This window comes from Kitasatospora sp. NPDC032757, assembly GCF_055579305.1.
Map to the genome: position 1 here is coordinate 111,116 of NZ_JBVINN010000019.1, position 43,324 is coordinate 154,439.

39 protein-coding genes and 3 tRNA genes (1 of these 42 only partly in view) are annotated in these 43,324 nt (G+C 71.6%); 19 read left to right on the forward strand and 23 right to left on the reverse strand.

Features of this window, described 5'->3' with window-relative positions; genetic code table 11:
- Positions 1-820, reverse strand: the beginning of a protein-coding gene (locus tag ACZ5WK_RS21940; RefSeq protein WP_465549149.1) for a phosphatidylglycerol lysyltransferase domain-containing protein. The gene continues 1,001 nt to the left of window position 1, outside the view; 820 of the gene's 1,821 nt are visible here — the first part of the coding sequence; it begins with the start codon at positions 818-820; the stop codon falls past the left edge of the window.
- Between the two features lie 338 nt (positions 821-1,158).
- Between ACZ5WK_RS21940 and ACZ5WK_RS21945 the strand changes: the two genes are divergently transcribed.
- Both ACZ5WK_RS21945 and ACZ5WK_RS21950 read left to right on the forward strand, forming a co-directional pair.
- Positions 1,159-1,809, forward strand: a complete 651-nt coding sequence (locus tag ACZ5WK_RS21945) for a response regulator (protein WP_465549209.1) — start codon at positions 1,159-1,161, stop codon at positions 1,807-1,809.
- Positions 1,806-2,948 carry a sensor histidine kinase gene (locus ACZ5WK_RS21950; RefSeq protein ID WP_465549151.1) on the forward strand — a complete coding sequence of 381 codons (1,143 nt, stop codon included), beginning with the start codon at positions 1,806-1,808 and terminating at the stop codon, positions 2,946-2,948. Before ACZ5WK_RS21945 ends, ACZ5WK_RS21950 begins: the two co-directional genes overlap by 4 nt.
- Positions 2,949-3,060: 112 nt before the next feature.
- Here ACZ5WK_RS21950 and ACZ5WK_RS21955 read toward each other — a convergent pair.
- Positions 3,061-3,144 (reverse strand) — tRNA-Leu (locus ACZ5WK_RS21955).
- A 419-nt stretch (positions 3,145-3,563) separates the two neighbouring features.
- Between ACZ5WK_RS21955 and ACZ5WK_RS21960 the strand changes: the two genes are divergently transcribed.
- The 6 genes from ACZ5WK_RS21960 to pknB all read left to right on the forward strand — a co-directional run bounded on the left by ACZ5WK_RS21960 (position 3,564) and on the right by pknB (position 12,172).
- Positions 3,564-4,430, forward strand: a complete 867-nt coding sequence (locus tag ACZ5WK_RS21960; protein WP_465549153.1) for an FhaA domain-containing protein — start codon at positions 3,564-3,566, stop codon at positions 4,428-4,430.
- A gap of 46 nt (positions 4,431-4,476) precedes the next feature.
- Positions 4,477-5,016 (forward strand): FHA domain-containing protein FhaB/FipA, encoded by a 540-nt coding sequence (locus ACZ5WK_RS21965; protein WP_396322966.1) that lies wholly within the window; start codon positions 4,477-4,479, stop codon positions 5,014-5,016.
- Between the two features lie 53 nt (positions 5,017-5,069).
- Positions 5,070-6,716, forward strand: a complete 1,647-nt coding sequence (locus ACZ5WK_RS21970; RefSeq protein WP_465549156.1) for a PP2C family protein-serine/threonine phosphatase — start codon at positions 5,070-5,072, stop codon at positions 6,714-6,716.
- Between the two features lie 141 nt (positions 6,717-6,857).
- A complete protein-coding gene (locus ACZ5WK_RS21975; protein WP_396322968.1) occupies positions 6,858-8,327 on the forward strand; it encodes an FtsW/RodA/SpoVE family cell cycle protein in 1,470 nt (489 codons plus the stop codon).
- On the forward strand, positions 8,324-9,778 hold the full coding sequence (locus ACZ5WK_RS21980; RefSeq protein WP_465549158.1) for a peptidoglycan D,D-transpeptidase FtsI family protein: 1,455 nt from the start codon (positions 8,324-8,326) through the stop codon (positions 9,776-9,778). The genes ACZ5WK_RS21975 and ACZ5WK_RS21980 overlap by 4 nt, the downstream gene beginning before the upstream one ends.
- 261 nt (positions 9,779-10,039) lie before the next feature.
- A complete protein-coding gene (gene pknB, locus ACZ5WK_RS21985; protein WP_465549160.1) occupies positions 10,040-12,172 on the forward strand; it encodes a Stk1 family PASTA domain-containing Ser/Thr kinase in 2,133 nt (710 codons plus the stop codon).
- Between the two features lie 94 nt (positions 12,173-12,266).
- Here pknB and ACZ5WK_RS21990 read toward each other — a convergent pair whose 3' ends face one another.
- The 5 genes from ACZ5WK_RS21990 to ACZ5WK_RS22010 all read right to left on the reverse strand — a co-directional run bounded on the left by ACZ5WK_RS21990 (position 12,267) and on the right by ACZ5WK_RS22010 (position 16,267).
- Positions 12,267-13,094, reverse strand: a complete 828-nt coding sequence (locus tag ACZ5WK_RS21990; protein ID WP_465549162.1) for a class E sortase — start codon at positions 13,092-13,094, stop codon at positions 12,267-12,269.
- A 66-nt stretch (positions 13,095-13,160) separates the two neighbouring features.
- Positions 13,161-14,420 carry a class E sortase gene (locus tag ACZ5WK_RS21995; protein WP_465549164.1) on the reverse strand — a complete coding sequence of 420 codons (1,260 nt, stop codon included), beginning with the start codon at positions 14,418-14,420 and terminating at the stop codon, positions 13,161-13,163.
- A 5-nt stretch (positions 14,421-14,425) separates the two neighbouring features.
- Positions 14,426-15,088 carry an aminodeoxychorismate/anthranilate synthase component II gene (locus tag ACZ5WK_RS22000; RefSeq protein WP_465549166.1) on the reverse strand — a complete coding sequence of 221 codons (663 nt, stop codon included), beginning with the start codon at positions 15,086-15,088 and terminating at the stop codon, positions 14,426-14,428.
- Positions 15,089-15,142: 54 nt separating this feature from the next.
- On the reverse strand, positions 15,143-15,319 hold the full coding sequence (locus tag ACZ5WK_RS22005; RefSeq protein WP_396322974.1) for a hypothetical protein: 177 nt from the start codon (positions 15,317-15,319) through the stop codon (positions 15,143-15,145).
- 186 nt (positions 15,320-15,505) lie between these two features.
- Positions 15,506-16,267: a DUF881 domain-containing protein gene (locus ACZ5WK_RS22010; protein ID WP_465549169.1), complete on the reverse strand. Its 762-nt coding sequence runs from the start codon at positions 16,265-16,267 to the stop codon at positions 15,506-15,508.
- 174 nt (positions 16,268-16,441) lie between these two features.
- Between ACZ5WK_RS22010 and crgA the strand changes: the two genes are divergently transcribed.
- Positions 16,442-16,693 carry a cell division protein CrgA gene (crgA, locus tag ACZ5WK_RS22015; RefSeq protein WP_209415492.1) on the forward strand — a complete coding sequence of 84 codons (252 nt, stop codon included), beginning with the start codon at positions 16,442-16,444 and terminating at the stop codon, positions 16,691-16,693.
- A 338-nt stretch (positions 16,694-17,031) separates the two neighbouring features.
- On the opposite strand, the gene ACZ5WK_RS22020 is transcribed toward crgA, so the two are convergent.
- Positions 17,032-17,937, reverse strand: a complete 906-nt coding sequence (locus ACZ5WK_RS22020; protein WP_465549171.1) for a rhomboid family intramembrane serine protease — start codon at positions 17,935-17,937, stop codon at positions 17,032-17,034.
- Positions 17,938-18,303: 366 nt separating this feature from the next.
- Here ACZ5WK_RS22020 and ACZ5WK_RS22025 point away from each other — a divergent pair, with 366 nt between their 5' ends.
- Entirely contained in the window at positions 18,304-19,176 is an 873-nt protein-coding gene (locus ACZ5WK_RS22025; RefSeq protein WP_465549173.1) for a DUF5324 family protein, read from the forward strand.
- Positions 19,177-19,260: 84 nt separating this feature from the next.
- On the opposite strand, the gene ACZ5WK_RS22030 is transcribed toward ACZ5WK_RS22025, so the two are convergent.
- The 13 genes from ACZ5WK_RS22030 to dnaA form a co-directional block, all read right to left on the reverse strand.
- Positions 19,261-19,333, reverse strand: a tRNA-Ala gene (locus tag ACZ5WK_RS22030).
- A gap of 191 nt (positions 19,334-19,524) precedes the next feature.
- The gene (locus ACZ5WK_RS22035; protein ID WP_014137031.1) at positions 19,525-19,653 is read right to left on the reverse strand and encodes a DLW-39 family protein; all 129 of its coding nucleotides are present in this window, start codon (positions 19,651-19,653) and stop codon (positions 19,525-19,527) included.
- A complete protein-coding gene (locus ACZ5WK_RS22040) occupies positions 19,650-20,306 on the reverse strand; it encodes a DUF6191 domain-containing protein (protein ID WP_465549175.1) in 657 nt (218 codons plus the stop codon). Before ACZ5WK_RS22040 ends, ACZ5WK_RS22035 begins: the two co-directional genes overlap by 4 nt.
- Before the next feature lie 120 nt (positions 20,307-20,426).
- Positions 20,427-20,503 (reverse strand) — tRNA-Ile (locus ACZ5WK_RS22045).
- A gap of 16 nt (positions 20,504-20,519) precedes the next feature.
- Positions 20,520-21,905, reverse strand: a complete 1,386-nt coding sequence (locus ACZ5WK_RS22050) for a class I SAM-dependent methyltransferase (RefSeq protein WP_465549177.1) — start codon at positions 21,903-21,905, stop codon at positions 20,520-20,522.
- Between the two features lie 241 nt (positions 21,906-22,146).
- A complete protein-coding gene (locus tag ACZ5WK_RS22055) occupies positions 22,147-22,899 on the reverse strand; it encodes a DUF3566 domain-containing protein (protein WP_396322980.1) in 753 nt (250 codons plus the stop codon).
- 150 nt (positions 22,900-23,049) lie between these two features.
- A complete protein-coding gene (gene gyrA, locus ACZ5WK_RS22060; RefSeq protein WP_465549211.1) occupies positions 23,050-25,605 on the reverse strand; it encodes a DNA gyrase subunit A in 2,556 nt (851 codons plus the stop codon).
- Positions 25,606-25,712: 107 nt separating this feature from the next.
- Positions 25,713-27,737: a DNA topoisomerase (ATP-hydrolyzing) subunit B gene (gene gyrB, locus ACZ5WK_RS22065; RefSeq protein WP_465549180.1), complete on the reverse strand. Its 2,025-nt coding sequence runs from the start codon at positions 27,735-27,737 to the stop codon at positions 25,713-25,715.
- Between the two features lie 259 nt (positions 27,738-27,996).
- The gene (locus tag ACZ5WK_RS22070) at positions 27,997-28,491 is read right to left on the reverse strand and encodes a DciA family protein (protein ID WP_396323003.1); all 495 of its coding nucleotides are present in this window, start codon (positions 28,489-28,491) and stop codon (positions 27,997-27,999) included.
- Between the two features lie 295 nt (positions 28,492-28,786).
- Positions 28,787-29,920, reverse strand: a complete 1,134-nt coding sequence (recF, locus tag ACZ5WK_RS22075) for a DNA replication/repair protein RecF (RefSeq protein ID WP_465549182.1) — start codon at positions 29,918-29,920, stop codon at positions 28,787-28,789.
- 48 nt (positions 29,921-29,968) lie between these two features.
- Complete coding sequence (gene gnd, locus ACZ5WK_RS22080; RefSeq protein WP_396322983.1) at positions 29,969-30,844, reverse strand: phosphogluconate dehydrogenase (NAD(+)-dependent, decarboxylating); 876 nt, start codon at positions 30,842-30,844, stop codon at positions 29,969-29,971.
- 157 nt (positions 30,845-31,001) lie between these two features.
- The gene (gene dnaN / locus ACZ5WK_RS22085; protein WP_396322984.1) at positions 31,002-32,132 is read right to left on the reverse strand and encodes a DNA polymerase III subunit beta; all 1,131 of its coding nucleotides are present in this window, start codon (positions 32,130-32,132) and stop codon (positions 31,002-31,004) included.
- A 930-nt stretch (positions 32,133-33,062) separates the two neighbouring features.
- Entirely contained in the window at positions 33,063-34,949 is a 1,887-nt protein-coding gene (gene dnaA, locus ACZ5WK_RS22090) for a chromosomal replication initiator protein DnaA (RefSeq protein WP_465549185.1), read from the reverse strand.
- Positions 34,950-35,413: 464 nt separating this feature from the next.
- Between dnaA and rpmH the strand changes: the two genes are divergently transcribed.
- From rpmH to ACZ5WK_RS22135, 9 genes are all read left to right on the forward strand, one after another.
- Positions 35,414-35,551: a 50S ribosomal protein L34 gene (gene rpmH / locus ACZ5WK_RS22095; protein ID WP_148643823.1), complete on the forward strand. Its 138-nt coding sequence runs from the start codon at positions 35,414-35,416 to the stop codon at positions 35,549-35,551.
- Positions 35,552-35,570: 19 nt separating this feature from the next.
- Positions 35,571-35,999, forward strand: a complete 429-nt coding sequence (gene rnpA / locus ACZ5WK_RS22100) for a ribonuclease P protein component (RefSeq protein ID WP_396322986.1) — start codon at positions 35,571-35,573, stop codon at positions 35,997-35,999.
- Complete coding sequence (yidD, locus tag ACZ5WK_RS22105) at positions 35,996-36,367, forward strand: membrane protein insertion efficiency factor YidD (RefSeq protein ID WP_396322987.1); 372 nt, start codon at positions 35,996-35,998, stop codon at positions 36,365-36,367. The genes rnpA and yidD overlap by 4 nt, the downstream gene beginning before the upstream one ends.
- A complete protein-coding gene (gene yidC / locus ACZ5WK_RS22110) occupies positions 36,364-37,536 on the forward strand; it encodes a membrane protein insertase YidC (protein ID WP_465549188.1) in 1,173 nt (390 codons plus the stop codon). Before yidD ends, yidC begins: the two co-directional genes overlap by 4 nt.
- 82 nt (positions 37,537-37,618) lie before the next feature.
- Positions 37,619-38,149 carry a Jag family protein gene (locus tag ACZ5WK_RS22115; protein WP_396322989.1) on the forward strand — a complete coding sequence of 177 codons (531 nt, stop codon included), beginning with the start codon at positions 37,619-37,621 and terminating at the stop codon, positions 38,147-38,149.
- 180 nt (positions 38,150-38,329) lie between these two features.
- Positions 38,330-39,181: a 16S rRNA (guanine(527)-N(7))-methyltransferase RsmG gene (gene rsmG, locus ACZ5WK_RS22120; protein WP_465549190.1), complete on the forward strand. Its 852-nt coding sequence runs from the start codon at positions 38,330-38,332 to the stop codon at positions 39,179-39,181.
- A gap of 332 nt (positions 39,182-39,513) precedes the next feature.
- Positions 39,514-40,467, forward strand: a complete 954-nt coding sequence (locus tag ACZ5WK_RS22125; RefSeq protein ID WP_465549213.1) for a ParA family protein — start codon at positions 39,514-39,516, stop codon at positions 40,465-40,467.
- On the forward strand, positions 40,464-41,576 hold the full coding sequence (locus ACZ5WK_RS22130; protein ID WP_465549192.1) for a ParB/RepB/Spo0J family partition protein: 1,113 nt from the start codon (positions 40,464-40,466) through the stop codon (positions 41,574-41,576). The genes ACZ5WK_RS22125 and ACZ5WK_RS22130 overlap by 4 nt, the downstream gene beginning before the upstream one ends.
- 122 nt (positions 41,577-41,698) lie before the next feature.
- Positions 41,699-42,316, forward strand: coding sequence for a GNAT family N-acetyltransferase (locus tag ACZ5WK_RS22135; RefSeq protein WP_465549194.1), 618 nt, complete (start codon positions 41,699-41,701; stop codon positions 42,314-42,316).
- Positions 42,317-42,458: 142 nt separating this feature from the next.
- Here the strand turns inward: ACZ5WK_RS22135 and trxA are convergent, their stop codons facing one another.
- Together trxA and ACZ5WK_RS22145 are read right to left on the reverse strand one after the other, a co-directional pair.
- Positions 42,459-42,785 carry a thioredoxin gene (gene trxA / locus ACZ5WK_RS22140; protein ID WP_396322993.1) on the reverse strand — a complete coding sequence of 109 codons (327 nt, stop codon included), beginning with the start codon at positions 42,783-42,785 and terminating at the stop codon, positions 42,459-42,461.
- A 138-nt stretch (positions 42,786-42,923) separates the two neighbouring features.
- Positions 42,924-43,324: NAD(P)/FAD-dependent oxidoreductase (locus tag ACZ5WK_RS22145; protein ID WP_465549197.1), on the reverse strand; the 401-nt coding region annotated here is incomplete at its 5' end.

Genomic DNA, 43,324 nt, shown 5'->3' on the forward strand with positions numbered 1-43,324 from the left:
GGCGCAGCGCGAAGTAGCCCAGCGAGTCCCGCTCGCCCTGCTTGTCCAGCAGCGCGCGCAGCTTCGCCTCGTCCTCCTCGGTCAGCAGCTCCTTGTCCCTGGGGCTGCGGAACGCCACGTAGAGCACCAGGAGGAACAGCGCACCGCCCATGAAGTTGATGACGGCGTCCACCCAGGTCGGCGAGTCGATCACCGAACGCAGGTGCTGGGTCGGCGTGATGGTGATCATCCGGCCGACCGAGTAACGGAAGAGGTCCCAGAAGCCGGCGCCCGTGAGGCCGTTGTTCAGCCAGACCAGCAGCGCCCCGACCAGGCCGCCGAAGACCAGGCCGCCGACGAAGGTCGCGGCCGCCGTCTTCGGGTTGGAACGGTCGCCCTTGGAGGTGAACTCCTTCCGCCCGACCAGCAGCGCCAGCACGAACAGGCAGGTCAGCATGGTGGAGATGTAGTTCAGCGCGTGGTGGTTGAACCGCTCGCCCGGGAGCACCATGGCGACCAGGTAGAGCACCGCGAAGAGCCCGGCCAGCGCCATGTTGAAGATCCACGCGGCCCGCTTGCGCCGCCGCATCGCGACCGCCAGGAACGCCGACAGCACCGCGCTGCTCAGGCCGGCCGTCATCAGGTACGGGGTGAAGTACTCGCCCTCGTTGTGCTCGGTCACCTGGTCCTTGAACGGCACCAGCAGCACCGTCACCAGGTTCAGCAGAGCCAGCAGCCGCAGGTACCAGACGGTGGCCGCGGCGGCCCGCGGCCGCCAGCGCTCACTCAGGGCGGCGGACCTGGGCTCTGCGGACGGCTCCGGCTTCACAGTGGACGACACAGCTCAATTCCAAACGATCAGATGGTGGGGCGCATCCGCACACGGCCCGGCGCCGGGCGCCCGCACGGGCCCGACGGACTGACCGGCGGCCCGGGAACCGCGGCCGTGGAACCGCAAAGGGGCAGCCAACTCCATGGTTCCCCACCCAAGGTGAGAATTGCGTGAACCCGGTTGCCGATTCCGACCCCCGCCGAACGGCGGGGGTCCGCCCGCCGCGCGTTTCGGCACCCCGGGCCGTCACGCCCTAGTCTCGAACTGCTCAGGGAGACTGCACCGAACGGACCGGCCCGCCCGGCCGCCCGAACCGAGGAGGGACCATCACCACCACCCGCGTGCTGATCGTGGACGACGAGATCCTGGTCCGCTCCGGCCTCGGCCTCATCGTCGGTTCCGCGCCCGATCTGGAGGTGGTCGGCGACTGCTCCGGCAGCCAGGCCGAGCAGTGCGTCCAGCGCCTGCGACCGCACGTGGTGCTGCTCGACATCCGGATGCCCGACCTGGACGGCATCTCGGTGCTGCGCCGGCTGCGCGCCCTGCCCGAGCCGCCGGCCGTGGCGATGCTCACCACCTTCGACAGCGACGAGTACATCGGTACCGCGCTGCGCGCCGGCGCGGCCGGGTTCCTCCTCAAGGACACCGCCCCGGACCAGCTCGTCCACGCCGTCCGGGTGCTCGCGGCCGGCGGCAACATCCTCTCCCCGACCGTGACCCGCACCGTGATCGGCGGCTACGTGGACGGCGGCGGCCCGGACGCCGAGGCCGCCACGCTGGCCCGTACCCTCACCGGCCGCGAGCTCGACGTGCTGGCACTGCTCGGCGAGGGCCTGTCCAACGCCGAGATCGCCGACCGCCTCTTCCTCGGCACCGGCACCGTGAAGGACCACATAAGCGCGATCCTCGGCAAGCTCGGCGCCGCCAACCGGGTCCAGGCCGCCGTCATCGCCCACCGGGCCGGTCTGGTCCGGCCCAAGCCCGGCGACGGGGCATGACCGCCGAGCCGGCCCCCGCCAGACGCACCCCGGCCTGGTTCACCGCACCCTGGCTGATGCTGCTGCTGCCCACGCTCTACTCCCTGGTGGACGCCGCGCTGGTGGCCCGGGACACGCCCTGGTGGCAGGTGACGCTCTCCACGCTCGCCGCCGTCGTCCTGCTCTGGCGCCGGCGCTTCCCCGTCACCGTGCTGCTGCTGACCATGCCCGGCAGCTACGTCGACGACATCTGGCTCGCCCCGATCACCGCCGTCTACACGGTGGCCGCCGAGCGCTCCAGCCCGCGCGTGGTGGTGCCGTGCGCGACCCTCTTCGCCCTGGTCGAGTTCTTCCACTGGCCGATCTCCGAGCAGAGCTTCGCCCTCAGCCGGGACACCGCGCTGTACGCCATCCAGTCGGTGATGCTGGCCGCCGGCCCGGCCGCCACCGGCATGCTCGCGCGGACCAGGCGGGAGCTGGCGGCCCGGCTGGACGAGCTGACCCGGGGCCAGGAGCGGGAGAGCCGGCTGCTCGCCGAGCGGGTGCTGATCAGCGAGCGCGGCCGCCTCGCCCGGGAGATGCACGACGTGGTCTCCCACCAGGTCAGCCTGATCAGCATCCAGGCCGGCGCACTCCAGGTCAGCACCGCCGACCCGGCCGCCGCGGCCACCGCCCGGACCATCCGGGAGCTCTCCGTGCGCACCCTCGACGAGCTGCGCCAGATGGTCGGGGTGCTGCGCGCCGCCGGCACGCGCGGGGACGCCCCGCTGGCCCCGCAGCCCCGGCTGGCCGACCTGACCCGCCTGATCGAGGAGAGCGGCCTGGCCGCCGAGGCCGAGCTGTTCCCCGGTGACCGACCGTGGCCGGAGGCGGTCGAACGGGCCGCCTACCGCACCGTGCAGGAGGCGCTCACCAACATCACCAAGTACGCCCCGGACGCCGCCGTGCACGTGAAGGTCCGGGCCCGCGGCCACCGGCTGCGGGTGGAGGTCCGCAACGACGCCCCGCCGGTCCGGCCCGCCGAGACCCTGCCCGGCGGCGGCCACGGCCTGGTCGGCCTGCGCGAGCGCGCCCAGCTGCTCGGCGGCACCCTGTCGGCCGGCCCGACCGCCAACGGCGGCTTCGAGGTCCGCGCCGACCTCCCCGCCTCCCGCGGCTGAAGCCACCCGCCACCGGGGGCCGCCCGGTGGCGGCCCGATCGGAGCCGCCCGGGTGGGACTCTCCGGGGAACGAGAAAGCCCCGCAGATCCGAAGATCTGCGGGGCTTCGCTGTGCGCGAGGGGGGAGTTGAACCCCCACGCCCTTTCGGGCACTGGAACCTGAATCCAGCGCGTCTGCCTATTCCGCCACCCGCGCATGGGTGTTTGTCGTGGTTGCCAGCCGATCAGCCGACCCGCTCGGTACCATGTGGCCTTCGCGGTTCTTCGATCCGGCTCCCTTGCGGGCGCCCCTTCCGACGTGGAAAACAGTAGCACGACCTGCGGGTCACCTCCGAATCCGTTTCCCGGGGCGGCCGAGCGCATCCGAACGGATGCCCGGCGAACAGGCGGGCGAGGGATGGCAGCCCCCTCCGGCGGGTAGCCCTGGCATGCTGCCGCCGGGATGCGTCACCCTGTGTGTCCGAGCCCACCTGCGGTCACCACTCGGTCGGGGAACCGTACGGATGGCCCCGGCGTGGATACGATCAGTACGGAAGTACCGCAAGTAGGCGTCACCGGCTCTCCCCCGGGATCCGGTCGGCAGGCAGGCGAACGAACCCTGGAAGGGGGTGCCCCATGGGAGTGCTGAAGAAGTTCGAGCAGCGACTTGAGGGTCTCGTCAACGGCACCTTCGCCAAGGTGTTCAAGTCCGAGGTCCAGCCCGTGGAGATCGCCGGCGCTCTGCAGCGTGAGTGCGACAACAACGCGAGCATCTGGAACCGCGACCGCACGGTCGTGCCCAACGACTTCATCGTCGAGCTGAGCCCGCACGACTTCGAGCGCCTGAGCCCCTACTCCGGCCAGCTGGGCACCGAGCTCGCCGGAATGGTCCGCGAGTACGCGGAGGCCCAGCGGTACTCCTTCATGGGCCCGCTCCAGGTGAACCTGGAGAAGGCCGACGACCTGGACACCGGCCTGTACCGGGTGCGCAGCCGCACGCTGGCCTCCGAGGAGCCGCAGCAGCAGGCCCCGGCGCAGCCCGCCCCGGGGGGCTACGGCCGCCCGCCGGCCGCCCCGGCCCCCGGCGCACCGTGGCAGCAGCAGGGCGCCGCCCAGTACGGTGCGCCCCCGCCGCCGGCCGCGCCCCCCGCCATGCCCCCGGGCCAGCCTGCTCCCGCCGGCGGCAACGTCCGCCCGTTCCCCGGCGCCGGCCACGGCACCTCGGTCCGCCGCTGGATCGAGGTGAACGGCGCCCGCCACCAGATCACCGGGAACGCCTGCGTGCTCGGCCGCTCCACCGAGGCCGACGTGCGGATCGACGACCCCGGGGTCTCCCGCAAGCACGCCGAGATCCGTCCCGGAACGCCCTCGATGGTGCTCGACCTGGGGTCCACCAACGGCATCGTGGTGGACGGACAGCACACCCAGCGCGCTACGCTCCGCGACGGCTCTCGAATCGTCGTGGGCTCCACCACCATCGTCTACCGACAGGTCGAAGGGTAGTGTCCGATTTGTTCGCTCGCTTCGCTCACTCACGGGCGGGCCGGCCATGTCAGAACTGACCCTCACGGTCATGCGGCTGGGCTTCCTCGCCGTACTGTGGCTGTTCGTCATCGTCGCGGTCCAGGTGATCCGCAGTGACCTGTTCGGGACGCGGGTGAACCCCCGTTCCTCCCGCCGTGGCGGCGCCGCCGCGGCGGCCGCTGCGCCGGCCCCCGCGCCCGGGCGCGCCCCACAGGGCCCGTCCGGCGCCCCCGCTGTCCAGCAGACCCAGGGCGGCGGGCGCCGCCGCGGTGCCCCGACCCAGCTGGTCGTGGTGGCGGGCTCGCTGGCCGGCACGACCGTTGCGCTGCAGGGCCAGACCATCACGCTGGGCCGCGCGCACGACTCCACCATCGTGCTGGACGACGACTACGCGTCCTCCCGGCATGCCAGGATCTATCCGGATCAGACTGGGCAGTGGACGGTCGAGGATCTAGGCTCCACCAACGGCACCTATCTGGACCGGCAGCGCCTGACGGCGCCGACGCCGCTCCAGCCGGGCATGCCGATCCGTATCGGCAGGACCGTCATCGAACTGCGGAAGTAGTAGCGCATGAGGGACAGCATCCCGTCCATGACCCAGAGGGGGGCTCAGGTCGCATGACCCTGGTGCTGCGCTTCGCCGCCGGCTCCCACAAGGGGCTGATCCGGGAGGGTAACGAGGACTCCGGCTATGCCGGGCCACGGCTGCTGGCCGTGGCCGACGGCATGGGCGGCGCCGCGGCCGGCGAGGTCGCGTCCTCCGAGGTGCTCGGCTCGATCGTCCGGTTGGACGAGGACGTGCCCGGCGCCGACCTGCTGACCCTGCTCGGCGAAGCCGTCCAGGGTGCCAACGACCGCCTCCGGCAGATGGTCGAGGAGGACCCGCAGCTGGAGGGCATGGGCTGCACCCTCACCGCGATGCTCTGGACCGGGCAGCGGATGGGCCTGGTGCACGTCGGCGACTCGCGCGCCTACCTGCTGCGGGACGGCTCGCTGGTGCAGATCACCCAGGACCACACCTGGGTGCAGCGGCTGGTCGACGAGGGCCGGATCACACCCGAGGAGGCCGAGACCCACCCGCAGCGCTCGCTGCTGATGCGGGCGCTGGACGGCCGCGGCCAGGTCGAGCCCGACCTGTCGATCCGCGAGGTCCGGGCCGGCGACCGCTACCTGATCTGCTCCGACGGCCTCTCGGGCCCGGTCAGCCACCAGACCCTCCAGGACACCCTCGGGAGCTTCTACTCCCCCGAGCAGACCGTGCAGGAGCTGATCCAGCTCGCGCTGCGCGGCGGCGGTCCGGACAACATCACCTGCATCGTGGCGGACGTCATCGACGTCGGCGCCACGGACACCCTGAGCGGCCAGTTCAACGACGTCCCGGTGGTCGTCGGCGCGGTCGCCGAGACCCCGCCGTCCTCGGCCGCCGCCGACCAGTCGATCCGGGACACCCCGGCCGGCCGGGCGGCCGGCCTCGGGCGCTCCCCGCAGGGCGCCTTCGGTCCCGCCGAGGGCTACGACGCCGGCTACGGCGCCGCCCCGGCCGGCTTCGGCCCGGCCGAGGGCTACGACGCGGGCGAGCCGCCGGTCTACGGCACCGAGGAGTTCGACGAGGAGCAGCCGAAGCGCAAGGGCAAGGCGCTCAAGCTCTCGCTGGTCGCGCTGGTCACCCTGGGCCTGCTCGGCGGCGCCGGCTTCTTCGGCTACCAGTGGACCCAGGACCAGTACTACGTCGGCGCGGACGGTGACCACGTCGCCGTCTACCAGGGCCTCAACCAGAGCCTGGCCGGCCTGAGCCTGTCCTCGGTGCACACCTCTTACAAGGACGTCGAACTCAAGTACCTGCCGCAGGACCAGCGCACCCTCGTCGCCAACACCATCTCCGCCAGCAGCCTCGGCGACGCCGGCGACAAGGTGAAGAAGCTGAGCGAGCAGGCCGCGTTCTGCCACCGGGTCGTGGAGACCCGGGCCAACGCCGCCAACCAGCCGGCGGGCACCCCCGCCGCCGGGCAGCCGGGCACCGCGCCCGCCGCGGCGGTGTCGCACGTCGGATTCGTGACGGCCACCTCGCCCAGCCCGGCGGCGACCAACCGGGGCCCGGCGGCGGTCGCGCCCAGCGCAGCCCCCACCACCCCGACCCCGACCCAGACCCCGAGTACGGCGGCTCCCAGCCAGAGCGCCGCCGCCCCGGCCACCGGGCCGCAGAACGACCTGCCCGGCTTCAGCGACGAGGAGCGGCAGAAGGCCGACTCCTGCCCGAAGCCGTGACGGCCGCGACCCGACATAGGCCCGCCCGGAGCGGGCCTGCCGGCCGTCAGGGAGCGGCCACGAAGTGAGACAGCGAAGCGAGCGAACCGTCGAAGGGCCTGTGCGGGCGACTGCCCCTGCCGAGCGGAGCGAGGTGGGAGCATGAGTACGTCTGATGTGAGCAACGGCGCGAACAGCCGGGCCGGGAACGTGCCGGCCGACCGCGCCTCCTCCCGGCGCCGGGGCAACACCACCATCTCCCCCCAGGGCACGCCCAACCGGCGCAACACCGAGCTGGCGATGCTGGCCTTCGCGGTGGTGCTGCCGGTCCTGGCGTACGCCAACGTGGGCCTGGCGATGGACGACTCGCTGCCCGCCGGCATGCTCGGCTACGGCCTCGGCATGGGCGCGCTCGCGCTGATCGCGCACCTGCTGATGCGCCGCTTCGCGCCGTACGCGGACCCGCTGATGCTGCCGATCGCCACCCTGCTCAACGGGCTCGGCGTGGTGATGATCTGGCGGCTCGACAAGGCCGGGAAGCTGCTGCACAACAACTACCCCGCGGCCGCCAACCAGCTGATGTGGTCCGGCCTCGGGGTCGCGTTCTTCATCTTCGTGATGATCTTCCTGAAGGACCACCGGGTCCTCCAGCGCTACACCTACATCTCGATGGCGGCGGCCCTGGTGCTGCTCGCGGCGCCGGCCTTCTTCCCGGCCCGCAAGGAGGACTTCGGCGCCAAGATCTGGATCCGGATGGGCGCCTTCTCGATCCAGCCCGGTGAGTTCGCCAAGATCATCCTGACCGTCTTCTTCGCCGGCTACCTGATGGTGAAGCGGGACGCCCTGGCGCTGGCCAGCCGCCGGTTCATGGGCCTCTACCTGCCGCGCGGCCGCGACCTCGGACCGATCATCGTGATCTGGCTGCTCAGCCTGCTGATCCTGATCTTCGAGAACGACCTCGGCTCGTCCTTCCTGTACTTCGGCCTCTTCGTGGTGATGCTCTACGTCGCCACGGAGCGCACCAGCTGGATCGTCTTCGGCCTGCTGATGTCCGTCGGCGGCGCCGTCGCGGTCGCCTCCACCGCCAGCCACGTCAAGGTCCGCATCGACGCCTGGCTCGACCCGATGGCCGCCTTCGGGCCCAAACCGCCACCGGGCTCGACCGAACAGATCGGCCAGTCGCTGATGGCGCTGGGCTCCGGCGGGGTCACCGGCTCCGGCCTCGGCCAGGGTCGCTCCTGGCTGATCGACTTCGCCGCCAAGAGCGACTTCATCCTCGGCTCGTTCGGCGAGGAGCTCGGGCTCACCGGCCTGATGGCGATCTTCATGCTCTACGCCCTGCTGGTCCAGCGCGGCCTGCGCACCGCGGTCGCCGCCCGCGACCCGTTCGGCAAGCTGTTCGCCGTCGGCCTCTCCTCGGCCATGGCGCTCCAGGTCTTCGTGGTGGCCGGCGGCGTCACCGGCCTGATCCCGCTGACTGGTATGACCATGCCGTTCCTCGCCCAGGGCGGGTCCTCGGTGGTCGCCAACTGGGCCCTGGTCGCGATCCTGCTGAAGATCAGCGACAGCGCCCGCCGCCCCGGGGCGGAACCGGCCCCGGCCACCGAGACCCAGGGGGGAACCGCCTCGTGAACAAGCCGATCCGCCGGGTCTCGATCTTCTGCCTCGTCCTGATCCTGGCCCTGATGGTGCGCACCAACTGGGTGCAGGGGGTCCAGGCCGACGCCTGGGCCACCAACAAGAACAACAAGCGCCAGGTCTACGACCGGTACGCCCACCCGCGCGGCAACATCGTCGTCGGCGGGCAGCCGGTCACCCAGTCCGACTTCGTGAACGGCCTGCGCTTCAAGTACAAGCGCTCCTACACGGACGGGCAGCTCTACGCCCCGGTCACCGGTTACACCTCGGCGTTCCAGAACACCGGTCTCGAGGGCCTGGAGGACGACTTCCTCTCCGGCACCGACGACCGGCTGTTCTTCCGCAACACCCTGGACATGCTGACCGGGGAGCAGAAGAAGGGCGGCGACGTCCTCACGACGATCAACGCCAAGGCCCAGAAGGCCGCCTTCGACGGCCTCGCCGGCAAGAAGGGCGCGGTGGCGGCGATCGACCCGCGCACCGGGGCGATCCTGGCGCTGGTCTCCACCCCGTCCTACGACCCCAGCACCTTCGCCGGCTTCGAGTCGTCCGACTCCAAGGCCTACAACGACCTGCTCAACGACCCGAACAAGCCGCTGCTCAACCGCGCGCTGCGCGAGACGTACCCGCCCGGCTCGACGTTCAAGCTGGTCACCGCGGCGGCGGCGTTCGAGAACGGCGTGTTCCAGGGCATCGACGACCAGACCCAGACCCCGAAGCCGTACGTCCTGCCGGGCACCAAGACCGAGCTCAAGAACGAGAGCGACAACGAGCCCTGCGAGAACGCCACGCTCAAGGTCGCCATGGACTGGTCCTGCAACACCGTCTACGGGAAGATCGGCGCCGAGCTCGGCAAGGAGAAGATGCGGGCCCAGGCCGAGAAGTTCGGCTTCAACACCACGGTGGACACCCCGGTCCGCTCCGAGAAGAGCGTCTTCCCGACCGACTCCACCCCGGACGGGGTCGCGCTGGACTCGATCGGCCAGCACGACACCCGGGCCACCCCGCTGCAGATGGCCATGGTCTCCGCCGCGATCGCCAACAACGGCTCGCTGATGCAGCCGTACCTGATCGACCAGGAGCGCTCGGCCTCGCTGACCACCATCTCCAAGCACACCGAGAAGCAGTTCTCCCAGGCGATGAGCCCCGCCACCGCGCAGAAGCTGCAGGACATGATGGTCTCGGTGGTCGAGAACGGCACCGGCAAGAACGCCAGGATCCCGGGCCTGACCGTGGGCGGCAAGACCGGTACCGCGCAGCACGGCGAGGACAACGCCGGCCTGCCGTTCGCCTGGTTCACCTCGTACGCCAAGACCGCCGACGGCCAGTCCGTCGCGGTGGCGGTCGTGGTCGAGGACGGCTCCAACAACCGTGACGGCATCAGCGGCGGCCGGCTGGCCGCACCCATCGCAAAGGCGGTCATGCAGGCCGCCCTCGGCAAGTAGGGGGCGGCGTCACGGGTGAGTGGAATGTCACGATCGGCACCCCCGTCCGGATACCGGTCTGGTATCGGCCGACGGGCGGCTCCGGTCCGGCGCCGTGCGACCGGTAGCGTATCCGCAAGCAGCGGGTGTGCCCGTTGCCGCCCGCGAGGCGTCACAGGGTCCTGATCGCAGAACCACCCGGGGCCGGGCCGGCGTCACTCAGAGCGTGCGGGGACACCTACGTCACAACCTCACCGGCGGGTGAGGGAGAGGGTCGGAACTATGGAAGAGCCTCGTCGCCTAGGCGGCAGGTACGAGCTCGGCGGCGTCCTCGGACGCGGCGGCATGGCCGAGGTGTACCTCGCCCATGACTCCCGGCTCGGCCGTTCCGTCGCAGTGAAGACGCTCCGGGCCGACATGGCCCGCGATCCGTCCTTCCAGGCCCGCTTCCGTCGTGAGGCACAGTCCGCGGCGTCGCTGAACCACCCCGCCATCGTCGCCGTGTACGACACCGGCGAGGACTACATCGACGGCATCTCCATCCCGTACATCGTGATGGAGTACGTCGAGGGGTCCACCCTGCGCGAGCTGCTGCACTCCGGCCGCCGGCTGCTGCCGGAGCGTGCGCTGGAGATGACCATCGGCATCCTCCAGGCCCTGGAGTACTCGCACCGGGCCGGCATCGTGCACCGCGACATCAAGCCCGCCAACGTCATGCTGACCCGGCAGGGCAACGTCAAGGTCATGGACTTCGGCATCGCGCGGGCGATGGGCGACGCCGGGATGACGATGACGCAGACCTCCGCCGTCATCGGCACCGCCCAGTACCTCTCCCCCGAGCAGGCCAAGGGCGAGCAGGTCGACGCCCGCTCCGACCTCTACTCCACCGGCTGCCTGCTGTACGAGCTGCTGACCGTGCGCCCGCCGTTCGTCGGCGACTCGCCGGTCGCGGTGGCGTACCAGCACGTCCGGGAGGAGGCGCAGCCGCCGTCCGTCTTCGACCCCGAGGTGCGCCCCGAGATCGACGCGATCGTGCTGAAGGCGCTCGCCAAGGACCGCGACTACCGGTACCAGAGCGCCGACGAGATGCGCGACGACATCGAGCGCTTCCTCGACGGCCTGCCGGTGGCCGCCGCCCAGCAGGCCGCCGCGTACGGCATGGGCGCCGGCGGGTACGGCTACGACCAGAACGGCTACCCGCAGCAGCACGACCCGTACGGCCAGACCAACGTGCTGCCGCAGCAGCCCGGCGGGCCCACCACGGTGCTGCCGCAGGCCGGCGGCCAGCCCGGTTACGGCCAGCAGCCCGGTTACCCGGACGACGGCTACGGCCAGACCTACGCGGGCGGCCCGGGCGGCGGCAACGACGGCTACGACGACGGCCACCGCGGCGGCCGTCGCGGCGAGGAGCCCCCGAAGAAGAGCAGCACGTCCTGGATCGTGCTGGCGGTCGCCGCCGTGCTGGTCCTGGTCGGCACCTTCTTCGTCGCCCAGGCGATGTTCAACAACAAGAAGGACACCGCCAAGGAGGCGCCCAAGATCGCGGCGCCGAACCTGGTGGGCAAGAGCCTGGCCGAGGCCAGGACCGTGGCCCAGCAGGCCGGTCCCAAGCTGGTGGTGACCGAGGGCGAGAAGATCGCCTGCCCGGACTCCACCATCAAGAAGGACCAGGTCTGCACCCAGACCCCCGCGGCCCCCACCCAGGTCGCCGAGACCGCCACGATCACGGTGCAGCTCTCCTCCGGCCCGGCCAAGGCGAACGTGCCGAGCGTGGTCGGCAAGACGAAGGACCAGGCCACCAAGGCGCTCGCCGACGCCGGCTTCACCAACGTCACCACCGAGTACAAGGACGACGACACCGCTCCCCAGGAGACGGTCACCGCCCAGGACCCGGCGGGCAACGCGCCCGGTGACCCGACCGCCCCGGTCAAGCTCACCGTCTCGCAGGGCAAGACCAAGGTCACCGTCCCCGGCGTGGTCGGCCAGCAGAAGGAGGCCGCGCAGACCGCGCTGGAGAGCGCCGGCTTCCAGGTCGACGCCTCGAAGACCACGCAGACCAACGACCCGACCAAGGTCAACACCGTCGCCTCGCAGTCGGTCCCGCCGAACAGCAAGGCCCCGGCCAACTCGAAGATCGTCCTGACCATCTACAAGGCGCCGGACAAGGCCACCGTCCCGCCGCTGCAGAACGTCCTGGTCAAGGACGCCATCAAGCAGCTGCAGCAGGCCGGGCTGGGCTACACGCTGCTCGGCTCGCAGGACCCGAACGGCATGGTCACGGGTTCCATGCCGGCCGCGGGCACCCAGGTGGATCCGAACACGTCGATCACCCTGGTGGTGAAGCCGCCGGAGCCGACCAAAGGGGGCGACTCCCCCAACCCCTCACCTTCCAACACCAAAGGGGGCGCCCCCTAGCCGCCCGTTCCCCTGGTTCTGAGGCCGGAACCGCCCGAGGGCCCGTCGCAACCGCTGCGACGGGCCCTCGGGCGTCTCCGGCCCTGCGGCGCGGTCAGTGGCGCAGCTCCGGCGGCGGAGTGCGCTCGGCGTCCATGGCATCCGCCCGGACCAGGCTGCCCCAGACCGCCATCCGGTAGCGCGAGGTGTAGACCGGGGTGCAGGTGGTCAGCGTGATGTAGCGGCCCGGGCTCTGGTAGCCGGAGCCCTTGGGGACGGGCGCCACGATGCCGGTGTCGTACTTGGAGGTTTCCGGCAGGGTGTTGTCGACCTTGTAGACGTACCACTTGTCCTTGGTCTCGACCACGATCGCGTCGCCCTTGTGGACGGCGTCCAGGTCGTGGAACTTCGCCCCGTGGCCGTCCCGGTGCGCGGCCAGCGCGAAGTTGCCGGTCTCGTCCCAGGGCATCGCCGCCCGGTACGGCTGCTCGTACACCCCGGCGACGCCCTCGGCCAGGGTGGCGGTGTCGGTGCCCATCCGGATCAGCACCTGGAAGTCCTTGCCCATCGCCGGGACGTGCAGGAAGCCGACCCCGTCACCCGCGCCGTAGGCCGGGCCGGGCGCGGCGGGAGCACCGCTCGCGGCGGGAGCACCGGGGGTGGCCGTCGCCCCGGGGGCGGCCGGGGGAGTGGTGGCCGGGCCGGCCGCCCAGGAGCTGCGCAGCTTGTCGGAGGCCCGGTCCGCCGAAGCGTCGGCCTGCACGTTGGTCCACCAGAGCGAGTACGCGACGAAGAGGCCGAGCACGAGGCCCAGGGTGATCAGCAGCTCGCCGAAGACGCCGAGGGCGGCCAGCGCACGGCTGCGACCCCTGCCGGCCGGCGGGGGCGGGGATGACGGGAAGGCCTCCTCGGCCGCCGGTTGCGCCGTCGCGTCCTGGGTCACTGTGCTTCCCCTCGTACCTGTCCACGGGTGCGGCGGCGGTCCGCCGCACCCCTGCTGCCTCGGGCCCTAGCCGACCGTGAGTCCCGGCGGCTTGCCCTGGCTCCGCGGCCGTTCCTCGATCATCTTGCCAAAGACGATCAGGCGGGCCTTGGAACTGAACTCCGGGGTGCAGGTGGTCAGGGTGATGTACCGACCGGCCTGGCCGTACCCGGAGCCGTTGGGCACCGGCTTGATCACACTCACGTTGGACGGCGGCGTCTCCGGGATGCCGCCGGTGACCTCGTACGTGTAGTACGCGGTCGCGGTCTCCACCACGATCTTGTCGCCCTTGGTGAGCTGGTTGATGTGCCGGAACGGCTCACCGTGGGTGTTGCGGTGCGCGGCCAGCGCGAAGTTGCCGGTCTTGTCGGCCGGCATCCCGGTGCCCGTGTAGTGGCCGACCAGGCCCTTGTCGAGCACCGCCGGCTTGGAGGTGCCCTCGGCGATCGGGAACTTCAGGCCCAGCTTCGGCAGATGGATGATCGCGAAGCCCTTGCCGGGCTCGAAGGTCTCGGGCTTGGCCGGATCCGGCGCCGGCGGCCCGGACGCACCGGGCGCCGGCTGGGCGGCGCCGAACTGCTGCTCCAGCTGGTTGCGGGCGCCGTCGGCGGCCGCGTCCGCCTGCACGTTGGTCCACCAGAGCTGGTAGGAGACGAACAGCAGCATCACCAGGCCGAGCGTGATGCAGAGCTCGCCGACGAACCGGGCGGCCACCACGGCCACCGACTCCTTGGGGCGCGCGGGCCCTCCGGCCGCGGCCCGGCCGCTCGCCCGGCGGCGCCCGCCGCCCGAGCGCACCGACATCCGGCCCTGCGCGGCCCGGCGCCGTTCCGCCCGGCCGCCGACCGGCGGCGCGTCCGCACCGACGGCGGCCGGCAGGAGGCGCAGCTGAAGGGTCTGGTCGGCCAGCCAGGGGTACTCGGGCTGGTCCGGGAGACCGGGGCCCCCGGCACCGCCAGGGCCGTCAGGGGCGCCTGAGCCGCCCTGCCGGGGCCCGTGGGGCTGCCGGGGAGGTTCGGCCTGCTCGTAGACGCCCCAGGCGTCCTCGGCCCCGCCCTGCGCCGGTTGGCCCGGCCGGCCGGGGACGGCCCCGCCCTGCGGGAACTGCTGCGCCTGGTACGGGTCGTACTGGCCGTTCTGGCCACTCCGGCCGTACTGCTCGGTCTGACCGTACTGGCCGCTCTGGCCGCTCTGGCCGTTCTGCGGGCCCTGGCCGTAGCCGTACCGGTCGCCCTCGTGCGGGCCGGACCCCGACTGGTAACGCCCCTCCGGACGCACCGCGGTCACGCGGCTCAGCCCCGGCCGATCACCGGGGCGAGCCCGGCCGAACGGCCGACGGCCAGCGGATCGCCGCACTCGGCCAGCCAGTTGGCGAGCATCCGGTGCCCGCCCTCGGTGAGCACCGACTCCGGGTGGAACTGCACGCCCTCGACCGGCAGCTCGCGGTGGCGCAGCCCCATGATCACGCCGCTCTCGGTCCGGGCGGTGACCACCAGCTCGTCCGGCACGGTGGCGGGCTCGACCGCCAGCGAGTGGTAGCGGGTCGCGGTGAGCGGCGAGGCCAGGCCCTCGAAGACCCCGCCGTCCTCGTGCTCGACCAGCGAGGTCTTGCCGTGCAGCAGCTCGGGCGCCCGGCCGACCACCGCGCCGTACGCGACCGCGATCGACTGCAGACCGAGGCAGACGCCGAAGACCGGCAGCCCGATCGCCGCGCAGTGGTGGACCATCTCGATGCAGACCCCGGCCTCCTCCGGCGCACCGGGCCCGGGGGAGAGCAGCACCCCGTCGAAGCCCGTCGCCCCGTCACGGCGCACCGCGTGCTCGACCGTCACCTCGTCGTTGCGCACCACCTCGCAGGTGGCGCCGAGCTGGTAGAGGTACTGGACCAGGTTGAAGACGAAGCTGTCGTAGTTGTCGACGACCAGGATGCGGGGCGGGGTCGGCTGGGTGGTCATTCGCGCGCTATCTCCGTGGGATGCGGGGGCTGGGAGGAGGAGCAGGGCCGCCGGTCAGCCGGCGGCGCCGTCGCCGCCGTCCACTGTGACGTCACCGAAGGGGAGCAGCGGTTCCGCCCACGGGAAGACGTACGTGAAGAGGAGGTAGACCACCCCCACGACGAGGAGCAGCGAGATGAAGGCCCGGACCAGGGAGTTCCCCGGGAGGTGACGCCAGATCCAGCCGTACATGGTGCTCCCTCGACGTAACAGACTGGGGACAAGAGTAGACCCGTGATCCGCGGCCGCGGGGCGGGCTTCCCACAGTGGCACCGGCCCGTCGCCGCCCGGCCGTTGCCGCCCGCCGCCGGCCCCGCCGGCGACGGCGCGCCCACCGCCGGCCGCCCGCTCCCGGCGGCCCGCCGCGGGCCCGCCCCGCTACTGGCCGGTCGCCGAACGCAGGTCGGCGGTGCCGGAGTAGCCCGGCACGGTGAGGTCGCCGCTCTCCTGGACCTTCCAGCCCAGTCCGTAAGCCTGCACGTACTGCAGGTAGTTGCGGATGGTCGGGTCCGTCTCCACCGCCGTCCGCAGCCCGTCGGTCTTCCCGACCGCCTTGACCACGTAGGGCGGCGAGTAGACCCGTCCTTGCAGCAGCAGGGTGTTGCCGACGCAGCGGACGGCGCTGGTGGAGATCAGCCGCTGGTCCATCACCTGAACGCCCTCCGCGCCGCCGCGCCAGAGCGCGTTGACCACCGCCTGGATGTCCTGCTGGTGGATGACCAGGTCGTTGACGCCGGGCTCGGGCACCCCGGGGATGCGCGCGGTGGCGTTCGGCGGGGCGTCGTTGAGGGTGACGGTCAGGCCGGGCCCCTGCAACGGCTCCAGCGCGGCGCCCTGCCGGAGCGCGTCCTGCCGGGAGGCCTCGGCCGGACTCCCGCCCTGCTGCTCGGTGAGCTCCTGCGAGCGGGCCTGGAGGTCGGCGAGCTGCGCCTGCGACTGCTGGTTCTGCGCGCTGCGCTGGCGTATCACGTCGCTGAGGCTGAGCAGCGAGTTGTCGGTGCGCAGGTCGGTCCCGCGGGCGGTCTGCGCGCTGATGTAGAAGAGCAGCCCGGCGAGCGCGAAAACCGCGCAGGTCAGGGCACGGCCGACAATTCGGGTGCCGGAGGCGCGGGTACGGGCCGGCCGAGGGGGAATCGACAAATTAGTCACCGTACCCTTATCTCCTTCGGACCCGCCGAACCACTACGCTAACGGACGCCGGTGGCACGTGCGGGGGCGGTCCCCATAGCGTTCTCCACAACCGCCACTGCCGGCCGCCCGACCCCCCGGTGAACCCCTGCGCGGTCTCACAGCGCATCGACAGGAGAGCTCCTCGTGCCGAAGTCTCGACTCCGCAAGAAGTCCGATTACACGCCGCCGACCACGGCCGCCGCGGTGAAGATCAGCACGGGCCGCAGCTGGGTAGCCCCCCTGATGCTGGCCCTGTTCCTGGTCGGACTGGTGTGGATCGTCACCTACTACGTGACCAGCGGCAGCTGGCCGGTCGAGAGCTGGCACAACTGGAACATCCTCGTGGGCTTCGGCTTCATCGCGGCGGGGTTCGGCGTCTCCACCCAGTGGAAGTGACGCCGGGGCTCCAGCCCTGAGCGCATTCCGCCGTCCCGGGCGAGTTCCGCCCGGGACGGCGTTGTGGCGCGCCCGGACGCGGTGGTGCGGATCGGCTCCGTGGAGTTAGCCGTCGGTTATCCCGCTTATCGCGCTTATCCACATGGTTATCCACACTGGGGAAAAGTCCCCGCCGCCTGTGGATAACTCGCGCCCGGCGCGCTTTCCACACCCCCGCACGCCATCCCCCGAATGCCGAACAGCCGCAGCGGGACACGCGTAGAACAGGCGCCCACAGGGCAGTAGCCCAACTGGCTGTGCACTACTCCCCACCCGCTGTGGACAAACGTCCGGACGCGTCACCCGCCGTAGCGGGCCATCCCGACCAGGACCATCAGCAGCACCAGGCCCGCCACCGCGACCACCGTCAGCGTCTGGACCGCCCCCCGGCGGTCCCGGGGGGCGTACATCAGCCCGATCGCGGTCAGCGTCCCGGCGACCAGCCCGCCGATGTGCGCGCGCCAGTCGATGCCGGTCACCGAGAAGGTGACGATCAGGTTGAAGACCAGCAGCGCGACCACGGGGCCGAGCGGCGCCCTGACCCGCTTGTACATCACCACGGTGGCGCCGAGCAGGCCGAAGATGGCGCCGGAGGCCCCCAGCGAGTTCATGAAGCCGCCGGCCAGCAGGAAGGCGAAGGCGCTGCCGGCCAGACCCGAGAGCAGGTAGACGCCCAGGAAGCGGAGCCGGCCGAGCGCCATCTCCAACGTCGGGCCGATCACCCACAGCATCACCATGTTGGTGGCGATGTGCCAGGGCTCGATGTGGAGGAAGGTCGCGGTCAGCAGCCGGTACCACTGGTCCGGCCCGGCCGCGACGCCGTACGGGAAGCCGGTGATCTGCGGGCCCACGCTGAACAGCGAGAGGTCCTCGGACAGCCACGGCTTGAGCACGTAGGCCGCGAGGACGAAGACCACCAGGTTGATCCCGACCAGGGCCTTGGTGACCAGCGCACCGTCCGCGGTCAGCTGCCCGCCGAACCGGGTCGTCGCCTGCCGCACCTCCCGCTTGGCGCCGTGGACGCACTCCGGGCAGTGGAAGCCCACCGAGGCGTTCACCATGCACTGCGGGCAGATCGGCCGGCCGCACCGGGAACAGCCGATCCCGGTCTCCTGCTCGGGGTGCCGGTAGCAGCGCGCCGGGCCGGCCCCGCCCTCGGGCCCCGGGGTCCGGTCCGTCGGCGGCCTGGGCTCGTCCGGGAGCATCAGCGGTTTCCCCTTCTCGCACGCCTGCTACACGATCCCGGCGACGCCCCGCCGAACGGGGTACCACCGGGATCGCCAGCGTACTGCGGCGCGCTCGGCCGCGGGCGGTCCCCGGCGCCTCCCCTCTCGTCCGCTCCCCGCCTCCCCGCTCGCCGTCTCCCCCGCACCGTCCACGGCCCTCGTACGGTCCGCTCCGGTGCCCGCCCCCTCCGCCCTGTCTCCCCCGCCTCCCCCGCCTCCCCGGCCTCCTCCGCTCCGCCCGCCCCGCGTACGGCCCATCCCGGAATGCTCAGGGACAAATCAGCATGCATGATCAGCATTCAGGTGGATATGTGCATAAAGGACGCCACCCAGGAGGAGAGACTCGTGACCCGTTTGGACTCAGCTCGTGAGACGGCCGGCAAGACCCGGGACACCCTCGCGCCCTACGCCGCCACCGCCAAGGAAACCGCGGTGAGCCTCGCGGACGGCGCCAAGCAGCGCCTGGGGCCCGCCCTGGACTCGATCGGGCCGAAGGCCGCCCACGCCGCCCACCATGCCCGCGTCCAGTACGACAAGCGCATCGCCTCGCAGCTCGGCCACGCCTTCGCGAGCCTGCCGCCCGAGGCCCAGCAGAACGCGCTCAAGGCCCTGCACCGCGCCCAGGAGGCCGCGCTGGCCGCCCGGCTCTCCGCGGCCCACGCGGCCGACCACGCCCGGACCACCGTCGGCCCGAGGGTCGCCCACGTGGTCGACGGGGCCCGCGCCACCGTCGTCCCGGTCGCGCAGGAGGCCCACACCCGCGGCGCCGCCGCGCTGACCGCCCTGCACGGCCACGTCACGTCCGCCGAGATCAGCGACCTGGCCGCCCGGAACCTCAAGAAGGAGCACCGCAACGGCTGGGCCACCGGCCTGGCGGTGGCCGGCGCCGTCGCGATCGGCAGCGGCATCGTGGCCTGGCAGTGGTGGCGCCACCACAGCAACCCCGAGTGGCTGGTCGAGCCACCGGCCACCGGCTCCGCCGCCGCGCCCCAGCACTCCGGCGCCCACGCCGCCAGCAGTGCCGGCAGCAACGCCGCCGGCGGGGCGGACACCCTGGTGAACGGCTCCACGGCCGGGCCGGCCTCCGGCGGCACCTCCGACGCCGCCACGGCCCGTGACGAGGCCGGCACCGGCGCCCCCAAGCCCGGCCCGACGCCCGGCAAGCCCGGCCCCGGCGACGACCACCCGAAGCCGCACGACCCGCGCAAGCCGCACTGACCGGCGGCCCTGACCGCCCGCCCCGCAAACGCCGATCGGCCGCTGACCCGGATTCAGGTCAGCGGCCGATCGGCTTTTCCACTGTGGAGCTTAGGAGACTCGAACTCCTGACATCTGCCTTGCAAAGGCAGCGCTCTACCAACTGAGCTAAAGCCCCTCGACGGCACTGTGCGCACCGCCGGGCACTAGCGTACCGGGTTCCGGCGCGAATCCCACGCCCTCCCCGGCACCTCATGCCCGAACGGTGCCGGGAAGCCGGCCCGCCCGGTCACCAGACCGGGCCGACCGGCCCGGGAGACGCCGGTGCGGCGCCTCCGAAGATCGTCGATCGTCAGATCGTCCGGGTCCTCAGCGACCGGCCGGGACCGGGTCGGTGGCCTCGGTCCACAGGTCCTGCTCGGCGCGGTCCGCCTGGACCTGACGGTAGACAAAGAAGCCGCCGAGGGCGACCAGGGCGACCAGGAGAAGCTTCTTCACCGCGGGACCTCGTCCTTCTTGCGTAGCGGACTCAACAGCCGTGCCCCGACCGGATGGCCGGGTCGACGAGTCCATGAATTGTTACGAGCACGAACGGGCGGCCGGGTGCCAGACTGCCCTTGCGGCCGATGATACACACCGGTGTCCCAATCGTGACCAGCCACCGCTGCCTCCAACCGACCGGTCCGGCCGGAGGATTGACGCCGCACCTTCTGTCGTACGGTCGGCCCGGCCCGGGGGAGCCCGGAAGCCGGCCCGGGCGCGGCCAGAACCCGGCCGGATCCCGACCCGGGCCCCGCCGGACACCGCCCTTGACCTGCCCCGTAGCGGTCCAGGACCCAGCCCCGCGCCGGCGGCACCACCACGGCGGTACCGGCCGCGAGGTCCACCCTGGTCCGCGGCGGCGCCCCCTCGCCCTCCTCGTCGCGCAGCATCAGCGTGCTGCGCCGCTCGTCGAGCTCGTGCTGCTTGCCCGCCGCGAACTGCGCGTGCAGCTGCTCGAACCCGGTCGCCGAGGCCTGCCCCTCCCGGCCCGTCCCCCGCCAGGAAATCCGGCGCGACTTCCGCGCCCAGAGCGCCAGCTGGTCGACGAAGGCCGGCGCGACCAGCGCACAGACCAGCCCGGGAATGCTCATCGCCCGGAACAACGCCATATCGCCACCACCTCCACACCCGCCCTACCCGTACAACCCCCGGGCCGGGCACGCGGTTCCGGCAGACGGCCGCGGGAACGCCGAAGGGCCCGGAGCGAGATCGCTCCGGGCCCTTCGCGGTGGTGGGCCTAACAGGACTTGAACCTGTGGCCTCTTCCTTATCAGGGAAGCGCTCTAACCGTCTGAGCTATAGGCCCTTGCCGCACTGAAAGATTAGCGGACCGACGGCCGATCTCCAAAATCCGGTCCGGCAGGGCTCGCGGCAGGGCTCTGCTGGTGGGGGGCGGTGGCGGGGCGGAGCAGCCACTCCTCGCGGGTGGCCGGGAGGTGGGCGGCGCCCTCGGGACCGGTGCGGACGGCGAGGATCTGGTTCACACCGATCCGGTTCTCCTCGAAGGCGAGCGCCGAGGCCGCCATGTAGAGCCGCCAGACCCTGGCCCGCCCGCGGCCGGCCAGGCGGACCGCCTCCGTCCAGCGCGCCTCCAGGTTGGCCACCCACTCGCGCAGGGTCAGCCCGTAGTGCTCGCGCAGTGACTCGACGTCGCGCACCTCGAAGCCGGCCTCCTCCAGCCGGGCCACGGTGGAACCGACGGGGGAGAGCTCACCGTCCGGGAAGACGTAGCGGTCGATGAACGGGCTGGGGCGGTACGGCTCGCCGGGGAGGTCCGGGCGTCGGGCGATCTGGTGGTTGAGCAGCCGGCCGCCGGGCACCACGAGCCGGTAGAGCCCCTCGGCGTAGACGCGGTACTGCGCGGCGCCGACGTGCTCGGCCATGCCGACGCTGGAGATCGCGTCGAACGGGTCGTCCCGGATCTCCCGGTAGTCCTGCAGGCGGATCTCCACCCGGCCTGCCAGGCCGGCCTCCTCGACCCGGTGGCGGGCCAGCGCGACCTGCTCGGCGGAGATGGAGACGCCGACCGCCGTGACGCCGTAGTGCCGGGCCGCGTGCAGCACCAGCGAGCCCCAGCCGCAGCCGACGTCCAGCAGCCGCATCCCGGGCCGCAGGCCGAGCTTGCGGCAGATGAGGTCGAGCTTGGCCTCCTGGGCCGCCTCCAGGCTCTTGGCGGCGGGCGCCCAGTAGGCGCAGGAGTACACCATCGACGAGCCCAGCACGAGGCCGTAGAAGTCGTTGCCGACGTCGTAGTGGTGGCTGATGGCCGCGCGGTCCCGGCTGCGGCTGTGCAGCCGCCCCTGGACCGTCCTGGCCTCCTCCGGCGGCGGGGCGGGCTGCGGGCCCAGCGCACCGGCCCGCAGCAGGACCCCCAGCGCCCGGCGGCCCCTGGGGCCGAGGACGTCGTCCGGGCGCAGCCGCAGCCGCCGGATCTCGGGGCGCTCGGAGAAGTGCGCGACGGCCGTGAGCACCTCGTAGAGGTCGGTACCGGGGGCGACTTCGAGGTCCCCCGCGACATAGGCCCGGGCCAGGCCCAGCTCGCCCGGCTGCCAGAGCAGGCGGCGCAGTGCCCGCCGGTTGCGCAGCACGACGGTGGGTGCCCCCGGCGGCCCGGCCGTGCTGCCGTCCCAGATCTGCACCCGCAGCGGCACCGGGAGCCCCAGGAGCCCCTCCAGGGCCTCGACCAGTTGCCTTGCGAGCTGAGCCATCGCGCGCCTCCGTCCAGCCGTACCTGCACAGCCGTACCAGCCCCGGCCGGTCGGGCCGGGGGCGGCCAGCGGCACTCGGAAACTCGGAACGAGCGCACCCAGCTAATCCCACCGCGGCGGACGCCGATCCGGGCGGCACGCCGCGGGGGCCGGCTGTCACCCGAATGCCGACGGGCCCCGCAGGCTGAAACAGCCTGCGGGGCCCGCTCATTCCGTCCGCGGAGGGAATTCTGACCGAGGGTCAGTCCTCTTCGGCCAGGGTCAGCTCGATGCCGCCGGTGAAACCGGCCGCGGCGTTGTAGATGAACGCCGACAGCGTGGAGAGCGCGGTCAGCAGCACCACGTCGACCAGCGCGATCAGCGAGGTGAAGGTCATCACCTTGCCGAACCCGACGTAGTCCATCAGGTTGATGCCGCTGTTCGGGGCCTCGCCGGCGGTGACCTCCTTGAGGGTCTTCGTCAGCGAGTCGAAGACGCCGAGCGAGTCCAGCGTCATCCACAGCACGGCGGCCGCCACGATGATGATGATCCCGACCGCCACCGACAGCAGGAAGCTGACCTTCATGACCGACCACGGGTCGGCCTTGGTCACCCGCAGCCGGGCCTTGCGGGTACGGCCCAGGCCGGAGCCTGCGGCGGCCGGCGCGGCGGCCGGACGGCGCGGGGCACCGCCCGCGACCGGCGTGCCGCCGGGCGGGGTGTTACCGCTCACCCGGGTGCCCCGGGGCGGCGTCGGCTGCCCCTTGGCGTACGTGGTCGGCTGCGAGAACCCGCCTCCACCCGGCGCCGGGGCGCTCGGTGGCGGAGGCGTGGCCGACTGGCCGCCATACGTCGCCCCGCCGCCCTGGCCCGCCGCACCGACCGGTGGCATCAGCGAGGTGGACGAGGCCGGGTGCTCGGCCGGCGGCTGCGGCACCCCGTAGCCCCCGCCGCCCTGTGCTGCGCCCGGACGGCCGCCGGTGGCTCCTCCCGCAGCACCCGTGGCTCCACTCACTGGTCCTCCCGCACTTCCCACCAGGACGGCGGCACCGCCCTGCGTCGTCACTCGTCATCCAGCGCCCGGCGGGATTGCCCGGAACTGGTCGGCGGCCGATGCCGCCGCGCCTCTTCGTCTGGACGCGGCGGCACCGGCCTGCGGTTCGGATCAGGCCTGGGCGTCGTCGTCGCCGACCGCCGTCACCGTACCCTCGGCCACCTCGGGGGACTCGGCGCCTTCGACCTCGTCCTCCATCGACTCCTCGTCCTCGGCCTCCGCGTTGCGGGCCATGCCCACGACCGCATCGCGCTTTCCGAGGTTGATCAGTTGGACGCCCATGGTGTCACGTCCGGTTTCACGAACCTCGGAAACCCTCGTACGGATCACCCCACCCGACAGGGTGATCGCCATGATCTCGTCGGTGTCGTCGACCACCAGGGCGCCGACCAGCGAACCCCGGCCCTCGACGATCTTCGCCGCCTTGGTGCCGTAGCCACCGCGTCCCTGGACACGGTACTCGTCCACCCCGGTGCGCTTGGCGTAGCCGCCGTCGGTGGCGGTGAAGACGTACGTGCCCGGGCGCACGACGTTCATCGAGAGCAGCTCGTCGTCCTCGCGGAAGGCCATACCCTTGACGCCGGAGGTGGCGCGGCCGGTGGGCCGCAGGGCGTCGTCGGTGGCGGTGAACCGGATCGACTGGGCCTTCCTGGAGACCAGCAGCAGGTCGTCCTCGGCGGAGACCAGCTCGGCGCCGATCAGCTCGTCGTCCCGGCCCTGCTCGTCCTGGCGCAGGTTGATCGCGATCAGGCCGCCGGAGCGCGGGGAGTCGTAGTCCTTCAGCGCGGACTTCTTCACCAGGCCGGCCCGGGTGGCGAGGACGAGGTAGGGCTTGTCCTCGTAGGTGCGCACGGCCATCACCTGGGTGATGTGCTCCTCCGGCTGGAAGGCCAGCAGGTTGGCCACGTGCTGGCCGCGGGCGTCGCGCCCGGCGTCGGGCAGCTCGTAGCCCTTGGCGCGGTAGACCCGGCCCTTGTTGGTGAAGAACAGGATCCAGTTGTGCGTCGTCGTCACGAAGAAGTGGTCGACGATGTCGTCCTGCTTCAGCTGGGCACCGCGCACGCCCTTGCCGCCGCGCTTCTGCGAGCGGTAGAGGTCGGAGCGGGTCCGCTTGACGTAGCCGCCACGGGTGATCGTGACGACGATGTCCTCCTCGGCGATGAGGTCCTCGATGGAGAGGTCACCGTCGGAGGGGATGAGGGTCGAGCGCCGCTCGTCGCCGTACTTCTCGACGATCGCGGTGAGCTCCTCGGAGATGATCTCCCGCTGGCGGACCGGCGAGGCCAGGATCGCGTTGTACTCGTCGATCTTGCGCTGCAGCTCGTCGTGCTCGTCCATGATCCGCTGGCGCTCCAGGGCGGCCAGCCGGCGCAGCTGCATCTCCAGGATCGCGTTGGCCTGGAGCTCGTCGATCGTGAGCAGGTTCATCAGGCCGCTGCGGGCCGCGTCGGCCGACTCGGAGGCCCGGATCAGCGCGATGACCTCGTCGATCATGTCCAGCGCCTTGAGCAGGGCGCGCAGGATGTGCGCGCGCTCCTCGGCCTTGCGCAGCCGGAACCGGGTGCGCCGGACGATGACGTCGACCTGGTGGTTGACCCAGTGCCGGATGAAGGCGTCCAGCGAGAGCGTGCGCGGCACGCCGTCGACCAGGGCCAGCATGTTGGCGCCGAAGTTGGTCTGCAGGTCGGTGTGCTTGTAGAGGTTGTTCAGCACGACCTTGGCGACGGCGTCGCGCTTGAGCACGATCACCAGGCGCTGACCGGTGCGCGAGGAGGACTCGTCGCGGACGTCGGCGATGCCGGCGACCTTGCCGTCCTTGACCAGGTCGGCGATCTTCAGCGCGAGGTTGTCCGGGTTGACCTGGTAGGGCAGCTCGGTGATCACCAGGCACTGGCGGCCCTGGATCTCCTCGACCTCGACCACCGCACGCATGGTGATCGAGCCGCGCCCGGTCCGGTACGCCTCCTCGATCCCGCGGCGGCCGACGATCAGGGCGCCGGTCGGGAAGTCCGGGCCCTTGATCCGCTCGATCAGGGCCTCCAGCAGCTCCTCGTTGGAGGCGTCCGGGTGTTCCAGCGCCCAGAGCGCGCCGGAGGCGACCTCGCGGAGGTTGTGCGGCGGGATGTTGGTGGCCATGCCGACGGCGATGCCGGTGGCACCGTTGATCAGCAGGTTGGGGATGCGCGCGGGCAGGACGGTGGGCTCCTGCGAGCGGCCGTCGTAGTTGGCGGCGAAGTCGACGGTCTCCTCGTCGATGTCGCGCATCATCTCCATGGCCAGCGGCATCATCTTGCACTCGGTGTAGCGCATGGCCGCGGCCGGGTCGTTGCCCGGCGAGCCGAAGTTGCCGTTGCCGTCCACCAGCGGCATCCGCAGCGACCACGGCTGGGCCAGGCGGACCACGGTGTCGTAGATCGAGGTGTCGCCGTGCGGGTGGTAGTTGCCCATGACGTCGCCGACGACGCGGGCGCACTTGTAGTAGCCCTTCTCGGGGCGGTACCCGCCGTCGTACATCGCGTAGAGCACGCGCCGGTGCACCGGCTTGAGGCCGTCGCGGACCTCGGGCAGCGCGCGGCTCACGATCACGCTCATCGCGTAGTCGAGGTAGGAGCGCTGCATCTCGGTCTCGAGCTCGATCGGCTCGACCCGGGACACGAAGGTGTCGATGGCGGTGCTGGCGTCCGGCTGCTCGCCGTCGGGACGGTTGTCGTCGACCACTGGTGGTCAGTTTCCTTTCACGCGTGACTGGACTGTGCTGGCAGGGGCGGGCCCCGTCACACGTCCAGGAAGCGGACGTCCTTGGCGTTGCGCTGGATGAAGGAGCGGCGGGCCTCGACGTCCTCGCCCATCAGGACGGAGAAGAGGTCGTCGGCGCGGGCCGCGTCCTCCAGGGTGACCTGCATGAGCAGACGGTGGGCCTGGTCCATGGTGGTGACGCGCAGCTCCTCGGCGTTCATCTCGCCGAGACCCTTGAACCGCTGGATCGCGTCGTCCTTGGGCAGCCGGCGCCCGGCCGCCACGCCCGCGGCGATGGTGGCGTCGCGCTCGCGGTCGGAGTAGACGTAGTCGAAGTCGTCCTTGCCCCACTTGATCTTGTACAGCGGCGGCATCGCCAGGTACACGTACCCGGACTCCACCAGCGGCCGCATGAAGCGGAACAGCAGGGTGAGCAGCAGGGTGCGGATGTGCTGCCCGTCGACGTCGGCGTCCGCCATCAGGACGATCTTGTGATAGCGGAGCTTGGACTCGTCGTAGTCCTCCTGGATGCCGCAGCCGAAGGCCGAGATCAGCGCCTGGACCTCGGTGTTCTGCAGCACCTTGTCGATCCGGGCCTTCTCGACGTTCAGGATCTTGCCGCGGATCGGCAGGATGGCCTGGATGCGCGGGTCGCGGCCCTGCTTGGCGGAGCCGCCGGCGGAGTCACCCTCGACGATGAAGATCTCGCACTCGGACGGGTCCTTGGACTGGCAGTCGCTCAGCTTGCCCGGCAGCGAGGCGGATTCCAGCAGGCCCTTGCGGCGGGTCAGGTCCCGCGCCTTGCGGGCGGCGACGCGCGCGGTGGCGGCCTGGATGGACTTGCGGATGATGTCCGCGGCCTCGTTGGGGTTGCGGTCGAGCCAGTCGTTCAGCTGCTCGTGGACGACCCGCTGGACGAAGGTCTTCGCCTCGGTGTTGCCCAGCTTGTCCTTGGTCTGGCCCTCGAACTGCGGCTCGCCGAGCTTGACCGAGATGATCGCGGTCAGACCCTCGCGGATGTCCTCGCCGGAGAGGTTGTCGTCCTTCTCGCGGAGCAGCTTCTTGTCGCGCGCGTAGCGGTTCACCAGGCCGGTCAGCGCGGCGCGGAAGCCCTCTTCGTGGGTACCGCCGCCGTGCGTGTGGATGGTGTTGGCGAAGGAGTAGACACCCTCGGTGTAGGAGGAGTTCCACTGCATCGCGACCTCCACCGAGATCGTCTTCTCCTTGTCCTCCGCCTCGAAGTCGATGACCGAGGGGTGGATCACCTCGCCCTTGCGGGAGTTGAGGTGGGCGACGAAGTCGGCGATGCCGCCGTCGTACCGGTAGGTGACGGAGAGCGGGTTTCCCTCCTCGTCGGCGTGCTCCGGGCGCTCGTCGGTCAGCGAGATGGTCAGGCCCTTGTTGAGGAACGCCATCTCCTGGAACCGCCGGGAGAGCGTCTCGAAGGAGTAGACCGTGGTCTCGAAGATGTCCGGGTCCGCCCAGAAGGTGACGCTGGTGCCGGTCCGCTCGGTCGGCTCGTGCTTGGCCAGCGGGGCGGTCGGCTCGCCCAGCTTGTACTCCTGCGTCCAGCGGTGGCCGTCGGTGTGGATCTCCACCGCGAGCCGGGTGGAGAGCGCGTTGACGACCGAGACGCCCACGCCGTGCAGGCCGCCGGAGACGGCGTAGCCGCCGCCGCCGAACTTGCCGCCCGCGTGCAGCACCGTGAGCACGACCTCGACGGCCGGCTTCCCCTGGCTCGCGACCATGCCCACCGGGATGCCGCGGCCGTTGTCGACCACCCGCACCGCGCCGTCGGCCAGGATCGTGACGTCGATGGTGTCCGCGTGCCCGGCCATGGCCTCGTCGACGGAGTTGTCCACGACCTCCTGGACCAGGTGGTGCAGGCCGCGCTCACCGGTCGAGCCGATGTACATGCCGGGGCGCTTGCGGACAGCGTCGAGGCCCTCCAACACCTGGATGGCGTCGGCGTCGTAGGCCTTTCCGGTCGTCGGGTCGATGGGTTCTTGGTTCTGGCTGGGGTTGCCGGAATCGGCCACGAAGCGCCCTCTCTGGCACAGCACGGGCCGCATCCCCTCCCACTGGACGGGAGGGCGTGCGACCACGGCATTTCGACTCGGTTGCTGCTAGCAACAGTGTTTGGCTTTCAGTCTACCGGTACGACTGACAGAGATGGGCGTTTGGCAGCCTCTGAGGGCAGATATGCCGCCCTGAATCCCCTCTGCACATGTCCCGATACTCGCCCCGGGGGCTCAGAGCGCCTGGAAGGGCCGTCAGGGGTTCCGGAGGATCCCGATCCGCTCGGCGCGCGGCCGGCTCCGGTCACCCCCAGGTGTCGCCCGGCCCCTTGCTCCCCGGGGCGCGCAGCCGGCCGTAGCCGCGGACCGGCGCGGCCGGGCCCAGCACCTTGATGGTCTTCACCGTGCCGTGGCCCAGCTCGTGATTCAGGCGGGCCACCAACTGCCTTGCCAGCCAGCGGAGTTGGGTGGCCCAGGCAGTGGAGTCGCACTGCACGGTGAGCACCGCGGCCTCGTCGTCGTAGGACGTGGGTGCGCAGTGCGCGGCGATGTCCGGGCCGACGATCTGCGGCCAGCGGCCCATCACCCCGCCGACCGCGGCGGAGGACTCCCAGCCCCGCTCGGTCAGCAGCCGGTTCAGCGCCGCACCCAGCGGCACCGGGTCGCGCCCGTCCGAGCGCGCGCCGCTGCGCAGACCGTGCCGCTTCGCCTCGCGCTTCTCCCGGACCTGCTCGCCGCGCTGGCGGGCCTGCGCCCGGGCCGCACGCAGCGCCGAGCGGGCCAGGTCGGCGCCGGTCAGCCCGGCGGCGGCCGGATCGGCGCCGGCCGGCTGCGGGAGGTTCTCGGCCGGCTCGCTCACGGCGGTCTCCTATCCCCAGGCTGTGGACAACGGTGAGCCGTCCAGCGTACGGGAGCCGGAGGGCGGCGGGCGGCGGGTGCACAGGCTGTGCACGGGCGGAAATCGTGAGGATGTGACGGGGCCGCGGTTGCGGAGGCCGGGGGAGACCCACGGCGGCCGGGGGCGGATGCCCGGGGCCGACAGCAGGTTGCGGATTTCGGCGGAGGGTCTCAGGAGCGGACTTCGGGGGCGGGCTTCAGGCGTCGACCCGGCGCACCGCGCCGTCGGCCACCGCGTACCGGGCCCCGGCCAGGGCCTTCGGCACGTCCTCCGCGACCGCGGCGGTGACCAGCACCTGCTCGCCGCCGGCCACCAGCTCGGCCAGCCGGTCCCGGCGGGTGGCGTCCAGCTCGGCGAAGACGTCGTCGAGGATCAGCACCGGCTCCCCGCCGTCGGCACGCAGCAGCTCGTACGAGGCCAGCCGCAGGGCCAGCGCGAACGACCAGGACTCGCCGTGGCTGGCGTAGCCCTTGGCGGGCAGCGGGCCGAGTCTGAGCACCAGCTCGTCGCGGTGCGGGCCGACCAGGGTGATCCCGCGCTCGACCTCCTGCTTGCGGACGGCCTGGAGAGCCTGGAGGAGCTGCTCCTCGGCCTGCTCGCGACTGGACGGCAGCTCCCCCTCGAAGGAGCTGCGGTACTCCAGCGCGGTCTCGCCCCCGGCGGGCGCGAGCTGCCCGTACGCGGCCGCCACCAGCGGCTGCAGGACGGCCACCAGCTGGATCCGGAACGCGGTCAACTCGGCTCCGGCGCGCGCCAGATGGCCGTCCCAGACCTCCAGGGTGGAGAGGTCGGCACCCTTGCCGCCACCGGCCCGGCGGGCCATCGCGGCGGTCTTCAGCAGCGCGTTGCGCTGCTTGAGCACCCGTTCGTAGTCCTGCCGGACCCCGGCCAGCCGGGGGGCGCGGGCGGTCAGCAGCTCGTCCAGGAAGCGCCGGCGCTCGCCCGGGTCGCCCTTGACCAGGGAGAGGTCCTCGGGGGCGAACAGCACGGTGCGCAGCAGGCCCAGCACGTCGCGCGGGCGGACGTTGTCCGAGCGGTTGATCCGGGCGCGGTTGGCCTTGCCCGGGGCGATCTCCAGCTCCACCAGGGTGGAACGGCCACGGTCCACCACGGAGGTGCGGATCACCGCCCGCTCGGCGCCCAGCCGGATCAGCGGCGCGTCGGTGGCGACCCGGTGGCTGCCCAGGGTGGCGACGTAGCCGATCGCCTCGACCAGGTTGGTCTTGCCCTGGCCGTTCGGGCCGACGAAGGCCGTCACGCCCGGGTCGAGGGGCACCTCGGCCCGGGCGTACGACCGGAAGTCGGCGAGCGACAGATGCGCGACGTGCATGGCTGTGGACTGCGCTCGCCTTCTGGGGATGTCTCTGCGGGTGCGGGACTACTTCGACTCGACCGCGTGGCCGCCGAACTGGTTGCGCAGCGCGGCGATCATCTTCATCTGCGGCGAGTCCTCCTGGCGGGAGGCGAAGCGGGCGAAGAGCGAGGCGGTGATCGCCGGCAGCGGGACGGCGTGGTCGATCGCGGCCTCGACGGTCCAGCGGCCCTCGCCGGAGTCGGCGGCCCAGCCCTTGAGCTTGGCCAGGTGCTCGTCGTCGTCCAGGGCGCGGACGGCCAGGTCGAGCAGCCAGGAGCGGATGACGGTGCCCTCCTGCCAGCTGCGGAAGACCTCGCGGACGTCGGTGACCTCGGGGGCGGCCTCCAGCAGCTCCCAGCCCTCGGCGAAGGCCTGCATCATCGCGTACTCGATGCCGTTGTGGACCATCTTGGCGAAGTGGCCGGCGCCGACCGCGCCCGCGTGCACCGAGCCAAAGTCGCCCTCGGGCTTGAGCGCGTCGAAGACCGGCTGGACCTTGGCGACGTACTCGGCGTTGCCGCCGTACATCAGCGCGTAGCCGTTCTCCAGGCCCCAGACACCGCCGGAGACGCCGCAGTCGACGAAGCCGATGCCCTTGGCGGCCAGCGCCTCGGCGTGCTTGATGTCGTCCGTCCAGCGGGAGTTGCCGCCGTCGACCACCACGTCGCCGGGGGAGAGCAGCTCGGCGAGCTCGTCCACGGTCGCCTGGGTGGCGGCGCCGGCCGGGACCATGACCCAGACCACGCGCGGGCCCTGGAGCTTGGTGACGAGCTCCTGGAGGCTCTCGACGTCCGAGACGTCCGGGTTGCGGTCGTAGCCGATGACGGTGTGGCCGGCGCGGCGGATCCGCTCGCGCATGTTGCCGCCCATCTTGCCGAGACCGATGAGGCCGAGCTCCATGACCAAGTCCTTACCTGTGGTGACATGCCTGCCGGCGGCGCCGTTGCCGCGCTGTCCTGAGCCTACGCGCTGAAGTGACAGGGCCTCCCCCGGTCGGAGCCCGACCGGGGGAGGCCGTCCACAGGCTGTGCACAGCCTGTGGATGTCAGCGGTGAGGTCAGCCGGAGAGGCGCACCGGCATGATCAGGTACTGGTAGGCCTCGTCCGCCTCGGTGTCGACCGAGGCCTTGCCGCTGAGCAGGGCCGGCTTGGTCGGCGTGGTGAAGCTCAGCTGGGCGTAGGCGGAGTCGATGGCCTTGAGGCCCTCCTCCAGGTAGCCCGGGTTGAAGGCGATCGAGATGGCGTCGCCCTCCAGGGAGGCGTCGATCCGCTCGGTGGCCTGGGCGTCGTCGCCCGAGCCGGCCTCCAGCGTCAGGACGCCCTCCTCGAAGTTCAGCCGGACCGGGGTGTTGCGCTCGGCGACCAGCGAGACGCGCTTGAGCGCCTCCAGGAAGGGCTGCGTCTGGATCGCCGCGATCGCGTTGAACTCGGTCGGGAAGAGGCTGCGGAACTTGGGGAACTCGCCCTCCAGCAGCCGGGTGGTCGTCCGGCGGCCGGCGCCCTCGAACCCGATCAGGCCCTCGCCCGCGCCGCCCGAGGAGAGGGCGATCGAGACGTTGTCGCCGCTGCCCAGGGACTTGGCGATGTCCTGAAGGGTCTTGGCGGGCACCAGGGCGACCGCGGAGATGTCCGGCTGCTCGGGCTTCCAGAGCAGCTCGCGGACGGCGAAGCGGTAGCGGTCGGTGGCGGCCAGGGTGATCCGGTCGCCCTCGATCTCGACCCGGACACCGGTGAGCACCGGCAGGGTGTCGTCGCGGCCGGCGGCCACCGCGGCCTGGCTGACGGCCGAGGCGAAGACGTCGCCGGGGACGGTGCCGGTGGCGGTCGGCATCTGGGGCAGGGCCGGGTACTCGTCCACCGGGAGGGTGGGGAGGGTGAACCGGGAGCTGCCGCAGACCACGCTGACCCGCTGGCCGTCGGTGGAGATCTCCACAGGCCGGTTGGGAAGGTTGCGCGAGATGTCGTTCAGCAGCCGGCCGGAGACCAGGACGGTGCCGGCCTCCTCGATGTCGGCCTCCAGCTCGACCCGGGCCGAAACCTCGTAGTCGAAGCCGGACAGCGCCAGGCTGCCGTCCTGTGCCGTCAGCAGCAGGCCGGCCAGCACCGGCACCGGCGGCCGTGCCGGGAGGCTGCGGGCAGCCCAGGCCACCGCCTCCGCGAGGACGTCACGCTCCACCCGGAACTTCACCGGTAACCGCCTCCTGGATCGAGCGCTCCCGCTCGCACGTCTGGTTCTTCTGATCTTGGTCTTCGGTGCGCCTGTCCGCCGAGCTCTGCCACTCCGCTTCCAGTCGCCGAGGACAGTCTGACGTACTCCACCGACAGACGGGGCAGACGGGCGGAAGCAAGCCGAACAGATGTCGGGGTCCGGTTGTCCACAGATTTCGGGCCCACCCGCTTTTGAACGAGTCGACTGGTCTATAGGTGTAGCAGTAGTAGTAGGGCCTGTGGAAACCGTGGATAACCCCGTTTGCGCAGGTCAAGCCCGGTTTTTTGTCCACAGGAGGTGTGGACGGCGACTGTGGACGGACACGGGCCGCTGTGGACAGCGGAGCGTTACCCACAGGCGACGGTGGGTATCCACAGGTTATCCCCAGCGCTGTCCCCAGATCCGGGCCCGGTTATCCACGGGCGCCGGTCAACATTACGTGACGCCTTTCACACCAGGGCATGAACGCTACCTCACGGTTGTCGAACTGTGGACCCAGCTGTGGACAACCTGGGGATAACCCGGACGGCCCTGGGGACAACCGGTGGATAACCCGGACGGCCCTCTGACGGCCCGCCAATTGTCCACACCCTGTGGATAACCGTTGTGCACAAGTCCACAGGCACCTGACCTGCGCCGAAGAGCGTAGCGGCGGCCGGCCTGTGGAGGAATTCTGGATAACTCGGGACTCCCCGGCCTGTGGACGGTGGAGAGGGGGCTCCGGCTGTGGACAACGGCCTTGCGCGCCCGGCGGGTTCGAATCCCCGGTCAGATGTTCGGGTGCGGCCCGTGGGCCGGCGGAGCGTCCGTCGCCGGTATCCCTGCCCAGCGGATCGGCGGCACACACCTGTGGATATGCCGAAAGGGCGTCAGGATGGCTCCTGACGCCCTTCAACGGCCATGGACGGCCTAGCTCTTGATGCGGTTGGTCAGCTCGGTCACCTGGTTGTAGATCGAGCGGCGCTCGGCCATCAGGGACCGGATCTTGCGGTCGGCGTGCATCACCGTGGTGTGGTCGCGGCCGCCGAACTGGGCGCCGATCTTCGGCAGCGAGAGGTCGGTCAGCTCACGGCAGAGGTACATGGCGATCTGGCGGGCCGTCACCAGCACCCGGCTGCGCGAGGAGCCGCAGAGGTCGTCCACACCCAGCCCGAAGTACGCGGCGGTCTGCTGCATGATGACCTGCGCGGTGATCTCCGGGCCGGCGTCCTCGTCCCCGCCCGGGATCAGGTCCTTGAGGACGATGCCGGCCAACTCCAGGTCCACCGGCGCCCGGTTGAGGTTGGCGAAGGCGGTGACCCGGATCAGGGCGCCCTCCAACTCCCGGATGTTGCGGGTGATCCGGGAGGCGATGAACTCCAACACGTCCGCCGGGGCGTTCAGTTGCTCCTGGATCGCCTTCTTGCGCAGGATCGCGATCCGGGTCTCCAGCTCGGGCGGGGTGACGTCGGTGATCAGCCCCCACTCGAAGCGGTTGCGGAGCCGGTCCTCCAGCGTGATCAGCTGCTTGGGCGGCCGGTCCGAGGAGAGGACGATCTGCTTGTTGGCGTTGTGCAGGGTGTTGAAGGTGTGGAAGAACTCCTCCTGCGTGGACTCCTTGCTCGCCAGGAACTGCACGTCGTCCACGAGCAGGATGTCCATGTCCCGGTAGCGCTTGCGGAACGCGTCCGCCTTGCCGTCCCGGATCGAGTTGATGAACTCGTTGGTGAACTCCTCCGAGGACACGTAGCGCACCCTGGTCCCCGGGAAGAGACTGCGCGAGTAGTGCCCGATGGCGTGCAGCAGGTGGGTCTTGCCCAGCCCGGACTCGCCGTAGATGAAGAGCGGGTTGTACGCCTTGGCCGGGGCTTCGGCGACCGCCACCGCCGCCGCGTGCGCGAAGCGGTTGCTGGCGCCGATGACGAAGGTGTCGAACAGGTACTTGGGGTTCAGCCGGGCGGCGGGCTCGTCCTTGCGGGAGCCGCCGGCCGGGGGAGCGCCGGGCGGGGCGGGGACGCCGGGCACGGCCGGGCGGTCGGTGGCGCGCTCGGGGCCCTTGTCCGAGGGACGGCCGGGGGCCGGTCGGGCCGCGGGGGAGCGGCGGCCGGCGGCGGTCCGGGGGTGCTCGCCGGGACCGGGGCCGTAGGCGCCGCCGAACAGGTCGCCCTGGGTGGTCGCGGACGGTCCGGGGAGCGGCCGGGGAGCCGGGCGCGAGGTCGGCGGCTCCGGCTCGGGGTAGCCGGAGGACTGCTCGGGGTAGCCCTGGTGGTTCTCCCAGGGCGGCTGCTGGGCCGGCCCGCCGTACGGCGAGGGCTGGCCGCCGCCGTACGGCGGGGCCTGGTGCTCCTCGTAGCCGCCCGTCCCGTACTGGTCGCGCTCGTACTCGGACTCGTAGGGCCGCTCGTACTGCTGGTGGCCCGGGTGGGGCTGGCGCGGACCGTGGGCCTGGTGGCCGTACTCGCCGCCGCCCTCGGAGCGCTCCCAGGGTTCGGCGGCCTGCGGCTCGGTGCTCTGCGGTTCGGCCGGGCCCGGCGCGGGGGCGGTGGGCACCGCGTTCGCGTCGACCATCACGGCGATCCGGACCGGGCGGCTGAGCTCGCGGCTGAGGGCCTCGGTCAGCTGCGGCAGCAGCCGGCCCTCCAGCACCTGCTTGGCCCGCTCGTTGGGGGTCGCCAGCAGGGCGGTGTCGTGCATCATCCACATCGGCTGGGTGCGCTGCACCCACTGCTTGTCCATCTCCCCGACATCCGGGTCGCTGACCAGCCGCTCGACGACTCTCGCCCAGACCGGGACGAGGTCGCTGTTGACATCAGCCACTGGTGCACGCTTTCTCGGTTCCCCGCGGCTCCAGCAGGGGTGGTGGATCAAGAGACTGTGGATCTTCGGTCCGTTGACGAAGAACAAACCAGACAAGTCCTGCAACGGTAGTCAGCGAACAGAGCCGGATCAAGTCGTTGTCCACAGGCTGTGGGCGACGGGGTCGGTGGGTGGGACGCCGAGCGGGCCCCCGGGTGGTTCCGGGCCGGCCGACTCGAACGGCTGGTTTGACCCTCGTGCCCCGTCCCGCGTACCGTAACCAGGTCGAGTTGTCGATGGCCGCTGCCGCATGTCCGCGGGTCCACCCGCTCCATAAGGCGCGCAGCACGGGCGCCGTGGATTGCCTCCAACCCCAGCCGAACTGGGGCGATGGGCCGGATTTCCGTACAGGGGAGATCACGCGGACGCACGGTGACGGCCAAGCGACACCCCGTCATCCTACGATTCACCTCAGGAGCCCCCGAGTGAGCAAGCGCACCTTCCAGCCGAACAACCGTCGCCGCGCGAAGACCCACGGCTTCCGGCTGCGTATGCGTACCCGCGCCGGCCGCGCCATCCTGGCCGCCCGCCGTGGCAAGGGCCGCAGCGCCATCTCCGCCTGATCCGCGCCAAGAGTCTGTTGTGCTGCCCTCCGAAAACCGGCTGCGGCGGCGCCAGGACTTCGCGACCGCAGTGAAACGCGGTCGCCGGGCCGGCCGGCCCCTACTGGTCGTCCATCTCAGCAGAGACGGTGACCCGAAGGGACCGGCCGACCGGACCAGCGACTCCCGCCCGCACGTCGCCGAGGGGACTCCTTCGGCGCGTGCGGGTTTCGTCGTGAGCAAGGCCGTCGGCCCGGCCGTCGTCCGTAACCTGGTCAAGCGCCGGCTTCGCCATCTCGTCCGTGATCGTCTGTCCAGGCTGCCCGCCGGTAGCCTGATAGTGGTGCGTGCGCTGCCCCAGGCCGCGTCCGCCTCGTACCAGGACCTCGAACGCGACCTGGACGCGGCGCTCAAGCGGCTGCTGAAGGTGGAGCCCGCCGCGACGGCGCCGACGGGAGCAGGGCGATGAAGTACCTGCTGATGGGTCTGATCAGGGTCTACCAGTGGACCATCAGCCCACTGCTCGGTCCGGTCTGCCGTTACTACCCCTCCTGCTCGCACTACGGCTTCGAGGCCGTGAAAGTACACGGGGCGGTCAAGGGCGGTGGCCTGACCGTGTGGCGCATCCTGCGCTGCAATCCGTGGACGCCGGGCGGGGTCGATCATGTCCCGCCGCGTAAGCACCCGGTGTGGCACCGACGACTGCGCGACCTGCTGAACAGCCGGTCCGCCGCCGAGCAGCCGGTGACCACGCCCCCCGCCGGTCCGGACCCCGAGGGCCCGGCGACCATTGGTCCCTTGGGGCCGATCCCAATGTCCAAGGAGCCTGACCGGTGACCTTCTCCTTCCTGAATCCCCTGTACACAGCGGTGTCCTGGATCATCGTCCAGTTCCACTCGCTGTACAGCCACGTCTTCGACCCGAACGGTGGCTGGGCCTGGGGTCTGGCCATCGCCTCCATGGTGGTCGTGATCCGGATCTGCCTGATCCCGCTCTTCGTGAAGCAGATCAAGGCGACCCGGGCCATGCAGGCGATCCAGCCGAAGATGAAGGCCATCCAGGAGCGCTACAAGAACGACAAGCAGCGCCAGTCCGAAGAGATGATGAAGCTGTACAAGGAGGCGGGTACCAACCCGTTCTCCAGCTGCCTTCCGATCATCGTGCAGGCGCCGTTCTTCACCGCCCTCTACGGCGTGCTGGCCAAGGTCGCCAAGAGCCAGCCGATCGGCGTCATCGACGGTGACCTGCTGACCAGCGCCGGCCAGGCGCACATCTTCGGTGCCCCGCTCTCGGCGACCTTCGTCGGCAGCAGCGAGACCAGCGTCAAGATCGTCGTCGCCGTCATGATCATCATGATGTCGCTGTCGCAGTTCATCACGCAGCGCCAGCTGATGACCAAGAACGTGGACCTCACGGTCAAGACGCCGTTCATGCAGCAGCAGAAGATGCTGATGTACGTCTTCCCGATCATGTTCGCCGTGATGGGCATCAACTTCCCCGTCGGTGTGCTGGTCTACTGGCTGACCACCAACGTCTGGTCGATGGGCCAGCAGCTGATCGTCATCCGCAACAACCCGACTCCGGGCAGCAAGGCCTGGGACGAGCGCCAGGACCGCCTGAAGAAGCAGGGCCGGCTCAACCCGGACGGCTCGGTCATCAAGGGCGCGCTCTGGGGCCTCCTGCCTCCGAAGAAGACGGCCGCGACCTCCGCCGAGGCCGTGGTCGAGGACGCGGTGCAGGTGCGCCGCCAGCAGCCGCGCAAGCAGACCAAGGCACAGCGCCAGCACGGCGGTGGCGCCCAGACCGCCAGCCTGACCAAGGACGACACGGCCCCGGCCGAGGAGCCCGCCAAGGCCGAGCAGGCCGTCCCGGCCGAGTCCGGCAGCGCCAAGCCGGCCGCGAGCCGGCCCGGTGGTGCCAAGTCGGGCCCGGCCCGGCAGACGGGCGGCCGGCAGCAGCCGAAGCGCGGCGGGCAGGGCGGCCAGCGGCCGAAGAAGAAGTCCTGACCCGACCGGCCGGCCCCGCCCAGCGGCCCCCGAACCTCGTTCCCGGCCCACCACCCGGGCCCATCCCTGAAGGAGTCCATCAGTGACGGAAGGCACCACCTCCGCCGTCGAGGTCGAGGACGCTGCCAGCGCCGACGAGAGCCTCATCTCCCGTCTGGAGCAGGAGGGCGACATCGCGGCGGACTACCTGGAGGGTCTGCTCGACATTGCCGACCTCGACGGTGACATCGACATGGACGTGGAGGGCGACCGAGCCCTGGTGTCCATCGTCAGCGACGGCAACGACCGCGCGCTGCACCGCCTGGTCGGCCAGGACGGCGAGGTGCTGGAGGCCCTGCAGGAGCTGACCCGGTTGGCTGTCCACCGGGAGACCGGCGAGCGCAGCCGCCTCATGCTGGACATTGCCGGCTTCCGGGCCCGCAAGCGGTCCGAGCTGGCCGCGCTCGGCGCCAAGGCCGCCGACCAGGCGAAGAGCACGGGGGAGCAGGTCAAGCTGCGGCCGATGACGCCGTTCGAGCGCAAGGTCGTCCACGACGCGGTGGCCGCGGCCGGGCTGCGCAGCGAGTCGGAGGGCGAGGAGCCCCAGCGGTGCGTGGTCGTGCTGCCGGCCTGAGCCCGGGGAAGTCGATGACCGGCCGCTCCGGCGACCGGTGACCGTCAGAGGACTCGACCCCGTCCGCCACGTGCGGGCGGGGTCGTTGTCCCTTCGCAGGGCGTTGCTGCCCGGCGAGAGATGTTTCACGTGAAACGGTGCGAGAACGGGTCGGTGGATCCGGGGAGCAGAGAGGTCGAGATGGACACGGAGAGCGCGGCTGCCGGTGGGCCGGTGGCGGGTGCCGGTGGTTCCGAGGCCGAGGGTCCGGCGGGTCCGGTCACCGAGGGCGCGGCCGACCCGGCCGCCGAGGGGCTGGCCGAGGCCCCGGCCGTGGCCCGGGAGGTCTTCGGCGACCGCTTCGACGCCGCGGTCCGGTACACCGAGCTGCTGGCCACCGCGGGTGTCCAGCGCGGGCTGATCGGCCCCCGCGAGGTGCCGCGGCTCTGGGACCGCCATGTGCTGAACTGCGCAGTGCTGGCCGAGCTGCTGCCGCCCGGGTCCACCCTGTGCGACGTCGGCTCCGGTGCCGGCCTGCCCGGCATCCCGGTCGCGCTGGCCCGCCCGGACGTCTCGGTGACGCTGCTGGAGCCGCTGCTGCGCCGGACCACCTTCCTGGAGGAGGTGGTCCGGGAGCTCGGGCTGGAGAACGTCACCGTGCTCCGTGGCCGGGCCGAGGAGATGGTCGGCAAGCTCGCGGTGGACGTGGTGACGGCCCGGGCGGTCGCCCCGCTCGACCGGCTGGCCGGCTGGGGCCTGCCGCTGCTCCGCCCGCACGGACAGATGCTGGCGCTCAAGGGCGACAGCGCCGAGCAGGAGCTGGCGGAGTCGCGGGCCGGGCTGGCCAAGCTGGGCGCCGTCGAGTGGACGGTGATCTCGGTCGGCGAGGGCACCCTGGAGACGTCGACCCGGGTGATCCAGGTCAAGGCGGGGGAGAGCCCCGGCGGGGTGAAGGCGGCCACCCGGCGGGCCAAGGCGGCCCGGGCCGGACGCGCCGCCGGTGCGGTGCGCGGCGGCGAGCGCGGCCGGACCGGGCGGCGCCGCAGCCGCTGAGGTTCGGGTCCGGGCGATGGCCCGGGCGGTGCACGACGCTCGACACGGGCGGGTGGTCCTCGGACCGCCCGCCCGTTCGCATGGGGTGGAGCCGTGGCGCGGCGGTGTCGGGTGGGTGGACGGAGGGGTGACGCGAACCCATCGGAGTGTCGCACCGTCAGATTTCCGACATAGCGGGCATGGTGTTTCACGTGAAACGTCGCTCTCTCCTCTCCGACGGTATCGATCTTCGGCTCCGCCGCGGGCTCGGCCTCTTCCGGGCGGCGACTGTTGCCGCTCCGGTTCCACGTGAAACACTGACCCCCATGCAGGACTCGGAGACCATCGACCAGATCGATGACACGCCCATCGCGCGTGCTGCCCAGGCTGCGGTCCAGGCGATCGGCCGCGCGGGCGAAGGCCTGCCCCGGCCCGCCGACACCCGGGTGATCGTGGTGGCCAACCAGAAGGGCGGGGTGGGCAAGACCACCAGCACCGTCAACATGGCCGCCTCGCTCGCCATGCACGGACTGCGCGTCCTGGTGGTCGACCTCGACCCGCAGGGCAACGCCTCCACCGCGCTCGGCATCGACCACCACGCCGAGGTGCCGTCGATCTACGACGTCCTGGTGGAGGGCAAGCCGCTGGCCGACGTGGTGCAGCCGGTGGTGGACGTCGAGGGCCTGTTCTGCGTCCCCGCCACCATTGACCTGGCCGGAGCGGAGATCGAGCTGGTCTCGCTGGTCGCCCGGGAGAGCAGGCTCCAGCGCGCCATCGCCGCGTACGAGCAGCCGCTGGACTACATCCTGATCGACTGCCCGCCCTCGCTCGGCCTGCTGACCGTCAACGCCCTGGTCGCCGGCCAGGAGGTGCTGATCCCGATCCAGTGCGAGTACTACGCACTGGAGGGCCTCGGCCAGCTGCTGCGCAACGTCGAGCTGGTCCGGGCGCACCTCAACCCGACGCTCCACGTCTCCACCATCCTGCTCACCATGTACGACGCCCGGACCAGGCTGGCCGCCCAGGTCGCCGAAGAGGTCCGGACGCACTTCCAGCAGGAGGTGCTGAGCACCGCGATCCCGCGCTCGGTCCGGATCTCCGAGGCACCCAGCTACGGTCAGACGGTGCTCACCTACGACCCGGGCTCGACCGGCGCGCTCTCCTACCTGGAGGCCGCCCGGGAGCTGGCGATGCGGGCGGTGCCCGCAGGCGGCAACGGCTCGTTGGTGGGGCAGCAGCGGGACGGCAGCGGGACGGGGCAGGGCGCCCCGACGGCACAGCACGGTACGACGGAGGGCAATCGGTGAGTGGTCGCAGGGGTCTGGGACGAGGGCTCGGGGCGCTGATCCCGGCTGCCACACCGGCAGCCGGCGCGGCAGCGGCGGAGCCCGCGGCGGCCACGGCCGCACCGGCCCCGGTGGTCTCCACCGGGACGGTGTCGCCGGTCGCGGTGCCGGTGCTGCCGACCGGCCGCGGCACGGTGGCGGCGAAGGCCGCCGCGGAGAGCCTGCGGGAGCAGGCCGACCGGGAGCGGGCGACGGCGGAGCCCGCCGGACCGGAGCTCGCCCAGGTGGCCGGCGCGCGCTTCGCCGAGCTGCCGCTGGACTCGATCACGCCCAACCCGCGCCAGCCGCGCGAGGTCTTCGACGAGGACAAGCTGGCCGAGCTGGTCGCCTCGATCAAGGAGGTGGGCCTCCTCCAGCCGGTCGTGGTGCGTCAGGTCGCGCCCGAGCGCTTCGAGCTCATCATGGGCGAGCGCCGCTGGCGGGCCTCCCGGGAGGCCGGTCTTGAGCAGATCCCGGCGATCGTCCGGGCCACGGAGGACGACAAGCTGCTGCTGGACGCCCTGCTGGAGAACCTGCACCGGGCGGAGCTGAACGCGCTGGAGGAGGCCGCGGCCTATGACCAGCTGCTGCGGGACTTCTCCTGCACCCACGACGAGCTGGCGGACCGGATCGGCCGCTCGCGTCCGCACGTGTCCAACACCCTGCGGCTGCTGAAGCTCTCGCCCTCCGTGCAGCGCCGGGTGGCCGCCGGCACGCTGACCGCCGGGCACGCCAAGGCGCTGGTCGGTGTGCCGGACGCGGAGCGGCAGGAGGAGCTGGCGAAGCGGATCATCGCGGAGGGCCTCTCGGTGCGGACCACCGAGGAGATCGTCAAGCTGATGGACCCGGAGCAGAAGCCGAAGCGCCCGGCCGGGCCCCAGGCCGGCAAGCTGCTCTCCCCGGCCTTCAACGACCTGGCGAGCCGGCTCTCGGACCGCTTCGACACCCGGGTCAAGGTCGAGGTCTCGCAGCGCGGCGGCAAGCTGGGCAAGGGCAAGGTCGTGCTGGAGTTCGGCTCGGTGGAGGACCTCAACCGGATCCTGGACAGCCTGGCCCCGGGCGAGGACGGGCTCCGGCTGTCTCAGGGCTGAGCGGGCTTAGGGCGTGACCCGATGGGTGCATGTTCCACGTGAGCGGTGTTTCACGTGAAACATGCACCCATCGCCGTTCGGGGGGAATGCTCGACTGTGGAGTGGACGAGGAGGTGCGGGGTATGGGACGCCGGATCGCTCCGCTGACACTGGACAACCTCGCGGATCTGCCGACCACCTGCCGCTCCTGCGTCTTCTGGGAGCTGGACCCGGTGAGCGGCCGCGCGGCGGTGGAGTCCGGGAAGCCGGAGCTGGAGAAGGAGGGGTGGATCTCCGCGGTGCTCCTGGAGTGGGGCTCCTGCGGCCGGATCGTCTACGTGGACGACAACCCCGCCGGCTTCGTGCTCTACGCCCCGCCCGCGTACGTCCCGCGGTCGCAGTCCTTCCCGACCAGCCCGGTCTCGCCGGATGCGGTTCAGCTGATGATCAGCCGGGTGCTGCCGGGCTACCAGCGGCAGGGGCTCGGCCGGGTGCTGGTGCAGACGGTGGCCAAGGACCTGCTGGGGCGCGGGGTGAAGGCCATCGAGGCGTTCGGCGCGGTCGGGCGGCAGCCGCCGAGCTGCGTCCTGCCGGCCGACCACCTGCTCGCGGTCGGCTTCAAGACCGTCCGCCCGCACCAGCGCTACCCGCGGCTGCGGTTGGAGGCCAGGACTACGCTCTCCTGGCGCGGGGACGTGGAGGTGGCGCTGGAGCGGCTGCTGGGCGGGGCGCGCAAGGAGCCGGCGCTGCGGCCGTTCTAGGGGGGCGGGACGGAGCTGCGGAGGGTGGCGGGGCGCCGACGGAGAGGCCGGCGGGGCGGAGACGACGAGGGCGGGGCGGAGACGACGAGGGCGGGGCTCCCGGTGGGGAGCCCCGCCCTCGTGGCGTCGCGGTGGGCCGGACCTAGATGAACTCGGCCAGCTCGCGCAGCAGCGCGGCCTTCGGACGGGCGCCGGTGATCGACTTCACCGGCTCGCCGCCCTTGTAGACGATCAGGGTCGGGATGGAGATCACGTTGTACGCCGCAGCGGTCTGCTGGTTGGCGTCGACGTCGAGCTTGGCGATGGTCAGCTTGTCAGCGTGCTCGGCCGCGATCTCGTCCAGGATCGGGGCGACCTGGCGGCACGGGCCGCACCAGGTGGCCCAGAAGTCGACCAGAACGGGCTTCTCGCTGTCCAGGACATCGGCCTTGAACGTCGCGTCGGTGACGGTGGTGGTGGCGCCGGCCACGGGGACTCCTCGGGGTCAAACGGAGAGGGCTGCTGCCAGGAAAGAACAACGGGCGGGCCCGTTCTGTTTCTTGCCTGGCCGGAACGGGGGTGTTCCACGTGGAACACCCCCGCGGGGTCGATCGGGTCGTGCGGTGGCTCAGACCGCGACGGTGGCGGCCTGGGCCTCCAGGTCGGCCAGCGAGGCCAGGTAGCGCTCGGCGTCCAGCGCCGAGGAGCAACCGGTGCCGGCGGCGGTGATGGCCTGGCGGTAGGTGTGGTCCACGACGTCGCCGGCGCCGAAGACGCCCGGGACGTTGGTCCGGGTCGAGGGGGCCTCGACCTTCAGGTAACCCTCGGCGTCCAGCTCCAGCTGGCCCTTGAACAGCTCGGTGCGCGGGTCGTGGCCGATGGCGATGAACAGGCCGGTGACGGCCAGCTCGCGGGTCTCGCCGGTGGTGGTGTCGCGCAGGGTGACGCCGGTCAGCTTCGGGTCGCCGTGGATCGCCTCCACCGCGCTGTCCCACTCGAAGCGGATCTTCTCGTCGGCGAAGGCGCGCT

Excerpts from the sequence above, each read along its gene's own strand:
- ACZ5WK_RS21970 (WP_465549156.1), top strand. The coding sequence starts at position 5,070 with ATGACCCTGGTGCTGCGCTTCGCCGCCGGCTCCCACAAGGGGCTGATC.
- gnd (WP_396322983.1), bottom strand. The coding sequence starts at position 30,844 with ATGGAGCTCGGCCTCATCGGTCTCGGCAAGATGGGCGGCAACATGCGC.
- recF (WP_465549182.1), bottom strand. The coding sequence starts at position 29,920 with ATGCACGTCGCGCATCTGTCGCTCGCCGACTTCCGGTCGTACGCCCGG.
- ACZ5WK_RS21950 (WP_465549151.1), top strand. The coding sequence starts at position 1,806 with ATGACCGCCGAGCCGGCCCCCGCCAGACGCACCCCGGCCTGGTTCACC.
- pknB (WP_465549160.1), top strand. The coding sequence starts at position 10,040 with ATGGAAGAGCCTCGTCGCCTAGGCGGCAGGTACGAGCTCGGCGGCGTC.
- ACZ5WK_RS22135 (WP_465549194.1), top strand. The coding sequence starts at position 41,699 with ATGGGACGCCGGATCGCTCCGCTGACACTGGACAACCTCGCGGATCTG.
- ACZ5WK_RS22040 (WP_465549175.1), bottom strand. The coding sequence starts at position 20,306 with ATGGCGTTGTTCCGGGCGATGAGCATTCCCGGGCTGGTCTGTGCGCTG.
- rsmG (WP_465549190.1), top strand. The coding sequence starts at position 38,330 with ATGGACACGGAGAGCGCGGCTGCCGGTGGGCCGGTGGCGGGTGCCGGT.
- yidD (WP_396322987.1), top strand. The coding sequence starts at position 35,996 with ATGAAGTACCTGCTGATGGGTCTGATCAGGGTCTACCAGTGGACCATC.
- ACZ5WK_RS22000 (WP_465549166.1), bottom strand. The coding sequence starts at position 15,088 with ATGACCACCCAGCCGACCCCGCCCCGCATCCTGGTCGTCGACAACTAC.
- ACZ5WK_RS22050 (WP_465549177.1), bottom strand. The coding sequence starts at position 21,905 with ATGGCTCAGCTCGCAAGGCAACTGGTCGAGGCCCTGGAGGGGCTCCTG.
- ACZ5WK_RS21975 (WP_396322968.1), top strand. The coding sequence starts at position 6,858 with ATGAGTACGTCTGATGTGAGCAACGGCGCGAACAGCCGGGCCGGGAAC.
- ACZ5WK_RS21960 (WP_465549153.1), top strand. The coding sequence starts at position 3,564 with ATGGGAGTGCTGAAGAAGTTCGAGCAGCGACTTGAGGGTCTCGTCAAC.
- ACZ5WK_RS22005 (WP_396322974.1), bottom strand. The coding sequence starts at position 15,319 with ATGTACGGCTGGATCTGGCGTCACCTCCCGGGGAACTCCCTGGTCCGG.
- ACZ5WK_RS22020 (WP_465549171.1), bottom strand. The coding sequence starts at position 17,937 with ATGCTCCCGGACGAGCCCAGGCCGCCGACGGACCGGACCCCGGGGCCC.
- ACZ5WK_RS21965 (WP_396322966.1), top strand. The coding sequence starts at position 4,477 with ATGTCAGAACTGACCCTCACGGTCATGCGGCTGGGCTTCCTCGCCGTA.